Genomic DNA, 57,671 nt, shown 5'->3' with positions numbered 1-57,671 from the left:
TATTTAATCTAATTCTAGTCCTGAAATGGATCTTGAACAAGAATAGTATCGTCGCGTTCGGGAGAAGTGGATAATAAAGCGACAGGAGTCTGGATAAGTTCTTCTATATGTTTAACATATTTTATGGCCTGAGCTGGCAATTCATTCCAAGTTCTAGCGCCGACAGTTGTATCATGCCAGCCCTCCAGTGTTTCATAAATAGGTTCAACACGTGCTTGAGCGCCTTCTGATGCGGGCAGATAGTCGATGATTTTACCATCTAGCTTATAGCCAACACATATTTTTAGTTCATCGAGGCCGTCAAGTACGTCAAGTTTTGTCAGTGCGATACCGGTGATGCCAGAGATTTTCGCTGTTTGGCGTACAAGGACCGCGTCAAACCAGCCGCATCGGCGTTTTCGACCTGTGACAGTTCCAAATTCATGGCCGCGTTCGCCCAAAAATTGACCGACTTCATTATCTAGTTCTGTGGGAAAAGGACCCTCGCCAACGCGGGTTGTATAGGCTTTTGTGATGCCAAGCACATAGTCTATGGCATCAGGCCCAAGGCCTGAGCCACAGGATGCTTGACCTGCAATGGTATTTGATGAAGTGACATAGGGGTATGTGCCATGGTCAATATCAAGAAGCGCGCCTTGTGCCCCTTCAAATAGTAATCGGTCACCTTTTTTGCAGTGTTCATCAAGAAGGCGCCAAACGGCAGCCATGTAGGGAAGAATGATAGGGGCTACTTCTTCCAGCTCTTTATAAATAGCATCTGCAGAAATTTCAGGTTGGCCAAGACCGCGCCTTAATGGGTTGTGATGTCCTAAAAGGCGATCAATCTTGCCGCGTAGGCTGTTCAAATTGGCTAGGTCCATGAGGCGTATAGCGCGACGGCCAATTTTATCCTCATAGGCGGGGCCGATGCCTCGCTTGGTTGTGCCTATTTTTGTGCCCTCGCTTGAGCCTTCGCGTATGCCATCAAGCTCACGGTGGAGGGATAGAATAAGCGTTGCGTTTTCTGCAATTTTCAATGTGTCAGTATTGATGGTGACGTTTTGTTCGCGCAGGCGACCAATTTCGGCAACCAATGCGTGGGGATCAACGACAACACCATTACCAATGACTGAAGTTTTCCCATTGCGAACTATCCCGGAAGGGAGCAAGCTTAATTTATAAGAAACGCCATCAATGACGAGCGTATGCCCCGCATTATGGCCTCCTTGAAAACGCACCACAACGTCAGCGCGCTCTGATAACCAGTCAACAATCTTACCTTTACCCTCATCTCCCCATTGGGAGCCAACTATCACTACATTTGCCAATTTTTCTACTTTTCGTTATTTGATGGCTATAAGCCGCTCTGGTTTCACAAAAAATACCCTGCGATCACTTAACTTTGTAGCAATGTGTAGCTCGGGCGGCTGGACTATAGGCGAGCTTTGACGCTATGGCGATACTATCAACCAAGTTATTTGTCTAATTTATTTTCTTTTTCACTTTTAAATACCTTAATTAAGTTTGGTTGGCTTTTTATGGTTCTGTCATATGGATAAATTTAATTAATGCTCGGCTTAGGTCATACGGTTAAGCGCTTCGTTAACAACGGTGTTGTTGTTTTGTTGATTGCTACTTTTTTTTGGGGCGGGAATGCTGTTGCAGGAAAGTTGGCTCATGGTGAGGTCTCTCCCATGTTATTGACTTTTTTCAGGTGGAGTATTGCCTCATGCATCCTTTTCCCTCTAGCGAAGAAAAAATTGTCGATTGATTGGCCTGTTATACGCAAAAATTTGATCTATTTTGCACTGATGGGGTCGATAGGATTTACGACTTTTAATATTCTGCTTTACACAGCGCTCACTCATACGAGCGCGCTTAATGTGACCATTGAACAGGCTGCAATGCCTATGTTCATTTTCCTTATCAATTTTATTATCTTTCGTTCAAAACCCTTCTTTGTCCAAATTATAGGCTATATTATTACCCTCATAGGTGTTGCTGTTACCGTGACCCATGGTGATATTTCTCGTTTGGTTGCGCTCGATTTTAATATTGGTGATGTTATTATGATGGGGGCAGCTTTTTTGTATGCTGGTTTTACAGTGGCGTTACGTTCAAAGCCTGATGTGCATTGGTTGAGCTTTCTTATTGTTTTGACAATCGCTGCGGCTCTTTCTGCTGTGCCATATGCTTTATATGAAGCAAGCACGCCAAAGTTTATTTTCCCTTCGACAACGCTTGCTTGGGGGATTGTTCTTTTTGCGGCAACGCTGCCATCAATCGCGTCACAAGCTTTTTATATCAAAGGCAATGAACTTCTGGGCGCGAATAGTGCCGCTTTGTTTTTAAATGCAGTGCCTGTCTTTGGGGCTTTGTTGGCTGTGCTGGTCTTAGGCGAAGCGTTTCTTTGGTATCATGCGGTGGGCATGCTGCTCGTGATGGGTGGCATCATGCTTGCGCAACATTTCGCCAATAAGCGAGGCAAGATAGTTTAATTTGACGGCGTTAGCCGTGTTTTTTGAGTGTGTTGGCGAGTTTTTGTAAATCCTTGGGTAAAGGACTTTCAAAACTCAAAGTCTCGCCGGTGCGGGGATGTTCTATTTCCAGTAAAAAGGCGTGCAGCGCTTGTCGCCCAAGTTTTTTGATCTGGTGTGCTACATCTTGCGGCATGCGAGCAGATTTTGTTGCAAAGCCAGTGCCATAGACGGGATCGCCGATTAATGGGCAACCAATGTGTGTCATATGAACGCGGATTTGGTGTGTGCGTCCTGTCTCCAGGTGGCAAGTAACTAAACTTGCCAGTGCCTCGCCTTTGTTGGCATCGCGCCCATAGGTCTCAACCACATCATAATGGGTGATTGCCTCGCGGCCGTCTTTCTCGACTACGGCGATTTTAAGCCGGTTGTTCGGTGCGCGGCCAAGTTGAGTTTGAATGGTGCCTTTGGCACGTGATGGTGTGTTCCATACGATCGCTTTATAGGCGCGACGCAGGGGGCCGGTGCGGCCATGGTCGGCAAATTGGGCGGCTAACCCTTGGTGGGTATGGTCGTTTTTAGCGACAATCAAAAGGCCTGAGGTTTCTTTATCCAGACGATGCACAATGCCAGGGCGCCTCACGCCACCAATGCCCGAAAGACTATCGCCGCAATGATGGATGAGCGCATTGACCAAAGTGCCGGTCCAATTGCCTGCTGCGGGATGGACGACCATATCTGTCGGTTTATTGACGACAATCAAATCATCGTCTTCAAAAACGATATCAAGCGGGATATCTTCACCTTGTGGCGTTGGGTCTTCTGGTAGGGGTATTAAAAGAACAACGCAATCGCCTTGCTTCAGCTTGATTTTAGGGGGTGCTGATTTTGTGTTCACCGTGGCATTGCCGCTCTTGATAATGTCCTGAAGTCGACTCCGTGAAAATCCATCTACGGCCAGTGGTAAAAAAGCATCCAGGCGCATGCCTGCATCGCTTTGCGTGATCTCGAATGTGTAACGTTCACCAGTTTCTAAAATTTCAGTCTTTAGAGGGATGCGTTTTTCTGTAATATCAGATACTAAATCCTCTGATAGTGCTTCATGAGCCTCATTTATTTCTGAATGATCTGGCATGGTGTTGCATTCAAATCCAATTATAGTAGGTCGCAATTGTCTGAACCATTTAACGATGAAAAACAAGAAGAACCGCTGGATCCAGCAATGGAGCGTGTGCGTATCAAGCTGCGCCGGCTATTATTTGGCTCAACCATGATTATGGTTTTAGGTTTAGGATCTGTTTTTGCAGCTATATTTTATAAAATAAATCAAAGCGATGAAAGTGAGACAGCAGCCTACAGTGTGCCGTCGGTTGTCACCGAGGCTGATTTGCGCCGCGCATCTTATCCTTTGCCCGCTGGTACTCGCATTATTGGGGTTGCGCTTGATGGCAATAATTTGGCTGTCACATATGATGGTGAAGGCGGCGAGGGCGGTGTCTTGTTGATTGACGTGCCAAGCTGGCAAGTCTTCTCTGTTATGGCACTACCGCAAAAATAAACTCTGAATTTTTCTGTCAAGCTTTTTCGGTTTGTGTCGGTTTGGCCTTGGTGGTCTTCCTTGCGCGCGTAGATGATGCGCGAGAACTTTTGGGTGCTGCTTTTGTTGTTTTTTTAGCAGCTGTTAGTCCCTTTGCCTTGGGTAGTTTTGGTGTTTCTTTATTTGAGTGATCCATCAGTGCTTGGATTCGGGATGACAATGATCCACTATTGGTTTCATCAGACGTGGTCAAAATTTCAGTAATTTTAGAATTATCCCCTTCGATGGTTGCTGTTATATGCGCCATTTGGGCAGCCATATTTAACAATTCTTCTTGTAGGTCTGCTATAGAATCTGTGTCTGATGTGTTCTGTGAGCGAGCGTTTTCGCCACCCAGCGTGGATGGTAGTTTGGCTTTGGGCAAGCGAATGGCTTTTTTATCTTTTGAGCTGCTGCTTCCTGCGATGCCAGGTGTATTCAAGGCAATAGACAGCTGCTCCTGCAAATCCGAGATTTTTTTGTTCGCTTGTTTGTTTTTATCAATGAGAGCGCTGAGCTTAGCCTCATTTTGGGGCGTTGATTTGTTTTTTGATGATGGCTTTATCTGATTATCGTCATCTGAAGTGGTGCTCTTGTCCTCCGTCTTCAGGCTTTTGTTTTCTTTGCGCAGTGCGAGCTTTAGTTCACGGTTTTCTCGTATCATCCGGCGGGAGCGTTGCTCCAACCCAGCATAGTCAGCATCGCGCTTTCTTAGGCGATCATTGAGATCAATTTCTTTACTACGAATTTCTTCTAAAGCCAGCTTGCCTGCCTTGCTGATTTTATTGGTGGCACTGATTTTTTCGTTGAATTCATTGAGTTCAATGTTTTGGGCAGATATTTTTTCGGCCTGCTTATCGATTTTCATTTCAAGTTTGCGCAATGCAACAGCATGTTCTGCACGCAATTGATCCTTGTCCGCTGACATTTCTGCCGCAGTGAAAGGCATGTTCTCACGCATTTTATGGACAGCAGACCTTGAGGCTTGGCCTGTCAGAAAAGGCAAAGCTAATAAAGCTATTAAGGCCGCGACCAAAAACCCGGCAGTGGAAAAAAGAGCGATTTCAATCAAGCAACAAAAACTCCCCAACTTTGGGTTTAGTTATACATCCAAAATATTATTTTTCGAGACTAGAAGGGGTTAATTGTCGCTTTGGTCGTGAACTTTAGATAACCAACGTTAACGCCCAATCTGGCACCAACGCCACTTCTGATAGGAACAACGATGGTGTTTCCTCGTTTTCTAACAGACATTTCCACGCCACCGATTACGACGGCAGACCCACTTACACCGGGAAACCTCTTATAAAGGGATTCAACATCAGGAAGCTGATAGACGAGCATCATAGTGCGTGTGCCTGCGCCACCAAAATCCCAACCGATCGTGGGCCCTTGCCAGAAGGCTTTATATTGTCCTGAGCTTTTTGTATGCAGAATACCTTCGCCATATTGAAGCCCGCCTATGAATGCGCCAGCAGCTTGCTCACCCAGAACATAACCGTTTGGAAGGCCGAAGCGTGAGAATGCTCTTTCAACCACACTGGCTAATCCACCTGATACATTGCCAAAAAACTTATGGCCGGTGTTTAAAATTTCATCCACTGTGAATGTATCATTGGGATTGATGTTACTTTGCTGTGCCGCCGCACTGTGCGGTGTGGCGAGAACGACTGTGAGAGTAAAGACAAGTGCAATAGATAGCTGCAATAATGAATATTGCGAGACAAACAATGATTTTGCGAATAAATTAAAGCGTCGCATGGTACATCCTTTTTAGATAGTCAATCATAGGGTTAGATAATATTAGGCTTGTAAATTGGTCAGTTTAACGATTTTTCCAAGTTATAGACGCATTACTGGTTTATCTGATTTCGAATCAATGAGGATTCTACATGATTGTGGCCAAATTTCTTATGCCTGTTTTTAGCCTATTCACGGCACTTGCATTTTCATACCCAGTTTATGCCTTCAATCTTTTCGTAACAAGTCCTGCCACAGGGATAGCCATTCATGGTTTTGATCCTGTCGCTTATTTCGATAAGAACGCAGCGATTATGGGTATCGGGGGTTATGAAGCTGAGTGGGGCGGTGCTTATTGGAGATTTCAGAATGCGGCAAATAAAGAACGATTTTTAGAATCGCCAAAAGCCTTTGTTCCTAAGTTTAATGGATATGGGGCTTATTCGGTGGCGCAAGATCGCTTGACTGAGGGGAATCCGAATGTTTGGGCTATTTATGAAAATAAACTATTGTTCTTCTATTCGATAGAAGCGCGGGATAAGTGGATACAAAAACCTGTCCAATATACTGAATTGGGCGAAAGTAATTGGGAACAGCTTCGGATGACATTATCAAAATAATTATGTTTTATGATTACAGCGTTTACCGAAGCCTAGAGCGAATTCCACACTAAATGTAATGCAACCACAAGATAGATCATTGTATCCCTTGGCATCTTTGATTTCTGAAGATACCTCTATGGGGGCGATTTTTTGATTCGTAAATTCACGAGAGGTAAAATTATGGCTGATAAAAGCAAAGAATTAGAAGCAAGCGATCTTGGGGCGCTATTATGCAGCAAAGTTTGCCATGATATTATTTCTCCAGTTGGTGCTATTACAAACGGCCTGGAATTGATGGAGGAAGACATTGACGGCTCCATGCGAGATATGGCTATGGACCTGATTAAACGCAGTGCAACACAAGCTTCCGCCAAGCTAAAGTTTGCTCGCATAGCTTACGGTGCTGCGGGTTCAGCGGGTGCTGAAATTGATACCGGCGATGCTGAAGAAGTGGCACAGGGTTATATGGTGGCAGAAAAGGCCGACCTTGAATGGAAGATAGAGCGGCAGTATTTGCCAAAAAATCAAGTTAAATTAGTACTTAACCTCCTATTGCTGGCGTTAAATTGTGTGCCTCAAGGTGGAAAAATTACCATTTCAATGGAGAAAGAAGATGGGAACCCATCTTTCAAATTACTCTGTTCTGGTCTGAAGGCACGCATTGCTGAGAGTGTTGCGGCAATGGTCAAGAGCCTCCCTGAGGAAGAGCTGGTGGATGCTCATACTGTGCAACCATATTATTGTGGCTTATTAGCACGATTGTCGGGTTTAAATATCACAATGCTAATGGAAGGCGAGGACGCTGTGATCACTGCCAGCGCTTGATTGCTTGGGTAATAATTTAGGTATTTCGAATTATTTTGAACTTTCCGCTCTAAGTTTTAGTCTATATTAACGCTTTAAATGAAAAATGAACGCCATGTAGCCGCGAATTTAATTACCAAATTCGGCATAATAGATATTGGCGTGAAATATGGACGATTTACTTCAAGAATTTTTGACTGAAACAACCGAGAGCCTCGATGTCGTTGATTTGGAGCTTGTTCGTTTTGAACAAGAACCAAATAATGCTGGGATTCTTGATAATATTTTCCGCCTTGTACACACTATTAAAGGTACATGCGGTTTCTTAGGACTACCAAGACTAGAGGGTTTGGCTCATGCGTCTGAAACGCTGATGGGTAAATACCGTGATGGTAAGCCTGTTACTGAGGATGGTGTTTCTTTCATTCTGCAGTCTATTGATCGCCTTAAAGAAATTTTGGTTACGCTTGAAGAAGCTGATGGCGTTGAGCCTGAAGGCAGTGATGCTGATCTGATTGATGCATTGAATGCGATTAGTCTGGGCGAAGAATCCGGTGGTGGTGCTAAATCAGATGAAAGTTCTGATGCACCACAAGAAGCAGCTGCTAGCAGTGAAAACGGTGATGAGCCTATAGTGGTACAAGAGATTGAACGCGATTTGCGTGTTGGTGAAGTGTCGCTTGATGAGCTTGAGCGAGCCTTTAATGAAACAGAAGTCGAACTGGATATTGTAGAAGAAGTTGCTAAGCCTGAAGAGGTAGCAAAACCTGTAAAAGCTGAAGAAGCGAAAAAAGACTCTAAGGCTAAAGGCGCGGTTTCCACACAATCGCTGCGGGTTAACGTCGATACTCTTGAAGATTTGATGACGATGGTGTCTGAGCTTGTTTTGACAAGAAACCAGCTTATGGAAATCGCCCGGCGTAATGAAGAATCTGAATTTAAAGTGCCATTGCAGCGCTTGTCTAATGTGACAGGTGAATTGCAAGAAGGCGTTATGAAAACGCGGATGCAACCAATTGGCAATGCATGGCAAAAGCTACCTCGTATTGTGCGCGATCTGGGCAATGAACTGAAAAAAGAAATTGACCTACAGATGATCGGCGCTGAAACCGAACTTGATCGTCAAGTTCTTGATATGATTAAAGATCCGCTGACTCACATGGTTCGTAACTCAGGTGATCATGGTCTTGAGGGGCCAGATGAAAGACGGCGCGCAGGCAAGCCTGAAAAAGGCGTGATTAAGCTGTCTGCTTATCATGAAGGCGGTCACATTATTATTGAGATTGCTGACGATGGCCGTGGTCTGAATATTACGCGTATTAAAGAGAAGATTGTTGCAAATGGTTTGGCGACCGAAGCTGAACTTGATGCAATGCCTGAATCGCAAATCCAAAAGTATATCTTTAATGCAGGCCTTTCGACTGCTGAAGTTGTCACAAGCGTCTCTGGACGTGGCGTTGGTATGGATGTTGTGCGCAATAATATTGAGGTGATTGGCGGTACGGTTGATGTGAAGTCGATCACGGGTAAAGGGTCAACCTTTACAATCAAAATTCCGCTGACGCTGGCGATTGTGTCAGCGCTTATTGTTGAATCATCTGGTGATCGCTTTGCAATCCCGCAATTATCCGTTGTTGAATTGGTTCAAGCTGAAACGAATTCTGAACATAAAATCGAGCATATTAAAGAGACGCCTGTTCTGCGGTTGCGTAACAAATTGTTGCCACTGGTGAATCTCAGCCGTCTGTTGGGTATTAAACATCTCGATGAAGAGAAAGCTGCGGCGGCAGTATCTGAAGATCAAGGCTTTATTGTCGTGATGCAGGTTGGGTCGCAATCCTTTGGCGTTGTGGTTGATAGTGTTTTCCACACAGAGGAAATTGTCGTCAAACCGATGTCAACGGCGCTGCGCAACGTGAATATGTTTTCAGGCAACACCATTCTTGGCGATGGTAGTGTCATCATGATCGTTGATCCAAATGGTGTCGCTAATGGTGTGAGTGAAGGCGTTAGCGAGGAAATCGCTGCTAAAGATCAAGCACAACAAGACGCGATCTCTAACGACGACCCAACCACTTCAATGCTTCTTTTCCGTGCTGGATCAGATGTACCAAAAGCTGTTCCGTTATCCTTGGTTACGCGTCTTGAAGAAGTGGATGTCAAAGAAATTGAGAGTTCAAATGGACAAGAACTGGTCCAATATCGTGGAACATTGATGCCTCTTGTTCATATCAACGCTGATTACAAGCGCAAAGAAGAGGGTGCACAGCCAATGCTGGTGTTCTCTGATGCTGGTCGCACGATGGGGCTTGTTGTCGATGAAATCGTCGATATCGTTGAAGATAGGCTTGTTATAGAAGTTGAATCAGATGAACTTGGATTACTTGGCTCTGCTGTGATTAAAGGCAAAGCAACCGAGATGATCGATATCGGCCATTATTTGCTGATGGCGTTTGATGATTGGTTCACACGCGACGATACAAGCGATGAGAAAAAAGCTCGCAAGTTATTGTATGTTGATGATTCAGAGTTCTTCCACAACATGCTGAAACCAATTCTGCAGGCTGCTGGTTACCGTGTAACAGGCGCGACAAGTGTTGAAGCAGCGAAAGAGCTTTTGGACCAAAATTATATGTTTGATGTCGTTGTCGCTGATGTTGAAATGAGTGGCCCTAACGGTTTCGACCTAGCGAAAATCATTCATGCCAAACCAACATACGGATGCCCGGCTTTATTGGCTATTTCTTCCGTTTGCACGCCATCACTCATAGAGAAATGTCGTGAAATGCGATTTGATGATTTCGTCGCAAAATTTGACCGGCCTGGACTTATTTCAGCGCTTAAAGAACTTTCTAGTGAGCTGGAGCTGGCAGCATGATCGAAGAAAACCACAATTTAAATACAACGCAATATGTAACGGTTGTCATTGGCGAACAGCTTTTTGGTATACCTATTAATAAGGTGCATGATGTTTTCATGCCAGATAGCATTACTCGTGTGCCTTTGTCTGAAACTGAAATCCAAGGCGTTCTTAATTTGCGGGGACGTATTGTAACGGCAATTGATATGCGCCAACTGCTCGGTATTGATGAGCGGGACAATTCAGATACTAAGATGGCCGTTGGTATTGAATACAAGGGTGAGTCTTACGGCTTTATTATAGATAATGTTGGTGAAGTCTTAAACCTTTCAGATGATAGTCGTGAAACTAATCCTGCTAATTTGAACCGAAATTGGTCGAGTATTGCCGGCGGTGTTCACAGGCTTGATGGCGAACTGATGGTTATCCTTGACGTTGAAAAAGTACTTGGTGCCATGTTGGCAAAAATTGCTGCCTAGAAGGGCATCTTTATATAGGATGTAGGTGAAATATGAAAAACTGTCTGATTGTAGATGACTCAAGTGTGATTAGAAAAGTTGCACGTCGTATCTTGGAAGATTTGAGCTTCGAAATTACAGAAGCTGAAGACGGGCAGGTTGCGCTTAATGAATGCCAACAAAAAATGCCAGATGCTATTTTGTTAGATTGGAATATGCCAGTTATGGACGGGTTGGAGTTTTTATCTGAGCTTCGAAATATGCCAGACGGTGAGAAGCCGCGGGTTGTTTTTTGTACAACTGAAAATGATGTTGGGCACATTGCACGTGCGATCCGTGCGGGCGCAAATGAATACATCATGAAGCCATTTGATCGTGAGATCATGCAAGCCAAATTTCAAGAGGTAGGACTTATCGATTAAGGCATCGGGTTGAGTGTTGCTGCTTCATATCGAAGCGAAGTGTTTTAGTGAGAGTATAATGAGTAATTTAGCCGAAGCCCAAGACGAATCAGGATCTGCTGAGCGTAAAGTGCGCGTCATGCTGGTCGATGATTCTGCTGTTGTCCGGGGGCTTATGAACCGCTGGCTATCGGCAGAAGACAATATTGAAGTCGTTTCGAGATGCCATAATGGCCTTCATGCGGTGCGTGAAATAAAAACAGTTCAACCTGATATTGCAATTCTCGATATCGAAATGCCAGAGATGGACGGACTTGAAGCCTTGCCTTTGCTTCTTCAAGCGTCTCCGAAAACACGTATTTTGATAGCGTCGAGTTTGTCTCAACGCAATGCAGAGATAAGTCTTACAGCCTTGTCTAAAGGGGCGCATGACTATATCCCAAAACCGTCGACGAATAGCGACCTGACAACATCGGCAGAGTTTCGTGTTGACTTGATTACAAAGATCAATGCGTTGTGTGTAGGGTCAGGTGGCAAATCAGCAAGTAGGTTTACACGTGTAGCACCTGATCAAGGTGCGGCAAGCCAGGCAGAAGGCCTTGCTAGCCCTCCAGCTATGCGTAAATCGACATCCGCGACTGATGCGTTGCCAACGGTTTCAATTTCAACGAAATCAATGTCAGATACATCGGTTTCTTCTGAGAACTTACGCAAGTTCAATCATGTGGTTCCAGATATATTATGTATTGGAAGCTCAACCGGTGGCCCACGCGCTGTGCAGGAAGTCTTGGCAACAGTTGTGCCTTATATAGCTAAGGTGCCGGTTGTGCTAACACAGCATATGCCTGGTACATTCACGACAGTTTTTGCCAGTCATCTTGATAAGGCGCTTCCTGTTCCTGTTGCAGAAGCTGTTCATGGTGAGCCTTTATTGCCTGGTCGTGTTTATGTCGCTCCCGGTGAGCGTCATCTTATGTTTAAGCGTGGGGCATCAGGTATTGAAGTTGTTCTTGATGATGGCCCGCAGGTGAATTTTTGTAAGCCGGCCGTCGATAATATGTTTCAGTCAGCTAACGATCTATACGGCAAGAAAATTTTAGGCGTTATTTTAACTGGTATGGGGCAAGATGGCGCAGCCGGTGGTAAGCTTATTGCTGATAGCGGTGGCAATATTCTTGTACAAGATGCTGAATCAAGCATCGTATGGGGTATGCCAGGTGCGGCCTATAAGGCCGGTGTTAGTGCTGGTGTATTCAGCCTAGATGAAATCGGCGGCAAGATAGTGCAAGTATTGCAACGAGGTACAATATGACACCTCAATGTTTTGAATTTTTTTCAGAATTTTTACATAAAAATTCTGGCCTTTCCTTGCAAAAAGAAAAAGAATATTTGCTGGAAAATCGTTTAGATGCTGTTTTGAAAAAGCACAAAATTGGGTCTTTTGAACAGCTCATGAGTGTAGTGAAAAATGAGAGCAATGGTCCTATTGGCTTTGATGTGATCGACTGTATGAGTGTTACGGAAACGTCGTTTTTTCGGGACCGCAAACCTTTCGATCTACTTGTTGATACAATGTTGCCTGAAATTCTTGGCAACAGACTGGCTACACAACCTATTCGAATTTGGAGTGCTGCGGCGTCTTCCGGTCAAGAAGCTTATACCATTGCTATGTTATGCAAGGAAAACCCTGGTCTGTTTGCTGGGCGTCGGGTTGAAATTCATGCAACCGATATTTCAGATACGGTTCTGGCTAAAGCAAAATCAGGGCTCTATAGCCAATTTGAAGTTCAGCGCGGTTTGCCAACTGACATGATGCTTCGTTATTTTGAACAAGTTGGCGAAATGTGGACACTTACACCAGAGATAAAATCAATGGTGAAGTTTAAGCAATTCAACTTGATGCATCCATTCACTTCCATGCCAAAATTTGACATTATATTTTGTCGTAATGTTTTGATTTATTTTGACGCTGCGACAAAGTCTAAAGTATTCGAAAAATTGCATTCTGTGATGGCTGATGATGGCTATTTATTGTTGGGCGGTGCGGAAACGACCATGGGTCTTTCTCAAGATCTGCGAGCTGATGCAGACCACCGTACTCTCTTTAGAAGCAACAAATATAACGCGCCGAAAAAAGCGCTCTCTGCCTGATAAATTTTAAATACAAGACAAATAAAAACCCCGTCTAAAAGACGGGGTTTTTATTTGTTCACTATTTAAAAAGCGTTATGCCGTTTGTCGAAGCTCTTCTTCGCTTGGTTCGCGTAACACATAGCCACGGCCCCAAACTGTTTCGATGTAGTTCGCACCATCTGTAGCTGCGGCAAGTTTCTTGCGCAATTTACAGATAAAGACGTCGATAATTTTCAGTTCTGGCTCGTCCATACCGCCGTAAAGGTGGTTGAGGAACATTTCTTTCGTAAGGGTTGTTCCTTTACGAAGAGAAAGAAGCTCAAGCATTTGATATTCTTTGCCAGTGAGGTGAACACGTTGACCGTTTACTTCGACAGTTTTTGTGTCGAGGTTCACTTTCAAGTCGCCTGTGGTAATCACAGATTGTGCATGACCTTTAGAACGGCGGACAATCGCATGAATGCGAGCTACCAGCTCATCTTTGTGGAATGGCTTGGTCATATAATCATCAGCACCAAAGCCAAGGCCGCGCACTTTATCTTCAATGCCAGCTAGACCAGAGAGGATGAGAATTGGCGTTTGTACTTTAGCAACACGCAAGGTGCGCAAAACTTCATAGCCACTCATATCTGGAAGATTAAGATCAAGTAGAATGATGTCGTAATCATAAAGCTTGCCTAGATCGACACCTTCTTCTCCCAAATCTGTTGTGTAGACATTGAATGCCTCAGATTTGAGCATTAGTTCAATACTTTGCGCTGTAGCGCTATCGTCTTCAATCAGCAGGACTCGCATGCCAATCCCCTTAATTTATCCGTTGCAATGTATAAGCCCATACATTCACAAACAGAGGCCAAAACCTTCGACTCAGGACGCTACTCAGAAATGGTTAACAAATTCTGATTCGTGTCCGCAAGCGTTTACGTTTATTTTTATGCTTTTCCCACGGATGCCACAGAAAACGAAATATTTGGTCTCTTATGTAGGGGTGCTACACTATGACCGAATCTTTGTGTTTGCTAAGGTTGTGGTCCTGCAAAATCATTCTACGCAAACTAAATCTTGAACACATTGTTAACGGAAAGAATGAATGAAAGGTTACTAAGGCGGTTTTATATGTCAAAAAACTTAACTTTCTCCAGACTTGATGGGCTTGTGAGTGATGTGAGCCCGGTTGAGATATTTGGTCGCGTTTGCGGTGTGCGTGGTTTGCTGGTGGAAGTAGCCGGTCCGCTTCATGAAATGAATGTCGGTACAAGGTTGAGTATTGAGAGTGCTCAGTCACATGGCGATCAAGACAATATTTTATGTGAGGTTGTTGGTTTTGAAGGCGAACATGCCATCTGCTTGCCATTTTCCTCTCTTGAAGGAGTCCGACTTGGCTGTCCTGCGCGCATATTAGACCGTCAGGCTTCAATTAAACCGGATATAAGTTGGCTTGGACGGGTGATTAATGCTCTGGGTGAGCCGATTGATGGCAAAGCAGATTTGCTCAAAGGGGATGTTGCTTATCCACTTCGCCAAAATCCACCGCCAGCTCATAAGCGCAACCGTGTTGGGGCGCGACTTGATATGGGTGTGCGCTCGTTGAATACATTTGTGACCTGCTGCCTTGGCCAAAGAATGGGTATTTTTGCGGGATCGGGTGTTGGTAAATCAGTGCTTTTATCCATGCTTACCCGCAACTCTGAAGCTGATATTATTATTGTTGGTCTGGTTGGTGAGCGGGGGCGTGAGGTTAAAGAGTTTATTGAAGATGATTTGGGAGAAGAAGGACTTGCCCGCGCAATTGTGGTGGTCGCTACATCAGATGAATCAGCGCTTATGCGTCGTCAGGCCGCCTTTATAACCTTAACGTTGGCCGAATATTTTCGCGATCAGGGGAAAAATGTTCTCTGCTTGATGGATAGTGTGACACGCTTTGCGCAAGCCCAACGCGAAATTGGTCTTTCAGCCGGAGAGCCGCCAACCTCGCGCGGTTATACTCCAACTGTTTTTACCGAACTACCCAGATTACTAGAGAGGGCCGGGCCGGGCGTTGATGGAACCGGCAGTGTTACTGGACTTTTCACGGTGCTTGTTGAAGGGGATAATCACAATGAGCCGATAGCCGATTCGGTGCGCGGTATATTGGATGGCCATATTGTCATGGAACGAGCCATTGCAGAACGGGGCCGTTATCCGGCGGTTAACATCTTAAAATCGGTATCACGAACCATGCCGGATTGTGTTCCAGAAGAACATCGCGCCTTTTTAATTGAAGCAAAAAAACATATGGCGACCTATGCGGACATGGAAGAGTTAATAAGATTGGGTGCTTACCGAACAGGCTCAACCCCTGATGTTGACAGGGCTATTGGGCTAAATCCGGCTCTTGAAAGCTTTCTAAATCAGGCAAAAGGTGAAAAAACATCCTTTACAGAAGGTTTCCACGCTCTTGAGGCAATATTAAACAATTAGATGTAAATTGTAATTTGTATCACGGGGAGTACTGAGTAATGAAATCGCGTGACAGTCTTATACGCTTGAAAAAATTTCAGGTGGATGAAAAACGTCGACAGTTGATGGCAATCGAAATGATGGTTGCTGATTTTAATCGTATGGCTAATGAGCTGGATTTACAGATCAAGTCAGAACAAGAGCGTAGTGGCATCACTGATGTGGGTCACTTTGCTTATCCGACATTTGCGAAAGCGGCGATAACACGTCGTGATAATCTTTTGCAGTCAGCGGACGACCTTTCTGGTCAGTTTGAAGACGCGCAAAATGCATTAAGCGAAGCGGTTGAAGAATTGAAGAAAGTTGAACTTCTCGAGGAGCGCGATCAGTCGCGTGTTCGCGCAGAAGCAGAAGCAGCAGAACAAGAAGAGCTCGATGAAATGGCTCTTCGCGTTGTAAGCCGCTAAGAACGACGACCTTCAGCTGATAACGATGACCGGCTTGTTTAGGCAAAGCCGGCTTCATCGTGTCTTGTCTATAGATTTGACGACAGCAGAGACTTGACGAACAGCTATGCAACCCGCACATGAGCGTTTATATTTAAACCTCAGTTGACGGAGAGGCATGATGCCCGTTTTGCTTTTCACGCTTGTTGTTTCGGCTGGTGTTGCGTTTTATTTAGGCATCACCGAGCCATTGATGGTATTCGAGCGGTTTTTCTTCTTTGAAAAACGGGCGTCGCTTATCGATATCGTGCGACAGCTCTGGATTGACCAATCTTGGCCGCTTGCGATCATTGTTGGTTTTTTTTCCATCATCTTTCCTGCACTAAAGCTTACCTATCTTTTGGTCGCCAGTTTAAGGCCGCAGATGTTTGTCAATGTATGGGGGCTGTCGGCTCTTAGCACATTATCAAAATGGTCGATGATGGATGTGCTTGTGGTGGCGCTTGTGATCGTTGCTACAAAAACTTCGGGTTTGGCCAAGGCAACAGCACAGCCGGGCCTATGGTATTTCACTGCCTGCGTCGTACTAATGGCAATCGCAACCCTATGGGTTCAGCGGCGGGCACGGTGAGACTTTCGGGCACGCTGTTTTGGTTGAGAAGAGGCAGATTTAAATACAGGCATAACCCTTTTAGCTGGGGTTATGACCCCTATAGACCAATTGCTTGTCGACCCTGTCACTCAATAATCGGATGATGCTTGGCTTTATCGCGACCTATATACAGCGCCAAACGCGGGTCGTCGGCTATTTCGACGGCGCGTTTATAGGGAGTGAATCCGCTTTTTTGATAGAAGGGGAGCGCCTGAGGGCTGTCCATGGTGCAGGTGTGTACAAACATGCGTTTTGTTTTGTGGTGATCAAAAGCGCGGGTAATGGCTGCATTCATCAACCAGCGTCCGGCGCCAGTTCCAATGGCGTCGCTCGTCAGGCCAAAATAGGCTAGCTCGATATTTTTTTTGTTGCGCACATCAAGCTCTAAAAGGCCAATGTCACCGGACTCTTTTTGTAGAATGAAAATTTCAAAACCCGGTGTGTTGATCGCTTTAATCAAAGCTTCTCGCTCCAAAGCAAGGCGTGAAAACCACAGCCAATCTTCGCCGACAGCTTTGAGAATTTTGTAATATCGGGCAACGTCTGGTTTAACCATATGGTCAAGGGCAAGGTTCTTTATATTATCAGTTTTTGAAGGAGGACGCTCGGTCATTTCAAGATAGGTTGCGATATTGGCAACCTTGCCACTTGGGATATCTGTATAGCCGTTGAGGTTAAGCTCAATCATTTATGTGGCCTCTTTCTTCTCATCATTGTGCATATTATGCCTCTGATGATATTTCATCTAGTCGCGGCCTCGACAAAAATTTTAAAATACCCATATGTTGAACAATGATTTTTCAACCTTGTGAGGTTTTATGACTGCGACCAATCCGCTTCTTTCAATTTGGGATACACCTTTTGAACTCCCGCCGTTCAATGATATTGAGACGGCTCATTTTAGCGAGGCGTTTGAGGCGGCTTTGTTGGATAATGTTGCTGAGGTCTCCAAGGTCGCTAATAATAAAGAAGCGCCGACATTTAAAAACACGATTGAAGCATTGGAGCTTTCAGGCAATAGCTTGTCGAATGTTGCGGGTGTTTTTTATAATTTGTCAGGGGCGCATACCAATCCTGATTTGCAGGAAATTGAGCGCGATATGGCGCCAAAGCTTGCTGCGCATTCAACCAAAATCACAATGAATGCCGCTTTGTTTGCCCGCATTGATGCGCTTTTTGAAGCGCGTGAGAGCTTGGGTTTAAATGATGAAGAAAACCGTGTTTTAGAGCGCTATCATTCTCAATTTGTGCGCGCTGGAGCAAAGCTAGAGGGTGCCGATCGCACACGCATGGCTGAGGTCTCAAAGCGCCTTGCGACCCTTGGCACCACGTTTTCGCAAAATGTTTTGGCCGACGAGGGGGCTTATGAGCTTGTGCTTGAAAGTGAAGATGATCTTGCGGGCTTACCTGATTTTCTCATCTCGGCGGCTGCCTCTGCTGCAACCGAGCGGGGCCATGATGGAAAGCATGTCATCACCTTGTCACGCTCGCTGATTGAGCCTTTCTTGCAGTTTTCATCGCGCCGCGATTTACGCGAAGTTGCTTTTAAGGCATGGACTGCGCGGGGCGAAAAGGGGGGCGAGAGTGATAACCGTGCTCTGATTGCCGAGACATTATCGCTACGTGAAGAACGCGCCAATTTATTGGGATTTGACACTTTTGCTGATTTCAAACTCGACGATCAAATGGCTAAGACACCAGAGGCGGTGCGTGATCTGCTTATCAAAGTATGGGAGCCTGCCAAGACGCGAGCGGCTGAAGAGGCTATGAAGCTTCAGGCTTTGGCTAATCAAGAAGGGGCCAATTTTGACATTGCCCCTTGGGATTGGCGCTATTATTCGGAGAAGGTGCGCCATGCCGAGCACGATCTCAATGAGGCGGAAATCAAACCTTATCTGCAGCTTGATAAAATGATCGATGCCGCCTTTGACACGGCTGGGCGGTTGTTCGGTTTAAAATTTGAAGAATTATCTAACATGCCGACCTATCATGATGATGTGCGTGTGTTTGAGGTCAAAGATGCAAGCGATAATCATGTGGCGCTTTTCATTGGCGATTATTTTGCCCGTGCTTCAAAACGCTCTGGCGCTTGGATGAGCGCCTTTCGCTCACAAGAAAAGCTGAAAGGTAACATTCGCCCTATCATCGTCAACGTGATGAATTTTGCTAAGGCACCAGCTGGCGAGAAGACGCTGCTGACCTTTGATGATGCGCGCACGCTGTTTCATGAGTTCGGTCATGCGCTGCATGGCATGTTGTCTGATGTGACCTATTCTATAGTCTCGGGCACCAGTGTGGCACGCGATTTTGTGGAGTTGCCAAGCCAGCTTTATGAGCATTGGCTGGGCGAACAGGAGATCATTTCAAAATATGCCATCCACTATCAAACTGGTGAGCCGATGCCGCAGGACTTGATTGATCGTGTGAAAGCAGCTGAGACATTCAATCAGGGATTTGCAACGGTGGAATATGTATCCTCCGCGCTTGTCGATCTTGAATTGCACACAATGCCCGCCAGTGCCGCGCAGGATGTAACCCAGATTGAAAAAGACATTTTGGCGAAAATTGATATGCCGAATGAAATTGTCATGCGTCACCGCACGCCGCATTTTTCTCATGTGTTTTCCGGTGATGGATATTCGGCGGGTTATTATTCCTATATGTGGTCAGAAGTGATGGATGCCGATGCGTTTCAGGCCTTCAAAGAGACTGGCGATGTTTTTGATGGTGACATGGCGAATAAGCTTCTTGCGAATATTTATTCAGCAGGTGGCAGCCGCGACCCAGCAGAGCTTTATGTCGCGTTCCGCGGTCAAATGCCACAGATTGATGCTTTGCTTGAAGGGCGGGGCTTGAAGGGCGCTGCTTAAAGGGCACCGCTTAAAGGCCGTGGCTTGAAAGGTGCTAAGCTGCTTATTTAAACAAGTTTGATAGCCAGCTGATAAAACCTTTTTTAGCGGTTTCAATGTCTTCGCCTGCGTCATCTATCATGGTGTCAATGTCTTCAATCACCGGGTCAATGGCACGGCGTTTGAACGCGCGGATTTTGATGAAGATGTAAATCGCGAGCACAGCTAAGAGAATAAAAAAGATGATATTGAACCAGGGAATCAGTTTGGTCTCTGGCCCATCGACAATTTTTATTTTGACGGCATTTGGAAAGATGCTGAGAAATTCAATGCGCCAGCCATAATGGGTGACCGCAACCCATAAATTATCATCGATCGCATAGGCCTGTGCTTGTGCTGTGATGTTGCCGGTATCAAATTTAAAATATGGAGGCCACGCCCAACCTGTATCTTCATTTCGATAAACACGAGGCTCTCCATTCGGCCATACAGCGTTTACGAAACGGACGTCTTTTGTTGTTGGTGTAGCACCAGTTTGTTTTGAGCTTTTAGTATCTTGTCGGGTGACATCTGTTCCTACAATGCGAACAATATCACGGCCTGGAAGACTGTAGTGAGCAAAGAGACTAAGCCCAAGAATGAGCACGACCCCGAAAATCCATTTGAGATTATTCATGCGGTACCTTTTATGGGCCGACGAGCTTGAACACTATATGACAGGCTTAAGCGACTTCGCGCGCGAGGGCGCATTGCGACCAAAGGTCACTCAAAGAATTCACCAAATGCTCAATCTCTTCATTGCTATGCAAAGGCGATGGTGTAAAGCGCAGCCGCTCGGTGCCTTTAGGGACTGTTGGATAATTGATCGGTTGTACATAAATGCCGTAAGTATCTAAGAGCAAATCGCTGATCCATTTACATTTTACTGGATCATTGACCATCACGGGAACAATATGCCCCGGGTTCCACATATGAGGAATGCCTTTGGCATCTAAGGAGGCGCGAAGGTGGGCGACGCGTTCGCGATGCATTGTGCGCTCGATTTCGCTCTCTTTTAAATGTTTGATGCTGGCGGTTGCGCCTGCGGCAATGCTTGGCGGAATGGCGGTTGTAAAAATAAAGCCTGATGCAAAGCTGCGCACAAAATCGCAAAGGGCATGAGAGCCTGTGATATAACCACCCATGACGCCGTAAGCTTTGCCAAGTGTGCCTTCAATTACGGTGAGGCGGTCCATCAAGCCTTCGCGCTCGGCAATGCCGCCACCGCGCGGACCATAAAGACCAACCGCGTGAACCTCATCAAGATAGGTCATGGCGGAGTGTTTGTCTGCCACGTCACAGATTTCTTTGATGGGCGCAATGTCGCCATCCATGGAATAGACGGATTCAAAAGCAATCAGTTTTGTGGTGTCTGGATCAGCCTCGCTCAACAGGCGGTCGAGATCTTCTGGATCGTTATGTTTCCAGATTTTCCGGTCGGCCATGGAATGGCGCATGCCCTCAATCATTGAGGCGTGGTTTAGGGCGTCGGAATAAATCGTGCAATTGGGCAGTTTTGCGCCAAGGGTGGAAAGCGCTGCCCAGTTTGACACATAACCTGATGTAAAAAGCAGTGCGCTTTCTTTGTTGTGTAGATCAGCAAGCTCTTGTTCGAGCAAAACATGGCTATGATTGGTGCCAGAAATATTACGTGTGCCACCCGCACCTGCACCACACTCATCAATGGCTGAATGCATGGCCTCGATCACTTTTGGATGTTGCCCCATGCCGAGATAATCATTGGAGCACCAAACAGTGACTTCTTGCTCGCCTTTGTCCGTGTAACGGGTCGCACGAGGAAATCCACCTTTGTGGCGGGAAAGATCTGCAAATACGCGATAATTACCTTCATCGCGCAGATCGTTTAGTGCGCTTTGGAAAAAATTCTCAAAGTCCATTACTTAGCCTCATATAATTTCTAATCATTATAATATACTGCTTGGTAAAATAACAATACTGAATCCTATTTTGATTAAAATGTCATTGAAATATAATGATATGTGCTGTGTTCCCATCACGTGAATGTATCGTCAAATTTTGCCAGTCGGTGCAGCAAATGGATTGAATATTAAATTCTGCTAAGAATTCCATTATTTACTCAACCATTCAGCAAGTAATACTCATCATATTATTGGTAGCGATAAGACCAACAATCTGCATAAAAAAGATAGCTCGTTCATCTAACCGCTTGCACCGCCGGGGCCGCCGCGTCGTGCAATCAAACCTTTTGAGGGATTATAGGCCAAGACCGCTAATGAAACAAAGACGATGGTGCAGCTAGTTAATATCAAAAAGGCTTCTCCATTAAATTGTCCGTATAGTCCAAATCGTATGAAATCGACGGCATGGGTGAAGGGGTTGAAGAGACACAGTTGATAAAGAAGCGGGCTTGTTTCTTCCATTCGCCAAAGCGGGTAGAGGGCTGATGACATGAAGAACATCGGGAAGATGATGAAATTCATCACGCCTGCAAAATTCTCAAGCTGTTTGATGAGAGAAGAGAGAAGAAGTCCAAGCGAACCTAACATTAAGCCGGACAAAATGAGTGCCGGTATCACGGTCAAATAACCATAAAGGGGTGGTTCGATTTTCCACGCATAGGCAATAGCAAGAAAAATAAACACCTGAATGATGGAAATAAACACGCCCGCAAATAGTTTTGACAACAATAAAAACCAGCGGGGAAATGGACTAATTAGCAGCGATCGCATTGACCCCATCTCGCGGTCATAGACCATGGAGAGTGAGGATTGCATGCCGTTGAAAAGCTGTATCATGGCTAACAGGCCGGGGGTGATATACACTTCATAAAGCACATAGGTTTCATAGGGCTCGATGATCGATACGCCGAGAACTGACCGGAATCCTGCTGCAAAAATAAACAACCAAACAAGCGGACGGACAAGCGCTGCAATGAATCGTCCGCGCTGTTGCACAAAGCGCAATCCTTCGCGCCAGACGATGCCGTAAAAACAACGGAAGTATTCGGAAAACCCCAATGGCGTCATGTGACAACCTCGGCCTTCGTCAGATTTGTGAATGCTTCAACTAAATTGTTGCCCTTGTTGTCGGCGATAAGATTGTTCACCTTGCCGCGTGCCAGAACATCACCATGATGAAGAATAACAGCGTGATCGTCATTCATGACTTCATCGAATAAATGTGTTGCCCATAAAATGGCAAGGTTTTCGCTGTCGCTCAATTCATGGGCGTAAGCGACGATATCAAGACGCGAGCCTACATCAAGGCCAGTTGTTGGCTCATCGAGAAGAAGAAGCTTTGGGCGATGAAGCAGTGCGCGTGCAATTTCAACACGGCGCAACTGTCCGCCGGAAAGGGTTCGCGCTTTATCTTTAACACGAGAGGCCAGATCAATGCGTTCCAATTCTTTCATCATACGCTCTCGAGCAAGCGCTTTAGGCATGCCATGAAGGGCTGTATGATAAAGCATGTTTTGCTCAATTGTGAGGTCGAGATCCAAGGTGCGGCTTTGAAACACCACTCCAAGCTGGCGCAGTGCCTCGGTCGGTTTGCGCCGTACATCATGGCCGATCACTTTCACCGTGCCGCTCGTATTACTATAAAGGCGGGTGATCAGTGAAAACAGTGTTGTTTTGCCAGCCCCATTGAGGCCTAAGAGTGCGCAAAATTCACCGGAGGCCACATTAAGGCTGACGTTATTCAGCGCTTTTCGCACACCAAAAGAGTGGCTGACATTTTGAATTTCAAGTGCCAAATCAAGCATTGACGTCCTGACTTATTTAACGTTGAAAACAGCGCGCTGGCTGTCAGAGTTGGTGCCAGGAATGTACAATTCAAAGGTGCCAGGCCTGATTGTTACGAAAGAAATAGTGGCCGATCCTTCATCATCAAATTCAAGGCTGTCAATACCAAGTGGTCTGATTTCAATATCAGAGATAACGATTTCATTGATCCAGACGTTTCGAAAAAAACTAGGTCCCTCCAATGCAATTTCAGCGGAGCCATCTGCAATGATCTCAAGACTATAATATTTACCAGACTCCAACTCATAAGATGCCTTGGTCAAAGGTTCACCTGAAGAAAGAGTGATCGGGTCAAGGCGTTGTTTGCCTTTGAGCAGACCAGCAAAACCTTGTGCTGCACTCAGATTTGGCAACCCAGTGGCTAGGAGAAACGCGATAAGGGTGAGGGATTTCAAGAAAGGGCTGATCATAATGTGTCTTGTCCATTCTGGTTTTAGATATCTGTGATGCAATTTCATTTTTCGGCTGAATGTATAACCTAACATGTAATATTGCCACACCCAACGTGAAGCGTCCTTTGGGGGAGGAATGTAAGGTGCTGTCATCCCAAACTTGGGAGTTTAATGAAAATGTCCCGCGAGTAACGGCTTATCTACAAGCGACCTCGTACTGTGACAGGAGTGTGCCACAGCTGAAAATGGTCCAATGTTTAGGAAATGGTAAAACACATTAAGATACTGATATCACAATGGTTTTAATGGTGCTGCCGGGGAGAATTGAACTCCCGGCCTCTCCCTTACCAAGGGAGTGCTCTACCCCTGAGCTACGGCAGCATATCTTTGGTTTGTTACCTAAGTGAGCTTCGTTTGCCATAGGGTTCAAGAATGCGCAAGCTTGAAAGCGGTTGATCCTTATAATTTTCCAAACTTGACAAGCAAGCCGCATCTGGTGATACCAAAAACATGGCTGAGACTAAGGAAGAACGTGAAAAAAGACTAGCGGAGGCGCTTCGAGAGAATTTGAAGCGGCGAAAATCGCAACGACAGGAAGTTAAAAGCGATGTCAGCGACCCGGATCAGCGCCTTTTTCGCGAAAAGCCGATCAAACCTGATAAGAAATAGCTGAAAACAGGCGTGGGTATTAACAACAATCCACGGCTTGCCTTGATTTACACCCTTTGGTGCGTTAGTCGCAGTTCAGCATATTTTCAATGAGGCAATAAGATTGTTCATCCGGGCTCTTTTTGTGCTTTTGACCAACATTTCTGTGAGATTTTAATGGATAGTATTCGTATAATTGGCGGCGGTGAATTGAATGGATCGATTCCAATATCTGGAGCAAAAAATGCGGCACTGCCGTTAATGATTGCAAGTTTATTGACGGACGGCACTTTGACCCTCGATAATTTGCCGCGGTTGCGCGATGTTGAGCAGCTCACACGCATTTTGGTTAATCAGGGGGTGAATTACTCTGTTGATGGCAAACGCCCTGGTGCTGACATGATGAAAGGGCAGCGGGTTCATTTCACGGCGAAAGATATCGTTGATACGACAGCACCTTATAATCTTGTGTCAAAGATGCGGGCGAGCTTCTGGGTGATCGGGCCTATTTTGGCACGGATGCATGAGGCTAAAATTTCTCTGCCGGGCGGCTGCGCCATTGGCACGCGGCCTGTTGACTTCTTTATTGATGGTTTGAGAGCGCTTGGCGCTGATATCGAGATCGAACAGGGCTATGTGCTTGCTAAAGCAAAAGGCGGTCTTGTCGGTAATCGTATTGTTATGCCTGCGGTTTCTGTTGGCGCGACCCATACATTGATGATGGCGGCGACGCTTGCTAAAGGCGAGACTGTGATTGAAAATGCAGCGCGTGAACCAGAGGTACTTGATCTTGCTACCTGTCTTAGCAAAATGGGCGCAAAAATTTCAGGTGCTGGTACATCGACCATTACCATTGAAGGCGTTGATGAGCTTTATGGGGCACACCATATGGTTTTGCCTGATCGCATTGAAACGGGCACTTATGCGATGGCTGTCGCAATGACTGGTGGTGATGTGATGCTAGAGGGCGCACGCGGTAATTTGTTGCGCGCAGCGCTTGATACATTGATTGAAACCGGCGCAGAAATTACCGAGACGAATGAGGGCATTCGTGTGCGTAGAAATGGTAACGGCATCGAAGCTGTTGATGTGCGTACTGATCCGTTCCCTGGCTTCCCGACTGATTTGCAGGCGCAGTTCATGGCCTTGATGACGAAAGCAAAAGGCACCTCGCGGATCACGGAAACTATTTTTGAAAATCGATTTATGCATGTTCAAGAGCTTGCGCGATTGGGTGCGAAAATTTCGCTTGATGGGCAAGTTGCCACTGTTGAAGGTGTGGAACAACTGACCGGTGCTGAAGTTATGGCGACGGATTTGAGAGCTTCCGTTTCACTGGTTATTGGCGGTTTGGTGGCTGAGGGTGAGACAACTGTGAACCGCGTTTATCATTTAGATCGTGGATTTGAACAACTTGAAGATAAACTTACAGCCTGTGGCGCACAAGTGATGCGGATTTCTGAGTAAGCGTTTTAAAAGTTGTTTGTCATATAAAAGGTTTGTTGGTTTTTGGATGTTAGCGTGTTGAGATGGCAGGCACCTAATGTTTCTGTTATTGGCATTTGACATTCAAAAGCGCTCAAGCTTGGATTATAATGATGACTATTCATGTAGAAGAACGGCTTGATATACCGCTTTGTGTAGATTTAGACGGCACACTGGTTCACTCAGACACTTTGTGGGAATCTTTGCTGATTTTAATCAAAGATAAGCCGTTGATGATTTTTGCCATAATGCTTTGGATCATCAAGGGGCGGGCGTATTTTAAGGCGGAAGTCGCCAAACGGGTTACCCTCAACCCGAATGATCTCGCTTACAATGACACTGTTGTGGCCTTTGTGCGGGATGCTTATGACAAGGGACGCAATACGGTTCTTGTCACGGGGGCGCATCGTGACGTTGCCAATGCTGTTGCTAGCCATCTTGGTATTTTTAAAAATATTATGGCAAGCAATCAGACGGTGAACAATACCGGCACGGCCAAGCGTGATGCCTTGCTGGCGGCCTATGGCGAAAATAATTTTGATTATATGGGCAACAGCCGCGCTGATATTCCATCCTTTGATGTGTCTTCAAAAGTGACCGTGGTTAGTCCGGATCGTGCGGCGGCGCGCTGGCATAAAAATAATACATCAGATTTAATGGAAGGCCCCAGTGAAAACCTTAAGGTCATGATAAAGGCTATTCGGCCTCATCAGTGGTTGAAAAATGTGCTTGTCGCTGTCCCTCTTATCTTGACGCATGAAATTAGCAATTTGGCGTTATGGCTTGCTGTGGTTATCGCGTTTTATTCTTTCAGCTTTATGGCAGGCGCGGTTTATCTGCTGAATGATATGCTTGATCTTGCTTCGGACAGAGCACATCCGCGCAAGTGCAAAAGACCCTTGGCGAGCGGTCAATTATCGATTCCACATGCCTTGGTTATGATTGCTGTGCTTTCAGCGACAGCCATTGCTTTAGCCCTGTTTGTATCCGTTGATTTCTTTGTCATCCTGCTTGGCTATGCCGTGATGACAACCCTTTATTCGTTTTGGCTCAAGAAAAAACTCTTGATTGATGTTTTTACATTAGCAGGACTTTTTACCACGCGGATCATCGCCGGGACGATCGCCGTTGGCACTACCCATTCTTATTGGTTGCTTGCTTTTTCTCTCTTTTTCTTCCTGAGCTTAGCCATGGTGAAACGCTATTCTGAATTGTTGAAAGAGCAGGTTGAAAATGTCAGCACGACCGCTGGTCGCGGTTACATGCAAATCGATTTTGAGATGATTGGGCAAGCAGGGATTTCATCTTCATTTTCTGCTTCATTGGTGCTGGCGCTTTATATCGATTATCAATCCTCACTAGGCAATTACGCATCGCCCTATCTATTATGGCCACTTTGTCCGATTATTTTGTTTTTGCTTCTGCGGATTTGGATACTGGCGCGGCGTGGCTTCATGGAAGATGACCCGCTTGTCTTCCTGTTGCAAGATTGGCGTAGTCAGTGCATTTGCGTCATCGGTGGCCTCTTCGTCCTACTTGCCGCAATGGGTATTTAATTGACATGACGGCTGGGGATTTTCCAAGCTGGGGTCGTTTGAAGTCTCACGCACGCCGTGCTCGCACGATTGAGTCTATGAGACAAGGCGATCAACAAGCTGAACCAGAAACATTATTGCCCTATGGTAATGGTCGCTCCTATGGCGATAGTTGTCATAATGATGCGGGTGTTCTCATCCACCAAGGCGCAAATACTTCGATACTAAATTTCGATACTGAAACAGGGTTGATGCAGGTTCAAGCGGGTGTGCTACTTGTCGATGTGTTGGAGATGGCGATACCGTATGGATTTTTTCTAGCGGTCTCTCCCGGTACTCGGTTCGTGAGTATTGCTGGCGCGATTGCAAATGATGTTCATGGTAAAAACCACCATGTGCGCGGAACCTTTGGGTGCCATGTGGAGCGGTTTAGTTTGTGGCGTTCTGACGGTGTGATCCATGAATGTTCTGCGAGTGAGAACAGCGATCTGTTTGCTACGACCATTGGCGGCATGGGACTGACGGGCATCATATTAGATGCGACCATACGGCTGATGAAAGTACCGTCAGCTGATGTGCGCCAAACCACAATTAAGTTTCAAAACCTGAGTGAATATTTTTCGGTGATTGATGACGTCGACAATAACCATGAGTATTCCGTTGCTTGGATTGACCAGTTAGCAAAAGGCGCGAAACTGGGACGAGGGGCCATGATGGCGGGCGATCATGTGGCTGGTGATGGCACCGTTCAAAAAGTTGTATCACCACGTCTTTCTGTGCCGTTTCAGCCGCCCGTCAATCTCTTGAATCGTTTTACTTTGTCGGCTTTTAATACGGCCTATTATGCAAAAGCACGCGCGGGCGAAACAGTGGTTCGATGGCCATCTTATTTTTATCCTCTCGATGGCATCAAACATTGGAATCGACTTTATGGCCCCAAAGGGCTTTTTCAGCATCAAAGTGTTTATCCAAGTGATGCGGGAGAAGAGACGACAGCACATCTGATTGAATGCGCCCAAGCCCATGGTCATGCTTCTTTTTTGACCGTCTTAAAGCGCTTTGGTGATGTTGCCTCACCAGGCCTTTTCTCTTTTCCTAAACCTGGTTTTACCCTGACTTTGGATTTTGCCAATCAAGGGCCGCCTACGTTAAAAATGCTCGATGCTCTTGATGAAATCACGCTAAAAGCGGGCGGGCGGATTAATCCTTATAAGGATGCGCGGATGAGTGCGAGAGCCTTTGCGGCGTCTTTTCCTGAGTGGCCTTTACTGGAAGAGGCAAGGGATTCAGCGCTTATGTCAGATTTTTGGCGACGTACTGCAAAATCTTTACGATTTTCTGCCATGGTGCCACCCACAGATTAGATCGAAAAACTTATAGCGGGCGCGAGAATTTAAGACATGAATTATCTTGGCTTTATACTCTTCACGGTTTTCACCAATGCAGCAGCCCAACTTTTGTTGAAGCAAGGTATGTTGTCTATGGGCAGTGGTGCTTTTGCTACTGAGAATATTATACTGCGGGTGCTGCAGGTGGTGTTCAATCCATGGGTTTTTGCTGGACTTGTGACGTTCGTCATTTCTATGGCATCGCATCTTTATGTGCTGTCCAAGGTTGAGCTTTCGTTCGCCTATCCATTTTTAAGTCTTGCCTATGTGGCTGTGGCTGTTTTTGCTTATTTTCTGTTCCGTGAAGATCTGAATATGTGGCGTATCGTAGGCATAGGGTTCATTTGCGTTGGAACTGTTTTGATCGCCCAAGGCGGTTCAAGTGCTGGTGATGGCAGCACACCATCAGCAAAAATCAACAACGTTAGCGAGTAAGTATTCAATGAAACATATAATTTTTGGTGGTGATGGTTTTGTCGGTCGTCACTTGGCAGAAAAGCTTTTAGCAGACGGCGAAGAGGTCGTTGTCGCCGATGTCGTAAAAAGTGACATTGCCAATTATGCGCAGTGTGAATTTGTTCATCTTGATGTCAGCCGTGATGAGGACTTTGATAAGATCACTATTGGGGCCGATGACATGGTCTACAATATGTCGGCAAAAATGCTTTCGCCGATTGTTGCTAAATCTCTGCGCTATGATTTTTTCTGGCCGGTGAATTACTTTGGGGCCAAACGCATTGTTGAAAAAGCAGCAAACAGTGGTGCGAGCAAAGTGGTGCAATATACCACAGACATGATTTACGGACACACGATCCAAGACCCACAGGATGAAGATCATCCCTGCGCGCCGATTGGTGAATATGGTGCGTCGAAATATAAAACCGAGCAAATGTGTGAAGAATGGCGCGCAAAGGGTATGGACATATCGATCTTCCGTCCTCGGCTTATCATTGGTCCAGGACGTTTGGGTATTTTAGAAAAGCTATTCAAGTTGATTGATTATAATTTGCCTGTGCCAATGATTGGTTCTGGCAAAGTGCCTTATCAATTTATCTCGGTGTTTGATTGTGCTGATGCGGCTTATCTCGCTTGGAAAAATAATGTGCCGAATGATGCTTATAATTTGGGGTCTGATAATCCGCCATCTGTGCGCAAATTACTTGGTGACCTGATTAAACATGCAGGTTCACGTTCGTTTCTTTTGCCAACCCCAGGATTTGCCGTTAAAGCGACACTGGATGCGCTTGACTTCATCAACAAGCCTTTGATGGACCCTGAACAATATATGATTGCAGACGAGATGTGTGTGCGTGATTGCACCAAGGCTAAAGAGCAGCTGGGCTGGGCGCCGAAATATCGCGATGAAGATATGCTGAATGCGGCCTATTCAGAATATCGCGAAATGCGTGCGGCTACTTCTTAATCAAAGCATCCATACATGCCGTTAGCTCTATGCGCCTGTGATTTGTAAAAGCGGGAACATAATGTTTTTCTGTAAGCGTCCTGTTCTTGGTTGCTGGACATGTTGGAATGAGAGCAAGATCAACATCGGCCAGCGCCTTTCGCCTTTTATTATCAAGCGGGACTATCGTGCGCGTTGGATCCATGCCAATGGGGACATATTTGGGCCCGTGACGTTGCATCAACCATCCTATGGGATTGGCAAAATCGACGTTCCATACTGTCTCAAAAATTTTCCCGTTCTTGCGCTCTAGTTCATGGATGGCCGTTATGGCTTTATCTATTTCTTTCAGGTTGAACATTTGAAAATCAGGCTGAGCATGAATCAGAAAAACAGCTTCTGTTCCAGCCTTTATGCTTGCTTCATAGGTTTTCTCATTGTCGATATAAATTTGCCGCAATGCATCGGTGCGATCATAAAATTTCTTGCTTGTTGAGACCAAGCCCAATGTGTTTAAATTTTTGTTTTTTAATGGCTCATAAAGCGCCATAGCGCCAACCGCGCGCGCTGATTTGTGCAAAGTGATTGAGGCGGCTGGTATCATAACAAAGGCGATGGCAATGATGATCGCGTTTTTGATGAAGGGAGTGTGATAATCATCACGCCATAAAACCTTCATTAAAAATGGCCACATAAAGACAAAAGGCTGCCCCCCAGAGTTTTGTGTTTCAAAGGCCAGGCCGGCAAAGATAAGTGTGCCGCATATGAACCAATCTGTGTTGCAAAACCGTATGACGGTTTGTCGCACCCCCAAGAGATAGGCAGGGGGGCGATGGGGACTTTTTAAATGATCGATCAACAAAATGAAACTCAACGCAGTGCCAGCAAAGATGATATCGAACTGGGTCACGCCGACAGAAAAGAACCGATAAATGATGTTGCTCTGGTTTCGTGAGATCAGGGCTAATACATCGGTCAGATAACCAGATACGATGCCAAGCGAAATTTCTGCGATAGCCAGTGACACCCAAAATATAATATTGGCGCCTACAAAGAGGGAGCGACTAATTTGGCCGGCGAGGAAAAAACCAAACAGGATGAGGCCGCCTGCGAGAAAGCCTGTAATTTTTGTCGCAAAAAGGGCAATGACCAAATAACCTATAATGGCAATGCGCCATCGAGGTGAAGGCAAGAAAAGGAGCGCTGCTAACAAAACGTATAGCAGCTGAATAGAATGGCGGTTGTAGATGCCCCATGCTTCAATCCCTGTATGAGGGATCAAATTGATAACGTTGAAGGGGGCAATGCTGTAGAAAAGAAAAGGTAACAACAGGGCCCATGCTTTGGGCCATGAAGTGCGCGCGACCTGATTTATGATAATAGCCATAGCGGGGCTGGTAATGATAAGAAATGACCATTCAACCAATAGAAATGGATTGGTGTTGGGAAACGCACGCATGGCAAGAAAAGTTAAATAATAAGACAGCGGTCCAACCGGTGTGGAAAAATCAACGGAGGGGATCTGGCCGTTGAGAATGCGTTGGGCACCATCAAAGTATAAAAATAGATCCCAATACATAGGGCCGATCGGAAGACTGATTGGTAGGGTGAGCAAGCCGCAGGCCAATATGACTGTTAAGGCAAAGAACCAAAGTGGGTTTTTCAAAGTAGCCATGAAGTTTCCGGTTAATGAGCGTTGGTGCGTAAAATTGAATTCCAATCTGATATCACATTAAAGATATAGTCTTCATTCTGAATAACAGTTTTTGCATCTTGAGTGATTTATCCCTATATTAAGGATGCTGCTTGCAGCTATGGCAATAAATGGTCTGCGTAATAAACCTATCGGACCCGGGGGCGGTACCCGGCGCCTCCACCAAAACCCAGAAATTCAAAAGCTGGGCTTTGGCGGGGGCGAAATAGGATCGACGAGGGCGTAAAGGTTGTTCTTTTGCTCGGCATGATACCGCCGTTATCGGGTCAATACAGTAGTTGCAAATGACAACAATGCTGAAGGTTTTGCAGTAGCTGCGTAATGCGGTTCCTACTTAACCAAACTTAAACTCCCTCTGGTTTGCACCTTTGGGCGGGGTCCGGCAGCACCTGGCAACAGAAGCTGCCACTTTACCAACATTGTTTATGCCTAAGTTTTCCCATGGATGATGGGCTGGTTCATTTAATTTGTTTGTTTGTCGCACATAGCTTGAAATTGTGAACAAGGTGGTGAACAGTGTGATTCATTCATTTGAGTAGAAGAGATATGGCAGAAGATATTATAAGATATGATGTGTTGGCTCAGGAGGCCATGCGAGGGGTTGTCAAGAAAGTGCTGACTGAAGTCTTGCGATCAGGACTTCCTGGTGAGCATCATTTCTACATTACTTTTAATACCCAAGCTCCCGGCGTCCGCATCTCATCTCGGTTGCATGAGCGCTACCCTGAAGAAATGACAATTGTTGTGCAGCATCAATTTTGGGATCTTGAGGTCAGCAGCCAATCCTTTGAAATTGGTTTGGCATTTGCCGGCGTGCCTGAAAAACTTCTCGTTCCCTTTAATGCAATAAAAAGTTTTGTTGACCCTTCAGTTCAATTTGGTTTGCAATTTGATTTGGTCGATGATGAGATGGGCGAAGATAATTCATCATCTGATGATAAGAGCGCGACGGCTCTTGGTTCTGTGGCACCTAGTGCTATTGCTGTTGTTGCTAAAGATGTTGCTGAATCTGCGGAAGCTGAAAAAGTGGCCGAAACCATTTTGAGTAAAACCGACGCGGCAGGCGACAATTCGTTAGAAACGGACACCGAACAAAGTGATGATGATAAGAATGCTTCTGCGGATGTGGTTTCGCTTGATGCATTTCGTAAAAAAGCAGACTAACACCGTGGTGAGAGGGTTCTTATGTGCGATATTATCAACTTAAAGCAAGCACGTAAGCAGCGTGATCGCGATGCTAAACACAAAGTTAGTGCGGTAAAACGCGTTCGATTTGGTCAAAGTAAAAATGACAAAAACGTTGTCGAAATTTTGAGAAAAAAGTTTGTGAAGAAGCTAGATGATCACAAACTTGACCCATCAAAACCGACAGATGACTAATCAATTTTTGTAAATGAAACGCTCAATAACACTCAGTGGTCACCGTACCAGTGTTTCGCTTGAAGCGCCATTTTGGGATGCGTTACGTGACATTGCCACTCATGAAAAAACCAGTCCAACAGAGATAATAATGCGTATTGATGAAAAGCGCCTGCCTGAGGACAATTTATCCTCGGCCATCAGAATTTATATTTTGCAATATTATCAAAAGTACTAATGCACGGTTGCTACCGAATGAGAATAGGCGTTGTGTTTGTGCTCACTATTCCTGTTGGAGTGTTCGATGTCGCAGGTTCTAGCATCCAGTTGGTATTATTAAAAATAATTTTGTCTGCAACAAGTGTTAAAACGACTGCTTTTACCTGTGATCCTGAATTAAAAATTAGTTCTTTGCTTGGTAAATGAATGATGCCTTCTATGTCGAAGTTTTGAGAGTCATTTATCGGCATATTGCGTTTTCCTAAGCCGCTGCGTTCAGCAAAGAGAAAACCTTCATAAATACCGCTCGTTGGCGGGGTGAGAGCGACGCTCACACCACTATTAAACTGAATAGCAGAATCCGTATCATTGAAATAAAATGTCACCCCGTCGCCATTAAAGACGTTACCATTCACATTCCAGCGGGCATTATTGGTGAAGACGTAAATATCATCGACAGCATCACCACTGTTGGCTGCTAGATTAATTTGTTGGACACTGGAGTTAAAATTATGACTACCGCAATAGACGCCAGGCTGAAGGTTGACGACAGAATTATCATAGGAGCGTCCATTATAATCGCAGGACAAAGTTGTAGGTTCTGGTAGAACGCCAGCAAATGGGTCTGGATCTGGCGTGCATTGGTATTCAACATTACCACTTTGTCCCTGAGAGTTATCGGTTGCATTGAACCCAGCAATGCAAATACGTGCTAAATCGAGATTGATACCACTATTGAAGCTGGCGGTTTGCGCGCCTAGCGAATGCGTATGAATTTCGCATTTAGGCGCGATTATATTAGCGCCAGAGTTTACGATAAGGCCACGGTCACCTTGTGTAAGGGTATAGATGCAAGGACCGTTAGCAGCCACTGTTGGGATTACTACAGAGGATTGTGCGGTTACTGAGAGGGTTTTAAACCCTGCAATGGCTATTAAAGTGGTGGGTATACTGACTGTTGCTGAAGCTGACAGGGCGTTGGGATCAGAGAAATCAAAAACTGCTGATGTTGATGCCATATTAATTTTTGTAAGATTTAGATTGTATATATTTTGCGCAGTGGCCTGCCTATTTGCGCTGGGTTGAGTGGCTGCGGCCAGCAGGGCGCTGTCCAATGCGTTTTGAATATCCAGCCTTGTTGCTATCTGACGACTATAGTCAATTCCTACACCTGCGGCTAAGACGAGTGGCAGGCTGGCTATGCTGAGAACAATAGCCATGCTCCCTTGGATGTTATTTTTGAAATCGGATAGTTTGTTGAAGGCCGTATTCTTAAATTCTGTAAAGAAATAGGACATTTTATTTACACCTTACTGAAAATTGAAGCGTTACACTTTGCATAAAAATATGCTGATCGCGGAATGATTTACGGGAGTATCTCAGTGAGGCCTTAAAACCGTAATAAGACACTTAGTAGATAAATGGTTAATTGCATCAGAAATATTGGTGCAATTTTCATTGAAAACTTCATATGGATTGGCTTGCTTGAGGTCATCGTCTTCATCATCAAAATGAGTTTGAGGTCCTATTCTCAGAAGCATGAATGTTACTGTGCACTTTGTGGCCTTAGTTCCAGCGGTGCGTTAGCGCCGGGAGAAGGGATCGGCAAGGGAGCAGGAGGAATATTATTAATTACCTCTTGCTCAAGCTTACGCAGTTCCTCTTCGATATTGATCGGTGACAAGTCTTGTCTTGTTATGGATTCGGGGTTTTGTGTTCTTGGCGCGTTTCTTTGTTCGGCTAATGCCGCGGCTTTTTCTTTTTCGGCCCTAAGGCGTTCTGCCTCTTTTTTTGCCTTGAGGCTTTCCGCCTCTTTGCGTTCTATTTCTATTTGACGATTACGCTCAACTGCTTCGATTGCGGCTTGCTTCTCGCGTTCTATGGCTTCGATTTCTGCTTTGCGTTTGCGTTCTGCCGCTTCTAATGCTTCTTGGCGTTCGCGCTCTGCTTCAGCTGAAATCCAGCGGGCATAACGCGAGAGGCGTTGTTTTTCCAAAATGTCTGCTTGAAGTACTTCAACGCGCTGGACCTCCTGTTCAAATCGGCGCACGGTGAGATACCCAAGCAGCGGCTGAACATCGAGTGTGCGGGATGGTTTATCGATGGGCCCATCAAATAAAATCGCAATTTCCGGTGTGGACCCTGCAACGGGTGTTTTGTCAATAAGTGCAGCCTTCACATTCAAGGCCATAGAGCCCTTTAGTGTCATTTGCGGCAAATCGAATGTTGCGCCTGCAAGGGCGTTCACCGCTTTTGCTGTCAGTGATGCATTAGCAATACGCCCGACGCCAGATGTGATTGTGAATGTGCTTTCAGCTTTATCGATGGTGAGGTGACCAGAATCCAAATGGCTTTGCGTTAAAGGGAGCAACACTTCATTATTAAGTAGGATGTCATCGTCAGCGGCGCTTACAAGCTGCTGAAAGGCTGCTGGGTTAAGGCGTCTGATACGGCCGTCTGTCAGGCTAATCGAGCCACCACCGCCTAAGGTGCTGATGATTGCATCAAGACTGCGGCCGGTGCCGGAAAATTGACTTGAAAGGGATAGCTTTCCTTCCACGAGTGGACGGGTTTCATCGCTCCACAAAAGATCAGAGGCATCAGCTTCTTTGAGATCAATAATACCAGACAGCGTGACGGCGCCCTCATTGTTTTCGAATAGTAATGAGCCGTTGAGGTCTCCATTTGAAAACTTTCCTGATATCTTATTCAAAGCAATGCTTTGTGGTCGTAATCTTATATTGAATTGCGTGGTTTCCAGTTCTCTGAGGTTTGTTAAATCCATGGCATCGGCGCTCATGGAGATGTCGGCATGAAGTTTGGCGAGATAGGGAGCGCCATATTGGGCGCTGGACCAGAAGGATGCATTGAGCGGGGCGTCTTCTGCTTCATCTTCACCAATATATTTGTCGGCCTCTCCAACGCCTTCAGGGGAGATGTCGAGATCGATTGGCGCGATAATCTCGCCAGTGCCAAGGGCAATGAGCCATGGTAACGAAATGTGTTCAGTCTTTACTTCTCCTTGCCATTTCCAAGACAAGTCCTTTTGTGGTGATGCGCCTTTATAGGCAAGCTGCGCATTCACAGTGCTGCCGCCCAATGTTCCATTGAGGTTCTTCAGTTCACCTTCCCAGCCTTCGCCTTGTATCTCTGTTTTTAAGTCAACGTCTGTGCCAATGCCGCTTGCGGGCAATGAGAACCCGAGCAAACGCATGAGTGGTTCGCTGTCGTCTCCGATGAGCTGTAAATCACCCTTGTATTTTGGTTTGTTGCCCTCTTTTATTGTTACGGTAGTCATACCGTTTAGTTTGACACCGTTCATAAGTGTGTCGGTGGATACAGCTATCCCGCTTTGCGGTTTGCCTTTCGCGCGAATATCAATCTCGGCGATATCCGCATTATCAAGATTAAAGGCGTTCCATCCAGCTTGATTTAAAAAGTCGACGCTATTGGCATAAGTGGCGTTAAATGATGCTTCAACATCGCCGGCGAATGGTTCTTGCCAATTGCCTTGAAAGCGAATGCCGGTGCTGACATCACCGCCCCCAACTTTGCCAGCTATGGTCGCAGCGAAATCACTCGGTTTAGTATTGTCATTTTCTGATTTATAGTCGCCGGAAAAATTAACGGTGACATCAAGTGGCATTAAAGCGTCGCCGTGACGGTGCAGGTAATTCATCACAGGATGGGTTGGGATAAGCGTGTCGCCAATTTTGATTAGCCCGTCCTTCGTTTGTGCCTTAATCTTACCGTTGAAGCGTCCCGCAGGTGTTGTCAGGACATTGCTCATCGTGCCTGCGACATCGATGTTGAGACCGGCGAAGTCCTCAATTTTCATTGTAGTAATATCAATCTCTCCATTTGAGACGCGCATATTCACGTTGGCACTTCGACCTTCAAGGGCTTGGGAGATTAGTTTGTCTGCTTCTAATTTTAGGGAAATGGTATCGTTAGAATTGAAGCCCGAAATATTCTTCTCGCCTAGAAATAATGCGCTGAGTGCTTGAATGGCATCAACATCGAGGGTTTTGGATCTGAGGTTTGCTTCAAATTGTTTTTGGCGTTTGTTTAATTGATTGTATGTAAGACGCCCAGCAGCATCAGATGTGCCGAGACGGGCATTCATCTTTGTGAGGCTAATTGCGGTGGATTCAGCTATCAGTTTGCCGCTAATCTCTAACGTGTTGGTGCTGATGCGGCGGGCATCTTTGCCGCTTTCTGGTTGCAACCACCGAGCAAGGGCAACGGGCTGAGTCGACCGTAAATTGATGTCACCTTCAATGAATATGTCGTCGCCGGTTGTGATGTCACCTGTAAAGCCCATGCGTGTTGAGCCGGGGAAAAGGGCGCTAAAGTCATCAATATGCCAACCGCTATTCGTCGCGGTTGTTTTGAAATGGAGCGAGCGTACAATATCACCCGCAACAATGATGCCAGGGACATTAACATCAATCGTTCCCGGAATGGGTGGCTTGGGTAATGTATCAATTAATGTGGCGATGATGCTTTGTGCCTCGCTCATGGCAATGGGGCTGTTTTGTCCTTCGCCATAAGAGCGATCTAAATCAATCTGCCGCGATGAAACCTTAGCCTCAAAGCGAACTTCTGGGCTAAATGGAATAAGAATATTGCCATTAAGATTGACAGGAGCTTCCTGTGCACCGTCTTCAAAGGTGGCTTTATTGAGAGAAAATTTCTCCCGATTGAGATCGAATGCGCCGGTCAATTCCCATTTTTGTTGATCTGCTTTGATAGGTGTGCCGGTTTCGCCGTCTTTTTTTATTCGTCTTGGGGCTGCCGTTAATATGCCCTTATAAGAGATGCCACCTTGTGCGGCATTAGAGCTGGCAGTGATAAATTCACCATCGAGTATAGTATCGAAATCAAGCGTCTGCGGCTCGATTTTTGTCTTCACGCGCATTTTCCCTGCCGCAAATTTTCCTGTGCTGACTTTGAATTGAAACGGTTGATTTTCATGGTCTGCAGCCCCATTGAGTTTCCAAGGTCCCAGCAAAGACTGAGCAGAGATTATGGCGTTGATATTTTTGAGCTGGAGTGATTTTTCGGTTAGTTCATCAACAGCATAAATTGCGCCATCTTTAATCGAGATAGGGCCTAGTTTGATGGCAAAATCCTCGCTGAGTTTAGGGCTAAAACCATTCAGCTTCCAATTTGTTTTGCCTTGTTCGTTGAAGCGTGCGCTGATTTGAGGTTCATCTAATTCCATGTCGATGACGTGGAATTGACGTTGGACCAAGGGGATAAGTTCAAGACGCATTTTAATCCGCGCCGCACTCATAATCGGTTTGCCGTTTGTCTCTCCGACTTCGACATTTGTGAAGGTGAAGGTGGGAATCGGCAGGATTTTCGCCTCAGCATCGCCTTTAACACGCACGGGATGGCCAATCAGCGCACTTGCTTCACGTTCAAAGGTTTGTTTGTGGTCAGACCAGTCAATAAAAAAAGGAGCGACCAGCACAGCGACTAGCGCTGTGACGATTATACTTCCAATGATGATAAATAGCTGATTCAGCTTTTATTCCTCCACCCTTAGACCCTGACCCTCGATATTGTCGATAGCATAAAAATTAGCTCATGGCCTAGTATGAAAACTAGCAAATGGTTGTGACCTTAATATGGAGAGCATTGGATAATTAACAATAACGTTCCGCGCCCGCTTGTTGGGCCTGTGAATAGCGGTCACCATGAGCAAAGCCAGGGGGTAGAATCTGATCAATTTCTTCCATATCTGCGGTGGTCATCTTTAGGCTCGCGGCCAATGCGTTTTCTTCCAAATGTCCGGCTGAGCGAGTGCCTGGAATGGGGATGTGATGGTTCCCTTTTGCCAAGGTCCATGCGATGGCTAGTGTTGCTGGCGTTGTGCCGCGTTCACGGGCAAAAATTTTGAATTTTTCGATTGCTCGCACATTATAGCCAAAGTTTGGTTCGCTAAAACGTGGTGTGCCTTTTCTGAAATCACTCTCAGCGAACATTGAGGGGTCTGGCATTACATCGCTCAACATACCGCGCCCTAGTGGTGAAAACGGTACGAAGGCAACGCCTAGCTCCTTGCACGCTTGAATAACCCCAAGTTCTGGCATGCGGGTCCATAAGGAATATTCACTTTGTACGGCGGAAACTGGATGGACCGCATTGGCACGGTGCAGGGAGGCTGGGGAGATTTCTGAAAAGCCTATCCCGCCTATTTTCCCTTCTTCTTTAAAGCTGACAAGTGTTTCCATCACTTCCTCGATAGGGCGTTCGGCTTCGCGTCTGTGGATGTAATAAAGGTCCACATGCTCAAGTCCTAAATGGGTGAGTGATTTTTCCAGTGCCTCACGCAAATGTTCAGGCGAATTGTTGAAACTGCGAATATTGGTTTTTGGGTCGCGGTAAATGCCTGCTTTTGTTGCGATGGTGAATTTACCCGGATTATCCTTGATAAAAGAGCCGATAGTTTTCTCGGAAACACCCGCGCCATAGACATTCGCGGTATCAAGAAATGTGATTCCCAGATCGAGTGCTTTTGTCAGTGTGTCGTGGCTTTCCTTCTCATCGGTCGCGCCATAAGCTCCGGCAAAACTCCAACAGCCAAGGCCAATTGCCGATACATGGGGGCCATTTTTGCCGAGTTTTCGCATTTGCATATTATTTTTCCTTATTTTCCTGTGTTTCTTTCATTGCGTAGTCAGTTGATTTTGGGCTGGTTATCTCAGTTTTTCCAATAGCGCCTGATTGGCTTCCATGATTTGAGTAAAGACGCGCTCAAAACCATCACTGCCGCCATAATAGGGGTCCGGCACAGCCGTATTGGTGCCGTGGGCGTGGTTTAAAAATAAATCAATGGTGGCTGTGTTATTGGCTGGGCAAATTTGGTTCACATTGATTATGTTGTCATAGTCCATACATAAGATCAGATCGAAATTAGTGAAGTCTGATAGGTGCATCGGGCGGGATTTTTGATTTGAGATGTCGATGTTGTTTTTTGCCGCAATGCGCACGGCGCGCGGATCTGGCGGATCGCCCTCGTGCCATGCGCCATTGCCCGCACTATCATAAGTAATTTGTCCTTGAAGTCCTGCCGTCGCAACGAGATGGGCGAATGTACCCTCAGCAAGAGGCGAGCGACAGATATTGCCCAAACAAACAAAAAGAACGGATGTCATCGACTGGCCTACTTTGGTGGTCTATATTTAAGTACAGTAAATCTGTTGCAGCAAACCATGAAGCATAACTCAATGGCAACACGATTGAGCGATGTAGAGCGCGAAAACGCTTTAGCATCATTGTTTGAATGGATATGCTTGCGGGTAAGGATTGAGTTGTAAAGTCGCAAATAAACACCCACTTTAGTGGTGTATTTTCTGATTGAGGAGCAAAGCTATGGCCAAGTCGATGAATGAGCCTCTAGAGGGTGAAGTGATCGCACCGGGTGTTAAAACGCCCGTTGATGAAGCCCGTGCTGCCAATGATGAAGAAAATGTGCGGCGCGATTTTTGGAAAACCTTTCGCAAGGCTTTGCGTTATATTCCCTTTTCCAGTGAGCTTGTCGCTGCTTATTATTGTGCGCTAGACAGCAAAACACCGTTTCATGTACGTGCAACGTTGCTTGCGGCCTTAGCCTATTTCGTCATGCCACTTGATGTGGTGCCCGATTTTATTTTCGGTCTCGGTTTTTCAGATGACATCACTGTTCTTGCCGCAACCTTGATGCGGTTGCGCAGTTATATAACCGACGAGCATCGCGATGAGGCTAAAAAAGCTCTCGATGATATTTAAGTGGCTTTTATTCGTAGCCGGAACATTCGGTCTCATCTCTTGTGCACAAGATAATGGCGTTAAGTTGGAACAAGACCAACTATCCCGGATGGTTGTGCGTGAGAAATCATTTGAGTGGATTGGGTATGGTTTTTCCGGTGATCTGACCTTGTCAAAAGATGGCTCTGCTATTCTTATCGTTCATGGAGTGGGTGAGGATGTGGGGCGCTGGGAACAAAATGGTTCTGCGCTTTGTGTCCAATTTAAACGTGCAATCCAAGGTGCAAAAAGATGCGCTGATATAGCGCGTTTGCCAGATGGCACTTATGAAGCACGCAAGCAAGACAGTACTGTGCGACTTGGTATTTTTTCAGGTAAGAGTGATGAATGAATTTTGTTGTGACCACATGCGTTTGGCTCTAGCCAAACGTCACCGCACATTCGTATAACTCTAGCGGCTTTCATAGATCAAACTGGCGCTTGATAAGCCCGTGATTGATAAGGATGAAGACACATGCGTGGATATTTTGCTGTTGGTGTAGAAGGGCTTTCTAAAACCGGTAATTTTGGCAATTTATTGCGAACCGCTCATGCTTTTGGTGCGAGCTTTTTCTTCACGGTGAATGCAGATACACGGGTGACACGATTTGGCGCAGATACATCGCGCACCAGCGAGAGTATTCCTCACTACCCTTGGGAGAGTTGTGATGACATGCAGCTACCCAAAGATTGCAAATTGGTGGGCATTGAACTGACCGATGACGCTATTCAATTACCAAGCTTTCGCCATCCCTCTCGCGCTGCTTATGTTTTAGGGCCAGAACGCGCTTCGCTTTCGCGGGCAATGACACAAAAATGCGACTATGTGATCAAAATTCCTACAAGCTTTTGCATCAATGTAGCGACGGCGGGCGCTATAGTTATGTATGACCGCATTGCAACCTATGGCAAATTTGCCGAGCGCCCCGTTAAAGCAGGAGGGCCGACGGAGGAAGTGCCAGAACATATCCATGGATTGCCACGTTTTAGATCAGGTAAAATGATTCATTCTGATGAAGTGTAATTGGCTGGCGAAGTGATTAGTCAATATCAACTTTGCAGTCTTCAGATAGTTGTTTGCGTAACCGAGTGAAGGCTAGGCGAATGCGTGATTTTACGGTGCCAAGCGGCACGTCTAGCTCTTTTGCAATCCGGCTGTGCGGCTGACCTTCAAAAAAAGAAAGGCGTATCAATTGCATTTGTTCTTTTGGTAGCGTTGAGATAGCCGTGCGTATGCGCTGATCGCGTTCTCTCGCATCAATGCCATCAGTATCTATTTCTTCAATCGTCGGAAACATGGTTGGATCTTGTGCATCCAACTTGTTCGACTTATCGCGTCTGATGAGGTCAATGCGCCTGTTTCGGGCAATTCGGAAAAGCCAAGTGCCGAGCGATGATTTTTCCGGGTCATACGTATGTGCTTTTTGCCACAAAGTGACCATCACGTCTTGAGTCACTTCCTCTGCCGATGCAGGAGAGCAATTGCCACGCATGAGAAATGCCTTGATACGTGGTGCATAAAAAGAGAACACGCTAGTGAAAGCTGCGCGGTCACGCTTTTTCGCAATAAGATTCATTCGCCTAGCCATTTGGCTAGCGAGCTCATCTGATTTTTGCTTTGCTGTGTATGTCATTTGACAGACGCCTATTACACTTTATCTTGCAACATAATACACTTTTAAGTTGTTATATTCAATTAAGGGTTGTGCTTCTTTTGTCAATTTATGGCAATTTTTGTTTAGTTTCTCATCAAGCTTTGTTGTTTCATCCCAATGATGCCTTATTTCTGTTGCATCGTGATAATATCAGATACGAAAATGTTTTTCGTCTAATCCAAGAATGATATAGTGCTTAACGTTTGTAGTGACTGGTTTATTCATATTTTAGTAATGACGATAAGCTATTGTTAAACGTAAGTTCCATTAGCAGTGTGTCATGGAAAATTAGATATTCGATATTCACGTATTTGAGTGGTTTGCATTAACTGCTTGAACTTATAATGAAATTCAGATCAAAGATGAGGAATAAAATGCGGTTTTTAGTTGTTTCGGTTTCTGCAGCTCTACTGGCTCTAACAACATTTGGTACAGCCAATGCGCAAACGCCAAAGCTTGTTGAGGCATTTAAGGATTGGGCTGCTTATTCAGTTGATGGAGCGAACGGCAAGGTATGTTATGTGGCGTCTCAGCCCAAAGACCAACAGCCTACAGGTGTTAATCGCGATCCAGTGTTCTTTATGGTTTCCCATTGGAAAAATCGTAATGTAAAAAATGAAGCGAGCGTTATTATCGGTTATCCTTTTGCTTTAGACTCTAAAGTATCAACGCAAATTGATGGTAATTCATTTTCGATGTTTACAAAAGGCGATGGCGCTTGGATGGAAAACACCAATCAGGAAGCAGAGCTTGTTGCAGCAATGAAAGCTGGCAGCAAGATGGTTGTGAAAGGTACATCGCGTCGTGGAACAAACACAACAGACACCTATTCACTTAGCGGTATTTCAGCTGCATTGAATAAGATTGCATCTGTTTGCGGTTAAAACTAGAAATGTCAGAATGATTTTTAAAAGGCCGTGCTTTGAGTGCGGCCTTTTTCTTTGCGTGAGAGACGGAGCGCTGATATAACGCTTTTTTCTAGCCACGCGAGAACCGCCATGTCTGCGACACTTAATCTTGTCGATATGCCATCCAATGCACGTCCTAAAGCATCGGATCATTCAAAAATAGCCGTTATTGGTATGACGCGCGATGCTTTGAAACAGGCTTTTGGCGGCATTGGGGTTTCTGAAAAACAACAAAAGATGCGGGCAAGTCAGCTTTGGCATTGGCTTTATATTCGCGGTGCTAAAACTTTTGACGAGATGACAAATATCTCCAAAGATTTGCGCCTTCAAATGGCGGATGCTTTTACTATTGATCGACCTGAAATTATCTCTGAACAGATATCTACAGATGGAACACGAAAGTGGCTGCTGCGCTTTCCGTCTCTTGGCGCTGGTGCGCCGGTAGAGATTGAAACCGTCTATATTCCTGAGGAAGGGCGCGGGACTTTATGTGTTTCCTCTCAGGTTGGTTGCACATTGGCCTGTACGTTTTGTCATACAGGCACACAAAAGATGGTGCGCAATTTAACGGCTGGCGAGATCATTGCGCAGGTCTTGGTTGCGCGTGAGAGCTTGGGTGATTTTCCTGAGATGAATACGCCACAAGGCGCGATTGTGCCGGGTGAGGGGCGCTCGGTCAGCAATGTCGTGATGATGGGCATGGGCGAGCCGCTTTATAATTATGACAATGTGCGCGATGCGATGTTGATTATGGCTGATGGCGATGGTCTCAGCCTTTCCAAACGGCGGATCACGCTTTCTACCTCTGGTGTCGTACCTGAGATTGTGCGCATTGGCGAAGAGACCGGTGTGGCGCTCGCAATCTCGCTTCATGCGGTGCGCGATGAATTGCGCGATGTCTTGGTGCCGATTAATAAAAAATATCCTATCGCTGAATTGCTTGAGGCTTGTCGCAATTATCCCGGCCTTAATAATGCACGTCGTATTACCTTTGAATATGTGATGTTAAAGGGTGTGAATGATAGCTTGGAAGATGCCAAAGCCTTGGTGAAAATGCTCAAAGGCATTCCGGCAAAAATCAATCTTATTCCATTTAATCCTTGGCCGGGGTCTGACTATGAATGTTCTGATTGGGAGCAGATTGAAACTTTTGCCGATGTTGTCAATCATGGCGGCTATGCCTCGCCCATTCGCACACCGCGCGGCAGTGATATTCTGGCGGCCTGTGGCCAGTTGAAAAGCGAGAGCGAACGCATGGCGATCCGCGAGCGGCTGGCGCTTGAGGCGATGGTTGGTACTGAAGATTAAGCGTTTTGCCTGATGAAATCAAAATGGGACTGCACCAATGACAAATCTTGCAAAACCTGATTGGACGACCATTGCACCGCCTGTTGATGACGGTGCAGCTGACCATCTGGTTGGCATGCCATTGCCAAATGTTAAACTCGCTACAACAGATGATACATATGTTTCATTGGCTAGCTTGCGTGGCATTTTGGTTCTTTATATTTATCCCATGACGGGTAGTCCTGATAAGGCGTTGCCTGATAACTGGGATGCAATTCCCGGTGCGCGCGGTTGTACACCGCAGTCTTGTTCCTTTAGAGATCACTTTGAGGAATTGAAGACTCATGGTGTTGCGCATTTATTTGGGCTTTCAACACAGGATACAAAATATCAAAAAGAGGCGGCAGCGCGGCTGCATCTTCCTTTTGCGCTTTTGTCTGATGAAGCTTTGACTTTTGCAAAGGCGCTCAAGCTGCCAACTTTTGAAGTAGATGATATGACACTTCTTAAACGTATGAGCATGATTGTGCGCGATGGTGTGATTGTAAAAACATTCTATCCGATTTTCCCGCCTGATCAGGATGCGGAGCAGATCATTCAACATTTGTTAGACGCTTAAAAATGGTTTTATTTTTCCGAGTTTTGACCCGACTTTTTATTTTAGCCTTTGCCTATTGTTTTGCGACTATGGCTGCGATGGCAGCTCTTGTCGTGAGCATAATTGGGTGGCGGGCTAATTTTGGGGGGCTTGACGGTGGCTCGCCAGAAGAAGAAGTGATTACGCTTTTATTCTCAGGTGCTTTTGGCCTTATCGCTTTTTTCCACATTGGATGGACCGCCTTCACCCCTGCTGTCGTTGCGGGTCTGATTACAGAGGCTTTTTCTTGGCGCTCTATCTTTGTGCATGTGGCAGCTGGTGGCGTGATAGGGCTTTTTCTCTTAAATGAGAGTGGTGTTTATGTCGATGAAACCCCGCCACAGCAAGATCTTGTAATTACTCTCGCTGCTGGGTTTGTTGCTGGTCTTGTTTACTGGTTGATTGCTGGTCGTAATGCTGGTGGTTGGCGTACGCAAACCAAGGCATCAATTTAGGGAATCTTGGAGAGAGTAAATTTATCGCTTTTGAAGCGACTTATCTTCACTTTATACCAGTGTTTAGCTTGCCTATTCATCCATGATGGATAAAGTGCGCGAAAATCATCAAGCCCCTTTTTAGGAATTTTAAAAATGGCCACGTTCAAAAAATCCGATATCAATAAAGTTGTTCTTGCTTATTCAGGTGGGTTGGATACCTCGATCATTTTGAAATGGTTGCAGCAGGAATATGAATGCGAAGTGGTGACCTTCACGGCGGACCTTGGCCAAGGTGAAGAGCTGGAGCCAGCACGCAAAAAAGCTGAGATGCTGGGGATCAAAGAAATCTATGTCGAAGATTTGCGCGAAGAGTTTGTGCGCGATTATGTTTTTCCAATGTTTCGTGCCAATGCGCTTTATGAAGGTGTCTACCTCTTGGGTACATCTATTGCGCGCCCGCTGATATCAAAACGTCAAATCGAGATTGCAGCTGAAACAGGGGGCGATGCTGTGTGTCATGGTGCAACCGGCAAAGGCAATGATCAGGTGCGCTTTGAGCTTGGTTATTATGCGCTCAATCCTGATATCAAGGTGATTGCTCCATGGCGCGAATGGGATTTGTTGAGCCGTACCAAACTGATAGATTTTGCGGAAAAAAATCAAATTCCAATTGCTAAAGACAAACGCGGCGAAGCGCCGTTTTCTGTTGATGCTAATCTATTACATACCTCATCAGAAGGTAAGGTTCTGGAAGATCCATCTGTTGAAGCGCCTGAATTTGTTTATTCGCGCACAATTGCGCCGGAAGATGCTCCCGATAAAGCGACCATCATTGAGGTTGGTTTTGAAAAGGGTGATGCCGTTTCAATCAATGGTGAGGCGATGAGCCCTGCAACAATTCTGACCGCGCTCAATAAATATGGCCATGACAATGGTATCGGGCGGCTTGATCTGGTTGAAAACCGTTATGTGGGAATGAAATCGCGCGGTGTTTACGAGACGCCGGGCGGTACAATTTTGCTGACAGCGCACAGAGGCATTGAATCACTGACGCTTGATAGTGGTGCAGCCCACCTTAAAGATGAAATCATGCCGCGTTATGCTGAGCTTCTTTATAATGGCTTCTGGTTCTCGCCAGAGCGTGAAATGCTGCAAGCCTTGATCGACAAAAGTCAGGAGATGGTGACCGGCACGGTGACATTGAAGCTTTATAAGGGCAATGTGACGCTTGTTGCTCGTTCATCACCTTATTCTCTCTACAGCGAAGAGCTTGTGACCTTTGAAGAAGGTGCGGTTGATTATGATCACAATGATGCGGCTGGCTTCATCAAACTCAATGCGCTTCGCCTTCGCACCTTGCGCCAGCGCTTAAAACAAAACGCAGGTTGAATAAAGTTCCCTAGCTACAATCTTTTACATCGAATTGGCATTGTGAACGATTGTTTAGCCCTTATGGGACTTGAGCTGCAGGCATGGATGAAGCGCGTTTAGCCTGAGTAAAGCTCACTCTTCACGCCGAGATAACTATCCCATGCAAACCAATAGGCAACGTGCCCAGAGACGCGGGCGAACTTTTTACCATTAGGGCCAATTAGAAAATCTTCGGTGACTTTCCAATCACCATCATTGCTTTTTAAATCGCTGCTTGATGCGCCATTTTCAAACGACACATCCCCTCGCTCATAAGCGCGGACAGTGCGCGTGTCGGCATTGCCGATGAGTACAACATTGGTTGCGCCGATTGTATCGTTGATGACTTTTCTTTTACGGAAAGCCTCCACTGGCCACGCTTTGGCCGCACCAAATTCGCGGATGCCAAAGATAAAATCCTTGCGTTGTAACTGGCTTTCATCGCGCACAATGGTGGGGAACATCAAATCAGGACTTGAAAAATACTCATTATAAACAACGCCTGATCCATAATTCCGCTTGTGGCCGGTTTTTAAAGACAGCACTTTTGTGTCGGGATGTTCTTTGTTCCATTCTTCCCATGATGTGATTGTGACGGGCCGGATTTTTAGCTTGACGTTCTTGTCAACAAGTTTGCCAGCGACAGGTTCGCCAGTGAATTGGTTCCATAAGGTTTTGGTTGTTCGGTCAAACATGAGTTTGTTAGAGCGATATAAAAAACCAGATGAGCCAAAGACGAGCGGCTTTTTGAATTGATCTGTTTGTGTCTCAAATAAAATGCCAGCGCCGCATAGGGTGCAATAAGCAAGCGCTACGGGTACACCGCCGATGACGTCGTTGAACATTTCATGCCAACCCATAATGCGTAACGGATAGGCGCGCGCATCGCCGTTGATCTCAACACCGAAGACAAGGTCGCTTGGAATAAGATATTTGGCCTTTGACGCTTTGATCAGCTTTGGATTGTCTAATGAGGGAATGCCGTCCACTTTAACGCCGCCCCATGTGATTTCTTCAAGCCGTATTTTCATTTGATCGCGCGATGTATATTTGAGGTCAAAGAACTGCTCAAAATTTTCATCGATCGCATTGAGGAAGCGTAATTTTAATTTGCGGTAGGTCGCATGAGGGACAACTTCGGGATGAGCCTCCTGCCACAGCATGGCATCACGCCATGTATCAATCTTTGTGCCCGTTAATTTTTGCAAAGCTTCAGCCATTGGTCTGAACTCACCACCAAGCCGCATGAACATCACAAGGGTTGGCGCAATATCGAGATTTCCGCGCGCTACGAGTTTGTCGAGGGCATCTTGTCGTTCGTCGCCACCACCCAAAAGAGTGAGCATTGAAAGATCTTCAATGCTTATGCCATCAATCGCATCTGAGGCTGTGCTTTCGTTCGCTTGGAGCGTTTGAGCAAGGGATGGGGATGAAACGCCTGTCAGTGCTGTTGTAAAAAATGCAGCTGTCGTGATGGTCCAGGCCAGTTTTTTAAGCCCCATTCTTCTAAGCATGGCGTTCATTGATACCTCCAAAATATTTTGCGCAGTTTATTGCATATGCGCAGGGAATAAAGAGGCTTCACGGCCATTTGTTCTAAGTTGAAGTGGGCAGAAATGAAAAAGAGCCCGTCACCGGGCTCAATTAAATATTATATTTAGATATGTTTTATGCAGCAGCTTCAGCAAGCTTACGTTCAAGCTGACGCTTGATGAGCTTTGCACGATCTGAAAGTTCTGCTTCTTTGGCTTTCAGCAAGAAGGCATCAAGACCGCCACGGTGCTCAACTGTGCGAAGAGCGCTCGCGCTTATTTTCAAAAATACTTTTTGTTCCAGCGCTTCGCTCATCAATGTTACATTGTTGAGGTTTGGCAGAAAACGGCGACGCGTTCTATTTTTAGCGTGGCTTACGTTATTGCCTGACATAACGGCTTTTCCAGTGAGTTCGCAACGGCGAGCCATGAGGGTAATCCTTTTTTACAAGGCCGAAGCCTTAAACTGTTTTGTATTCGTGCATTAAACCAAGAGGTTTCGCCCACTTGAGCGTTGTCTCACGACGACAATGTCGGAAAATTTGCCCGTTTCTACGGATATTAGTTCATTTCGTCAAGTCACGAGGGGCATAATAACACGATCAACATGCAAAATTTTACTACCTAAATGTTTGTTGCCATTATATAGTGCAACTGATTTGTCGAAGCGCCGCGTTTTAGGTGTTAATGTATGTAACATCATCATTGTATTTTGTCTGATGAAATGACTCTTTAACTGTATATTAGATACCGGAGGGATGAGTTCCTTGTTATCAGTAAAAATCAAGCCAAGGCAAAGTTTGAAGGCGGCTTTGATTGCGGCCTGCAGTCTGTGCTTTGTATCGACTACTGATTTGGCTGCTGCAGAAAAGGCCAACGTATATATCAAATACACCATGGCAATTGCGGCTGTCCCCATCGGCGTTCTAAAATTGAGATCACAATTCGATGGGAATCGTTTTAATATTGATGCCAGTGGTCGTACTGCTGGGGTAAGCCGTCTTGTGTCAGATGGTAAAGGATCCTTTTCAACATCTGGGCATTTGCGTCGCGGTAAAGTTATCCCGTCCAATTTCAATATGGACACCATTGAAGAAAACCTGATTACCAAGGTACGCATGAAGATGGCGTCAGGTTCCATTAAAAAGCTGTTTGCCGCGCCGCCTTTATCTAAGAAGCCGGACCGCATTCCAGTAAAAAGCCAACATTGGCGTAATATTCTTGATCCTTTGTCTGCTTTCATGGTGCCGCTTGGTCAAGATGGCCGAATTGAGCCGAAAGCTGCCTGTAATCGTACTATACCGGTTTTTGATGGTTGGCAGCGTTTTGATGTTAAGCTTAGATATAAAGAAATGCGACAAGTGAGCCTTGGCGGAGGTAATGGTTACAAAGGGCCTGTGGTTATCTGCAAAGCATTCTACCTCCCAATAGCGGGGCATAGGCCAAACCGATCGACCACAGTTTATCTAAAAAACAAATCGAAGATGGAGCTTTGGCTTGCGCCAATCTCAGGTCTACCGGTTCTTGTTCCTGTTAATATCAAGGTTGGAACCAAATTTGGTACGCTGACGCTTGGTGTCAGTGAATTTGATTTAACGCTTGGCGGTAAGGTTGCCTCGAAATCAAATTAAATATCGATTATTCTTTGTATTTCTTGATCTTATGCTTTGGCGCCTGTGAGTGTTGATGTCTGTTCCACAACGTGTTTCAATGTGAGCCAGATATTTGACATCATGTTAATACTTGCAGCATTAACACTATGAATTGCCTACAAAAATTAGTGCTGAACTCAGTATTTAATACACGATCTTGTGGGAACAAATGCTGAATACTCCCAGTTCTCCTGATTCGGACAGCCTTTGTTCTCTTTCTCTCTCTATTCGTTAAGAAACAGCCTTGCTTGGTTCAAGCCACGCTCATAATTTGTTTATACTTTTAAGTCTGGCTGTTGATGCGTGCGTGGGTTGAGAGTTACAGGATAAAATAAGGCCGAGTTAACCTTTTCGTTCGCCATGCAAGCTGTGTAGGACATCGCAATAGTTATTGTTCTTTTGTCAGGTACTATATGTGCTCAATTCCTAAATGAACAAAACGAATACATCGTTTATTCTCCTGATTCGAACAGGCTTTGTTCCCCTCTCGATCCAATTCTTAACAAGAGAGTCAGGTGTGGCAGCCATGTTGTAATGTTTCATTAAGCGCTTTGACTCTTTGTGAAACACCGAGGTCACAGGCTGTTAACCAATGGTTCCAAAAAAGCCTTATATTTGAATCGGTTAGATTCAATATGTGGTTGGATAATGGCGTTGATTTTCCATATTTAGCGTAGAACAAAGAGAAAACATTTTTGAATCACTGATTCGGACGCCCTTTGTTCCTGCCATGTTCCTAAGATTAATAAATAACCTTTTGACCAAGACAAAAAGATCAGGTGCGCTATAGGTTAAGCTGGGTTATGACGGTATGTGACTTATTATGAGACACGGGGTCGTATTAGAACCTCATTGAACCTTAATCCCCATCGAACTGTGAACCATGACGATCAATGTAGTGACAGGTGCTTTTGAAGCTGTGAAGGTTGCATCCACGCGCGGTGTGACAGCTGTATTGGGACCAACCAATACAGGAAAGACCCATCTGGCGATTGAGCGGATGGTCAAGCACCCAACCGGTATGATGGGTCTACCGCTACGGCTTTTGGCGCGTGAGGTCTATTCTAAGGTTGTTGCTAAGGTGGGCGAACATAATGTCGCACTGATTACCGGCGAAGAGAAAATAACACCAGCCAAGCCGCGCTTTTGGATTTGTACTGTTGAGGCGATGCCGCTTGATATTGCGGTTAATTTTGTCGCTATTGATGAGGTTCAACTCGCCCATTCTTTTGAGCGGGGACATATTTTCACTGACCGCATTTTAAACATGCGTGGCACCCATGAAACCCTACTGCTTGGCGCAGCCACGGCTAGGCCTATTTTAGAAGATTTGATGCCAGGGCTGAATGTGAGTGTGCGTCCGCGCCTCTCTGATCTCATCTATGCTGGGCCAAAGAAAATCTCCCGTTTGCCGCGCCGTTCTGCGGTTGTCGCCTTTTCTTCTCAAGATGTTTATGGGATCGCGGAGCTTATTCGACGCCAAAGTGGTGGGGCGGCTGTGGTGCTTGGGTCTCTTAGCCCACGTACACGCAATGCGCAGGTCGAGCTTTTCCAAAATGGTGATGTAGATTATCTGGTGGCAACGGATGCGATTGGCATGGGGTTGAATCTTGATGTGGATCATGTGGCGCTTTCAGCGATACGCAAATTTGATGGTTTTCAGTTTCGTGACCTAACGCCAGCAGAGCTTGGTCAGATTGTCGGGCGGGCAGGGCGCTATACTCGCGATGGAACCTTTGGTGTGACCTCGCGGGTTGAAGGTTTTGATGTTGGCCTTGTGGAACAATTGGAATCCCATGTATTTGAGCCGCTGAAAGTATTTCAGTGGCGCACGGGCAAGCTTGATTTTTCTTCCCTCAAGGATTTACGCGACAGTCTGGACGCTGCCCCAAAATCAGCGATGCTCGTCAAAAGCCCAGTTGGTGATGATATAGTCACGCTTGAAGCAGCTATGCGTGATGCTGATGTGCGGGATATGACAACCACAAGCGAGGATGTGGCCAAGCTTTGGGATGTTTGCTCGATGCCCGATTATCGCAAAATATCACCAGCAGAACATGCTGATCTGGTATTAACCGTTTATGGGCACTTGCAAAAAGAGGGTTGGGTGCGCGAAGAATGGTTGGCGAGCCAAATTGCACGTGCAGATAGGGTAGATGGCGATATAGATACATTGTCGAATCGGATAGCGCATATCCGTACATGGACATATATTGCTAACAGAAGTGATTGGTTGGAGAATGCTATTGCTTGGCGAGAAGAGGCGCGTGATGTAGAAGATCGGTTATCAGATGCTTTACATGAGTGTTTGACTAAGCGGTTTGTTGATAGACGTACGAGCGTTTTAATGAAGAAATTGAAAGAAAGCACTATGCTTGAGGCGGAAGTTACCCATGATGGCGATGTTATCGTTGAAGGGGAAAATATTGGAACGTTGGAAGGACTGCGGTTTTCAGCTGACACGAATGGTACATCTGGGAGCGAGGCAAAAACGGTTCGTGCTGCGGCTCAAAAAGCTTTGGCGAGTGAAATTGAAAAACGCTCACAGCGCATAGACAAAGCCCCAAATGAAGCCTTTTTAATTTCATCAGATGGGTCTATTCGCTGGCTTGGTGCGGTTATTGCCCGCATCACTGCGAGTGATGATATTTTAGCGCCTAACTTTATCGTGCTTGCCGATGAGCAATTAACGGGGCCTGCGGCAGAGCGGGTCGATACCAGATTGCGCTTGTGGCTTGATGCCCATATCGCCACTGTGTTGCAGCCGCTTGTTGATCTTCGAAAATCGGAAGATTTTGAAGGCTTGGCGCGTGGTATCGCGTTTCAGCTTGTTGAGGCTTTTGGGGTGCTGGATCGTCGTGATGTTGCTGAGGATATTAAAAACCTTGATCAAGCCGCACGTGGTTCGCTCAGACAATTCGGAGTCCGTTTTGGGGCTTATCACATTTTTATTCCGCTTCTTTTGAAGCCTGCGCCCGCTACTCTTGTCGCTCTTTTATGGGGGCTGAAGGAAGATAAGCTAGATAATAAAGGTATTAGCGAGGTGCCCGCACTTTCGGCTGCAGGGCGCACCTCATTTGCCATTGATCCTGAAGTGCCAGAGGCTCTCTATCGTGTGGCAGGGTTTAAAGTGGCTGGTAACCGTGCGGTTAGAGTGGATATTTTAGAACGCCTTGCGGACATCATTCGCCCACTTCTTAACTGGAAACCGAGTACAAATGAAACAGAGCCGCCAGAGGGCGCCTTGCGTGAGTTTGGATTTACAGTGACGGTGGATATGACATCATTGCTTGGATGCGCAGGTGAGGATTTTACTTCAGTTCTTAAATCGCTCGGTTATCGTTTTGAAAAACGCAAAGTGGTTGAGAAGAAAAAAGAAACAGCAAGTGAAAGCGGTGATGCGCCAATAGACAATGGTGTGTTGGCAGCTGACATTGCATCGCCCTCAGAAAAAGACGCGACCACAGAAAAAACTGCCCCAGAAACAGAACAATCGAGTGATGCATCCACTGAAGCAGCAACTACTGCTGAAGAGCCAGCCGCCACTGAAGTGGCCTCTGTGGCTGAATCTGAGAGTGAGGCTGAGGAAGCGCCTACCGAGGCAAATGAGCCAGTGTTTATTGAAATCTGGCGTCCGGCACCGGCAAATCGTGACACTAATAAGCGCACACACAAGGCGCATAATAAGGACGCACAAGGTCATAAAGGTCAGCGTGGTAAAAATGCTAAGCCATCGCGTAAGGGTGGCGATAAACATTCGCAAAAAAATAATAAGAGTGAAAACAAGCCACGCAAAGAAAAGCCGATGGATCCAGATTCACCCTTTGCAAAACTAGCGGCCTTGAAGGCGGGGTTAGCCAAGAAATAATTGGTGTCATGGATCATCACGCAACACCAAAGCTGAGAATAGATAAATGGCTTTGGTATGCGCGTGTCTTAAAATCGCGCTCACTGGCCTCAAAAGTTGTTCAAGCAGGCCATATACGGGTGAATAGCGACAAAGTATCTTCTGCTAGCTATGGTCTTAAAGTGGATGATGTTTTGACGATTGCTATCCACGAACGCATTCGCATCTTGAAAGTTGCAGCACTTGGCACGCGACGTGGTCCAGCACCCGAGGCGGCGCTTTTATATGAAGATTTGACACCACCAGAAGATCAGGAGAGCGCAGAAGCGCGTATGCAGCGCACACCATCACCAGAGCGTCGTCCGGACAAGCGAGAAAGACGAAAGATTGACGAATTCAAAGATGGGTTCCGTTGAAGGGTCTGTTTTCTGGCATTTTAGAAAGAAATACTCTTTTAAATCCATCGTGCGCAGTACACTTGCCTTGAGTTTTTTTCAAAAAAGCGATAGATGCGCGGTGACGATTATATGTTTCATCAAATTTGATGGGTGTCAGGCTTGTTTTGGTTTCAAGCAGGGCCAGAATTCAGGAGAATACCTTGACCTATATTGTGACGGACAATTGTATCAAATGTAAATATACCGATTGCGTTGAGGTGTGCCCGGTTGATTGTTTTTACGAAGGTGAAAACATGTTGGTTATTCATCCAGATGAATGCATTGATTGCGGCGTATGTGAACCTGAATGTCCGGCAGAAGCAATTAAGCCCGATACTGAACCGGGTCTTGAAAATTGGCTGAAAATTAATACCGACTATGCTGAAAAATGGCCGAATATTGCTGAGAAAAAAGATCCTTTGCCTGAAGCAGAAGAGTTTGATGGCAAGACCGGTAAGCTGGAAGCGTATTTCTCAGCAAAGCCCGGTGAAGGTGATTAAGTTTAACCTTAGTTAATGCTTCATGAATTAATTAGGGTGCTTTAACCCTATCTACACAACCTTAGGCTGCAAGGCAATCAAGCGTTGTTTTTTAAGCGTTTTTGTGTTATAAGTAATTTCTAATGCAGTCTAATCGTCCTATTTATTCCTCATTTAAGGAAAACAAAATCTCTTAATTTGTTAAGATTTTGAATAGCTCCAACTTCAATGAAGATGGGGCTAATTGGGTGCCTATACTGTGGCGGAGTTGTAATTGAGTAAGGCGTCTTTGGGCGTTATTAGCGGGATTTAATTGAAGCCCGTTAAGAGCAAGCCGAAAAGTGTCGCTTCAGTTCAAATATCATACCCTTAGGGGTGTGTAGGGTATGAGAAAAGGGAACTCCTTGATCTTGTGCTTTTTATTTGAAACGCTGATAAACAAATTAGGAGTAAGATACCGAATGACCACGACTAAAAAAATAACACAGCGTCAAGGTTTTAAAACAGGTGAGTTTATTGTTTATCCCTCACATGGAGTAGGTAAAGTTATTGATATCGAGGAACAAGAGGTGGCGGGACTTACGCTAGAGCTTTTTGTTATCGAATTTGAACAAGATAAAATGCTATTACGGGTTCCAACGGCTAAAGTTGAATCAGTGGGCATGCGTAAAATTTCTGAAGACGCAGTTATGGCGAAAGCAATGAAGACGCTTCAAGGCCGTGCGCGGGTTAAGCGTACGATGTGGAGCCGCCGTGCGCAGGAATATGAAGCGAAAATCAATTCCGGCAACATTGGTTCTGTTGCTGAGGTTGTGCGTGATCTTTTCCGCGCTGAAGATCAGCCAGAACAATCATATTCCGAACGCCAACTTTATGAGCAAGCGCTTGATCGTTTGGCTCGTGAAATTTCAGCCGTTGAAAAGCTTTCATTGACTGAAAGTATTCAAAAAATAAAAGAAAACCTTGATAAAGGTCCACGGCGTGGTGCTAAAGCTGCTGAGGAAGCAGCTACAGAGGCCGCCTCGAGCACGGATGCAGACGGCAAACAGGAAGCTGCTGCATAATTTCTGTGATTTTGAATGTATTTATAACCGGTCTGGGTAACCCAGATCGGTTTTTTGTTGCTCGTTTTCTACGGATTGATCCGTTTGAGAGTTGGTTATGATCTAACACTGCTTGGTTTGCGTAATTATATAAACCCAGTAAGTAGGAGATCGAGATGAGCGCGTTTGGTGAACCTCCCGTGAAATTTATGAAGGCTGTTAAGCAAGCCCGTTATCTTTCTCGTGAAGAAGAACAAGATCTTGCTATTCGTTGGAAAGAGCACAACGATCAAGAGGCTATGCACCAAATAGCCCAAGCCCATATGCGGCTGGTTGTTTCCATGGCTGCCAAAATGCGCAACTACGGACTTCCTATGAACGATCTTGTTCAAGAGGGGCATGTTGGACTTTTGGAAGCGGCGTCCCGTTTCGAACCTGCTCGTGAGATTAGGTTTTCAACCTATGCCACATGGTGGATTAGGGCATCTATGCAGGACTATGTCTTGCGCAATTGGTCGATTGTCCGCGGTGGAACAAGCTCAGCTCAAAAAGCATTATTCTTTAACTTACGTCGTTTGCGTGCCCGCCTTGGGCAAGGAGAAAACGGCTTGTCCGGTTATTGTCTGCATCAAGAGATTGCAACTGCGATTGGTGTTTCCACCAAAGATGTGGCTGCGATGGACTCACGCCTTTCAGGGACGGACCAGTCGTTGAATGTGCCGGTGAGCGACGATGAGGGATCGGATACGCAAAGGCAGGATTTATTAGCCTCAGATTTGCCACTTCCTGATGAGATTGCCCGCAATCACATAGACGGTCAACGCCGTACTGATTGGTTGAAATGCGCTCTTTCAGTCCTGTCTGAGCGTGAACTAGGCATTATTCAAAATAGACGTTTGAGTGAAGATGGTGAAACTCTGGAATCGCTTGGCAATGCTCTGGGAATTTCAAAAGAACGCGTTAGGCAGATTGAAAACCGCGCGATGAAAAAAATGAAAGAGGCTTTGTTGAATGAAAACGCGGATGTTTCTTTCTTTGTGAACTAGTGGCTAGTCGCCCTTAAACAGTCCGCCATCTCAATTCATCACCCTTAATTATCCTGAAATATCATCGGTTATTGTTTTCACAAGAGTGCCAGGTGGAATAGCCTGACCCGGCTTTAATCCAT

At 45.7% G+C, this 57,671-nt stretch carries 56 protein-coding genes, 1 tRNA gene and 1 other RNA gene (1 of these 58 only partly in view); 37 read left to right on the top strand and 21 right to left on the bottom strand.

Features of this window, described 5'->3' with window-relative positions; genetic code table 11:
- Positions 1-14: 14 nt before the first annotated feature.
- Complete coding sequence (locus ABJ081_00530; GenBank protein MEP6355151.1) at positions 15-1,307, bottom strand: adenylosuccinate synthase; 1,293 nt, start codon at positions 1,305-1,307, stop codon at positions 15-17.
- 240 nt (positions 1,308-1,547) lie between these two features.
- Here ABJ081_00530 and ABJ081_00525 point away from each other — a divergent pair, with 240 nt between their 5' ends.
- Positions 1,548-2,477, top strand: a complete 930-nt coding sequence (locus tag ABJ081_00525; protein MEP6355150.1) for a DMT family transporter — start codon at positions 1,548-1,550, stop codon at positions 2,475-2,477.
- Between the two features lie 10 nt (positions 2,478-2,487).
- On the opposite strand, the gene ABJ081_00520 is transcribed toward ABJ081_00525, so the two are convergent.
- A complete protein-coding gene (locus ABJ081_00520) occupies positions 2,488-3,591 on the bottom strand; it encodes an RluA family pseudouridine synthase (GenBank protein MEP6355149.1) in 1,104 nt (367 codons plus the stop codon).
- Between the two features lie 36 nt (positions 3,592-3,627).
- Here ABJ081_00520 and ABJ081_00515 point away from each other — a divergent pair, with 36 nt between their 5' ends.
- Positions 3,628-4,014 (top strand): fimbrial protein, encoded by a 387-nt coding sequence (locus ABJ081_00515; GenBank protein MEP6355148.1) that lies wholly within the window; start codon positions 3,628-3,630, stop codon positions 4,012-4,014.
- Between the two features lie 16 nt (positions 4,015-4,030).
- On the opposite strand, the gene ABJ081_00510 is transcribed toward ABJ081_00515, so the two are convergent.
- On the bottom strand, positions 4,031-5,104 hold the full coding sequence (locus tag ABJ081_00510) for a hypothetical protein (protein ID MEP6355147.1): 1,074 nt from the start codon (positions 5,102-5,104) through the stop codon (positions 4,031-4,033).
- Positions 5,105-5,163: 59 nt separating this feature from the next.
- Complete coding sequence (locus tag ABJ081_00505; protein MEP6355146.1) at positions 5,164-5,793, bottom strand: DUF1134 domain-containing protein; 630 nt, start codon at positions 5,791-5,793, stop codon at positions 5,164-5,166.
- Positions 5,794-5,930: 137 nt separating this feature from the next.
- On the opposite strand from ABJ081_00505, the gene ABJ081_00500 reads away from it, so the two are divergent.
- The 7 genes from ABJ081_00500 (at position 5,931) to ABJ081_00470 (ending at position 13,048) form a co-directional block, all read left to right on the top strand.
- On the top strand, positions 5,931-6,392 hold the full coding sequence (locus tag ABJ081_00500; protein ID MEP6355145.1) for a YHS domain-containing (seleno)protein: 462 nt from the start codon (positions 5,931-5,933) through the stop codon (positions 6,390-6,392).
- Between the two features lie 162 nt (positions 6,393-6,554).
- Positions 6,555-7,199, top strand: coding sequence for a histidine phosphotransferase family protein (locus tag ABJ081_00495; protein ID MEP6355144.1), 645 nt, complete (start codon positions 6,555-6,557; stop codon positions 7,197-7,199).
- Between the two features lie 148 nt (positions 7,200-7,347).
- A complete protein-coding gene (locus tag ABJ081_00490; protein ID MEP6355143.1) occupies positions 7,348-10,056 on the top strand; it encodes a hybrid sensor histidine kinase/response regulator in 2,709 nt (902 codons plus the stop codon).
- Entirely contained in the window at positions 10,053-10,517 is a 465-nt protein-coding gene (locus tag ABJ081_00485) for a chemotaxis protein CheW (GenBank protein ID MEP6355142.1), read from the top strand. Before ABJ081_00490 ends, ABJ081_00485 begins: the two co-directional genes overlap by 4 nt.
- A gap of 32 nt (positions 10,518-10,549) precedes the next feature.
- The gene (locus ABJ081_00480) at positions 10,550-10,918 is read left to right on the top strand and encodes a response regulator (GenBank protein MEP6355141.1); all 369 of its coding nucleotides are present in this window, start codon (positions 10,550-10,552) and stop codon (positions 10,916-10,918) included.
- A gap of 58 nt (positions 10,919-10,976) precedes the next feature.
- Positions 10,977-12,209 (top strand): chemotaxis response regulator protein-glutamate methylesterase, encoded by a 1,233-nt coding sequence (locus ABJ081_00475; GenBank protein MEP6355140.1) that lies wholly within the window; start codon positions 10,977-10,979, stop codon positions 12,207-12,209.
- A complete protein-coding gene (locus tag ABJ081_00470) occupies positions 12,206-13,048 on the top strand; it encodes a protein-glutamate O-methyltransferase CheR (GenBank protein ID MEP6355139.1) in 843 nt (280 codons plus the stop codon). Before ABJ081_00475 ends, ABJ081_00470 begins: the two co-directional genes overlap by 4 nt.
- A gap of 75 nt (positions 13,049-13,123) precedes the next feature.
- On the opposite strand, the gene ABJ081_00465 is transcribed toward ABJ081_00470, so the two are convergent.
- Positions 13,124-13,825: a response regulator transcription factor gene (locus ABJ081_00465; GenBank protein ID MEP6355138.1), complete on the bottom strand. Its 702-nt coding sequence runs from the start codon at positions 13,823-13,825 to the stop codon at positions 13,124-13,126.
- 321 nt (positions 13,826-14,146) lie between these two features.
- On the opposite strand from ABJ081_00465, the gene fliI reads away from it, so the two are divergent.
- The 3 genes from fliI to ABJ081_00450 all read left to right on the top strand — a co-directional run bounded on the left by fliI (position 14,147) and on the right by ABJ081_00450 (position 16,546).
- Complete coding sequence (fliI, locus tag ABJ081_00460; GenBank protein MEP6355137.1) at positions 14,147-15,490, top strand: flagellar protein export ATPase FliI; 1,344 nt, start codon at positions 14,147-14,149, stop codon at positions 15,488-15,490.
- Between the two features lie 38 nt (positions 15,491-15,528).
- Positions 15,529-15,936 carry a flagellar export protein FliJ gene (gene fliJ / locus ABJ081_00455; protein ID MEP6355136.1) on the top strand — a complete coding sequence of 136 codons (408 nt, stop codon included), beginning with the start codon at positions 15,529-15,531 and terminating at the stop codon, positions 15,934-15,936.
- A 157-nt stretch (positions 15,937-16,093) separates the two neighbouring features.
- Positions 16,094-16,546 (top strand): paraquat-inducible protein A, encoded by a 453-nt coding sequence (locus ABJ081_00450; GenBank protein ID MEP6355135.1) that lies wholly within the window; start codon positions 16,094-16,096, stop codon positions 16,544-16,546.
- 106 nt (positions 16,547-16,652) lie between these two features.
- On the opposite strand, the gene ABJ081_00445 is transcribed toward ABJ081_00450, so the two are convergent.
- A complete protein-coding gene (locus tag ABJ081_00445; GenBank protein MEP6355134.1) occupies positions 16,653-17,255 on the bottom strand; it encodes a GNAT family N-acetyltransferase in 603 nt (200 codons plus the stop codon).
- Between the two features lie 130 nt (positions 17,256-17,385).
- On the opposite strand from ABJ081_00445, the gene ABJ081_00440 reads away from it, so the two are divergent.
- The gene (locus ABJ081_00440) at positions 17,386-19,437 is read left to right on the top strand and encodes a M3 family metallopeptidase (protein ID MEP6355133.1); all 2,052 of its coding nucleotides are present in this window, start codon (positions 17,386-17,388) and stop codon (positions 19,435-19,437) included.
- Positions 19,438-19,480: 43 nt separating this feature from the next.
- Here the strand turns inward: ABJ081_00440 and ABJ081_00435 are convergent, their stop codons facing one another.
- The 6 genes from ABJ081_00435 to ABJ081_00410 form a co-directional block, all read right to left on the bottom strand.
- Positions 19,481-20,092 carry a DUF1523 family protein gene (locus tag ABJ081_00435; protein ID MEP6355132.1) on the bottom strand — a complete coding sequence of 204 codons (612 nt, stop codon included), beginning with the start codon at positions 20,090-20,092 and terminating at the stop codon, positions 19,481-19,483.
- A gap of 46 nt (positions 20,093-20,138) precedes the next feature.
- A complete protein-coding gene (gene hemA / locus ABJ081_00430) occupies positions 20,139-21,353 on the bottom strand; it encodes a 5-aminolevulinate synthase (GenBank protein MEP6355131.1) in 1,215 nt (404 codons plus the stop codon).
- Positions 21,354-21,635: 282 nt separating this feature from the next.
- Positions 21,636-22,463, bottom strand: coding sequence for an ABC transporter permease (locus tag ABJ081_00425; GenBank protein ID MEP6355130.1), 828 nt, complete (start codon positions 22,461-22,463; stop codon positions 21,636-21,638).
- Positions 22,460-23,200, bottom strand: coding sequence for an ABC transporter ATP-binding protein (locus tag ABJ081_00420; protein MEP6355129.1), 741 nt, complete (start codon positions 23,198-23,200; stop codon positions 22,460-22,462). Before ABJ081_00420 ends, ABJ081_00425 begins: the two co-directional genes overlap by 4 nt.
- Positions 23,201-23,212: 12 nt before the next feature.
- On the bottom strand, positions 23,213-23,650 hold the full coding sequence (locus ABJ081_00415; protein MEP6355128.1) for a hypothetical protein: 438 nt from the start codon (positions 23,648-23,650) through the stop codon (positions 23,213-23,215).
- Between the two features lie 288 nt (positions 23,651-23,938).
- Positions 23,939-24,013, bottom strand: a tRNA-Thr gene (locus ABJ081_00410).
- Positions 24,014-24,142: 129 nt separating this feature from the next.
- On the opposite strand from ABJ081_00410, the gene ABJ081_00405 reads away from it, so the two are divergent.
- The 6 genes from ABJ081_00405 (at position 24,143) to ABJ081_00380 (ending at position 30,111) form a co-directional block, all read left to right on the top strand.
- Entirely contained in the window at positions 24,143-24,301 is a 159-nt protein-coding gene (locus tag ABJ081_00405) for a hypothetical protein (GenBank protein MEP6355127.1), read from the top strand.
- A gap of 156 nt (positions 24,302-24,457) precedes the next feature.
- Positions 24,458-25,747 carry a UDP-N-acetylglucosamine 1-carboxyvinyltransferase gene (murA, locus tag ABJ081_00400; GenBank protein MEP6355126.1) on the top strand — a complete coding sequence of 430 codons (1,290 nt, stop codon included), beginning with the start codon at positions 24,458-24,460 and terminating at the stop codon, positions 25,745-25,747.
- Positions 25,748-25,875: 128 nt separating this feature from the next.
- Positions 25,876-27,321, top strand: coding sequence for a UbiA family prenyltransferase (locus tag ABJ081_00395; protein MEP6355125.1), 1,446 nt, complete (start codon positions 25,876-25,878; stop codon positions 27,319-27,321).
- Between the two features lie 5 nt (positions 27,322-27,326).
- The gene (locus ABJ081_00390; protein ID MEP6355124.1) at positions 27,327-28,664 is read left to right on the top strand and encodes an FAD-binding oxidoreductase; all 1,338 of its coding nucleotides are present in this window, start codon (positions 27,327-27,329) and stop codon (positions 28,662-28,664) included.
- A 36-nt stretch (positions 28,665-28,700) separates the two neighbouring features.
- Positions 28,701-29,123 carry a transporter gene (locus ABJ081_00385; GenBank protein ID MEP6355123.1) on the top strand — a complete coding sequence of 141 codons (423 nt, stop codon included), beginning with the start codon at positions 28,701-28,703 and terminating at the stop codon, positions 29,121-29,123.
- A gap of 7 nt (positions 29,124-29,130) precedes the next feature.
- Entirely contained in the window at positions 29,131-30,111 is a 981-nt protein-coding gene (locus ABJ081_00380; protein MEP6355122.1) for an NAD(P)-dependent oxidoreductase, read from the top strand.
- On the opposite strand, the gene ABJ081_00375 is transcribed toward ABJ081_00380, so the two are convergent.
- Positions 30,101-31,765 carry a hypothetical protein gene (locus ABJ081_00375; protein ID MEP6355121.1) on the bottom strand — a complete coding sequence of 555 codons (1,665 nt, stop codon included), beginning with the start codon at positions 31,763-31,765 and terminating at the stop codon, positions 30,101-30,103. The genes ABJ081_00380 and ABJ081_00375 overlap by 11 nt on opposite strands.
- Before the next feature lie 87 nt (positions 31,766-31,852).
- Between ABJ081_00375 and ssrA the strand changes: the two genes are divergently transcribed.
- From ssrA to ABJ081_00355, 4 genes are all read left to right on the top strand, one after another.
- Positions 31,853-32,214: a transfer-messenger RNA gene (ssrA, locus tag ABJ081_00370) on the top strand.
- A 136-nt stretch (positions 32,215-32,350) separates the two neighbouring features.
- A complete protein-coding gene (locus ABJ081_00365; protein MEP6355120.1) occupies positions 32,351-32,968 on the top strand; it encodes a ClpXP protease specificity-enhancing factor SspB in 618 nt (205 codons plus the stop codon).
- Positions 32,969-32,989: 21 nt separating this feature from the next.
- Positions 32,990-33,184, top strand: coding sequence for a DUF4169 family protein (locus ABJ081_00360; GenBank protein MEP6355119.1), 195 nt, complete (start codon positions 32,990-32,992; stop codon positions 33,182-33,184).
- A gap of 13 nt (positions 33,185-33,197) precedes the next feature.
- Positions 33,198-33,401, top strand: a complete 204-nt coding sequence (locus ABJ081_00355; GenBank protein ID MEP6355118.1) for a ribbon-helix-helix domain-containing protein — start codon at positions 33,198-33,200, stop codon at positions 33,399-33,401.
- Positions 33,402-33,411: 10 nt separating this feature from the next.
- On the opposite strand, the gene ABJ081_00350 is transcribed toward ABJ081_00355, so the two are convergent.
- The 4 genes from ABJ081_00350 to ABJ081_00335 form a co-directional block, all read right to left on the bottom strand.
- Positions 33,412-34,680, bottom strand: a complete 1,269-nt coding sequence (locus tag ABJ081_00350) for a pilus assembly protein TadG-related protein (GenBank protein MEP6355117.1) — start codon at positions 34,678-34,680, stop codon at positions 33,412-33,414.
- A gap of 248 nt (positions 34,681-34,928) precedes the next feature.
- Complete coding sequence (locus ABJ081_00345) at positions 34,929-38,894, bottom strand: AsmA-like C-terminal region-containing protein (GenBank protein ID MEP6355116.1); 3,966 nt, start codon at positions 38,892-38,894, stop codon at positions 34,929-34,931.
- Between the two features lie 142 nt (positions 38,895-39,036).
- The gene (locus ABJ081_00340) at positions 39,037-40,029 is read right to left on the bottom strand and encodes an aldo/keto reductase (protein MEP6355115.1); all 993 of its coding nucleotides are present in this window, start codon (positions 40,027-40,029) and stop codon (positions 39,037-39,039) included.
- A 60-nt stretch (positions 40,030-40,089) separates the two neighbouring features.
- Positions 40,090-40,548 carry a low molecular weight protein-tyrosine-phosphatase gene (locus tag ABJ081_00335; protein MEP6355114.1) on the bottom strand — a complete coding sequence of 153 codons (459 nt, stop codon included), beginning with the start codon at positions 40,546-40,548 and terminating at the stop codon, positions 40,090-40,092.
- A gap of 229 nt (positions 40,549-40,777) precedes the next feature.
- Between ABJ081_00335 and ABJ081_00330 the strand changes: the two genes are divergently transcribed.
- The 3 genes from ABJ081_00330 (at position 40,778) to ABJ081_00320 (ending at position 42,203) form a co-directional block, all read left to right on the top strand.
- The gene (locus ABJ081_00330) at positions 40,778-41,161 is read left to right on the top strand and encodes a YkvA family protein (protein ID MEP6355113.1); all 384 of its coding nucleotides are present in this window, start codon (positions 40,778-40,780) and stop codon (positions 41,159-41,161) included.
- Positions 41,151-41,531: a hypothetical protein gene (locus ABJ081_00325; protein ID MEP6355112.1), complete on the top strand. Its 381-nt coding sequence runs from the start codon at positions 41,151-41,153 to the stop codon at positions 41,529-41,531. Before ABJ081_00330 ends, ABJ081_00325 begins: the two co-directional genes overlap by 11 nt.
- 123 nt (positions 41,532-41,654) lie before the next feature.
- On the top strand, positions 41,655-42,203 hold the full coding sequence (locus ABJ081_00320; protein MEP6355111.1) for an RNA methyltransferase: 549 nt from the start codon (positions 41,655-41,657) through the stop codon (positions 42,201-42,203).
- Between the two features lie 16 nt (positions 42,204-42,219).
- Here the strand turns inward: ABJ081_00320 and ABJ081_00315 are convergent, their stop codons facing one another.
- Positions 42,220-42,756, bottom strand: coding sequence for a sigma-70 family RNA polymerase sigma factor (locus tag ABJ081_00315; GenBank protein MEP6355110.1), 537 nt, complete (start codon positions 42,754-42,756; stop codon positions 42,220-42,222).
- Between the two features lie 452 nt (positions 42,757-43,208).
- Here ABJ081_00315 and ABJ081_00310 point away from each other — a divergent pair, with 452 nt between their 5' ends.
- The 5 genes from ABJ081_00310 (at position 43,209) to ABJ081_00290 (ending at position 47,492) form a co-directional block, all read left to right on the top strand.
- Complete coding sequence (locus ABJ081_00310) at positions 43,209-43,718, top strand: invasion associated locus B family protein (GenBank protein MEP6355109.1); 510 nt, start codon at positions 43,209-43,211, stop codon at positions 43,716-43,718.
- 114 nt (positions 43,719-43,832) lie between these two features.
- Positions 43,833-45,050, top strand: a complete 1,218-nt coding sequence (gene rlmN, locus ABJ081_00305; protein MEP6355108.1) for a 23S rRNA (adenine(2503)-C(2))-methyltransferase RlmN — start codon at positions 43,833-43,835, stop codon at positions 45,048-45,050.
- Positions 45,051-45,087: 37 nt separating this feature from the next.
- A complete protein-coding gene (locus ABJ081_00300) occupies positions 45,088-45,648 on the top strand; it encodes a peroxiredoxin (protein MEP6355107.1) in 561 nt (186 codons plus the stop codon).
- Between the two features lie 2 nt (positions 45,649-45,650).
- The gene (locus tag ABJ081_00295) at positions 45,651-46,121 is read left to right on the top strand and encodes a hypothetical protein (GenBank protein ID MEP6355106.1); all 471 of its coding nucleotides are present in this window, start codon (positions 45,651-45,653) and stop codon (positions 46,119-46,121) included.
- Between the two features lie 135 nt (positions 46,122-46,256).
- Positions 46,257-47,492 (top strand): argininosuccinate synthase, encoded by a 1,236-nt coding sequence (locus ABJ081_00290; GenBank protein MEP6355105.1) that lies wholly within the window; start codon positions 46,257-46,259, stop codon positions 47,490-47,492.
- A gap of 98 nt (positions 47,493-47,590) precedes the next feature.
- Here ABJ081_00290 and ABJ081_00285 read toward each other — a convergent pair whose 3' ends face one another.
- Together ABJ081_00285 and rpmB are read right to left on the bottom strand one after the other, a co-directional pair.
- Positions 47,591-49,036, bottom strand: a complete 1,446-nt coding sequence (locus tag ABJ081_00285) for a DUF3179 domain-containing protein (GenBank protein MEP6355104.1) — start codon at positions 49,034-49,036, stop codon at positions 47,591-47,593.
- Positions 49,037-49,181: 145 nt separating this feature from the next.
- Positions 49,182-49,475 carry a 50S ribosomal protein L28 gene (gene rpmB / locus ABJ081_00280; protein MEP6355103.1) on the bottom strand — a complete coding sequence of 98 codons (294 nt, stop codon included), beginning with the start codon at positions 49,473-49,475 and terminating at the stop codon, positions 49,182-49,184.
- A 337-nt stretch (positions 49,476-49,812) separates the two neighbouring features.
- On the opposite strand from rpmB, the gene ABJ081_00275 reads away from it, so the two are divergent.
- The 6 genes from ABJ081_00275 to ABJ081_00250 all read left to right on the top strand — a co-directional run bounded on the left by ABJ081_00275 (position 49,813) and on the right by ABJ081_00250 (position 57,549).
- Positions 49,813-50,676 carry a DUF3108 domain-containing protein gene (locus ABJ081_00275; protein ID MEP6355102.1) on the top strand — a complete coding sequence of 288 codons (864 nt, stop codon included), beginning with the start codon at positions 49,813-49,815 and terminating at the stop codon, positions 50,674-50,676.
- A 904-nt stretch (positions 50,677-51,580) separates the two neighbouring features.
- Positions 51,581-54,565: a helicase-related protein gene (locus tag ABJ081_00270; GenBank protein ID MEP6355101.1), complete on the top strand. Its 2,985-nt coding sequence runs from the start codon at positions 51,581-51,583 to the stop codon at positions 54,563-54,565.
- Between the two features lie 8 nt (positions 54,566-54,573).
- A complete protein-coding gene (locus ABJ081_00265; protein ID MEP6355100.1) occupies positions 54,574-54,960 on the top strand; it encodes an RNA-binding S4 domain-containing protein in 387 nt (128 codons plus the stop codon).
- Positions 54,961-55,142: 182 nt separating this feature from the next.
- Positions 55,143-55,481 carry a ferredoxin FdxA gene (gene fdxA / locus ABJ081_00260; GenBank protein MEP6355099.1) on the top strand — a complete coding sequence of 113 codons (339 nt, stop codon included), beginning with the start codon at positions 55,143-55,145 and terminating at the stop codon, positions 55,479-55,481.
- A gap of 440 nt (positions 55,482-55,921) precedes the next feature.
- Complete coding sequence (locus ABJ081_00255) at positions 55,922-56,524, top strand: CarD family transcriptional regulator (protein MEP6355098.1); 603 nt, start codon at positions 55,922-55,924, stop codon at positions 56,522-56,524.
- A 155-nt stretch (positions 56,525-56,679) separates the two neighbouring features.
- Entirely contained in the window at positions 56,680-57,549 is an 870-nt protein-coding gene (locus tag ABJ081_00250; protein MEP6355097.1) for an RNA polymerase factor sigma-32, read from the top strand.
- 48 nt (positions 57,550-57,597) lie between these two features.
- On the opposite strand, the gene ABJ081_00245 is transcribed toward ABJ081_00250, so the two are convergent.
- On the bottom strand, positions 57,598-57,671 hold the 3' end of the coding sequence (locus tag ABJ081_00245) for a M48 family metalloprotease (GenBank protein MEP6355096.1). 1,489 nt of this gene lie beyond the right edge of the window; 74 of the gene's 1,563 nt are visible here — the last part of the coding sequence; its start codon lies off the right edge, out of view; its stop codon occupies positions 57,598-57,600.

The organism is Hyphomicrobiales bacterium (genome assembly GCA_039989895.1).
GTDB lineage: Bacteria > Pseudomonadota > Alphaproteobacteria > Rhizobiales > JACESI01 > JACESI01.
Note: the sequence above shows the minus strand (reverse complement) of the source record. Positions and strands in the feature narration are given on the sequence as shown.

Bases quoted from the DNA above. Each gene is read 5' to 3' on its own strand.
- ABJ081_00525 (MEP6355150.1), top strand. From the start codon at position 1,548: ATGCTCGGCTTAGGTCATACGGTTAAGCGCTTCGTTAACAACGGTGTT.
- ABJ081_00520 (MEP6355149.1), bottom strand. From the start codon at position 3,591: ATGCCAGATCATTCAGAAATAAATGAGGCTCATGAAGCACTATCAGAG.
- ABJ081_00505 (MEP6355146.1), bottom strand. From the start codon at position 5,793: ATGCGACGCTTTAATTTATTCGCAAAATCATTGTTTGTCTCGCAATAT.
- ABJ081_00495 (MEP6355144.1), top strand. From the start codon at position 6,555: ATGGCTGATAAAAGCAAAGAATTAGAAGCAAGCGATCTTGGGGCGCTA.
- ABJ081_00490 (MEP6355143.1), top strand. From the start codon at position 7,348: ATGGACGATTTACTTCAAGAATTTTTGACTGAAACAACCGAGAGCCTC.
- ABJ081_00485 (MEP6355142.1), top strand. From the start codon at position 10,053: ATGATCGAAGAAAACCACAATTTAAATACAACGCAATATGTAACGGTT.
- ABJ081_00480 (MEP6355141.1), top strand. From the start codon at position 10,550: ATGAAAAACTGTCTGATTGTAGATGACTCAAGTGTGATTAGAAAAGTT.
- ABJ081_00475 (MEP6355140.1), top strand. From the start codon at position 10,977: ATGAGTAATTTAGCCGAAGCCCAAGACGAATCAGGATCTGCTGAGCGT.
- ABJ081_00470 (MEP6355139.1), top strand. From the start codon at position 12,206: ATGACACCTCAATGTTTTGAATTTTTTTCAGAATTTTTACATAAAAAT.
- ABJ081_00465 (MEP6355138.1), bottom strand. From the start codon at position 13,825: ATGCGAGTCCTGCTGATTGAAGACGATAGCGCTACAGCGCAAAGTATT.
- fliI (MEP6355137.1), top strand. From the start codon at position 14,147: ATGTCAAAAAACTTAACTTTCTCCAGACTTGATGGGCTTGTGAGTGAT.
- fliJ (MEP6355136.1), top strand. From the start codon at position 15,529: ATGAAATCGCGTGACAGTCTTATACGCTTGAAAAAATTTCAGGTGGAT.
- ABJ081_00450 (MEP6355135.1), top strand. From the start codon at position 16,094: ATGATGCCCGTTTTGCTTTTCACGCTTGTTGTTTCGGCTGGTGTTGCG.
- ABJ081_00445 (MEP6355134.1), bottom strand. From the start codon at position 17,255: ATGATTGAGCTTAACCTCAACGGCTATACAGATATCCCAAGTGGCAAG.
- ABJ081_00440 (MEP6355133.1), top strand. From the start codon at position 17,386: ATGACTGCGACCAATCCGCTTCTTTCAATTTGGGATACACCTTTTGAA.
- ABJ081_00435 (MEP6355132.1), bottom strand. From the start codon at position 20,092: ATGAATAATCTCAAATGGATTTTCGGGGTCGTGCTCATTCTTGGGCTT.
- hemA (MEP6355131.1), bottom strand. From the start codon at position 21,353: ATGGACTTTGAGAATTTTTTCCAAAGCGCACTAAACGATCTGCGCGAT.
- ABJ081_00425 (MEP6355130.1), bottom strand. From the start codon at position 22,463: ATGACGCCATTGGGGTTTTCCGAATACTTCCGTTGTTTTTACGGCATC.
- ABJ081_00420 (MEP6355129.1), bottom strand. From the start codon at position 23,200: ATGCTTGATTTGGCACTTGAAATTCAAAATGTCAGCCACTCTTTTGGT.
- ABJ081_00415 (MEP6355128.1), bottom strand. From the start codon at position 23,650: ATGATCAGCCCTTTCTTGAAATCCCTCACCCTTATCGCGTTTCTCCTA.
- ABJ081_00405 (MEP6355127.1), top strand. From the start codon at position 24,143: ATGGCTGAGACTAAGGAAGAACGTGAAAAAAGACTAGCGGAGGCGCTT.
- murA (MEP6355126.1), top strand. From the start codon at position 24,458: ATGGATAGTATTCGTATAATTGGCGGCGGTGAATTGAATGGATCGATT.
- ABJ081_00395 (MEP6355125.1), top strand. From the start codon at position 25,876: ATGATGACTATTCATGTAGAAGAACGGCTTGATATACCGCTTTGTGTA.
- ABJ081_00390 (MEP6355124.1), top strand. From the start codon at position 27,327: ATGACGGCTGGGGATTTTCCAAGCTGGGGTCGTTTGAAGTCTCACGCA.
- ABJ081_00385 (MEP6355123.1), top strand. From the start codon at position 28,701: ATGAATTATCTTGGCTTTATACTCTTCACGGTTTTCACCAATGCAGCA.
- ABJ081_00380 (MEP6355122.1), top strand. From the start codon at position 29,131: ATGAAACATATAATTTTTGGTGGTGATGGTTTTGTCGGTCGTCACTTG.
- ABJ081_00375 (MEP6355121.1), bottom strand. From the start codon at position 31,765: ATGGCTACTTTGAAAAACCCACTTTGGTTCTTTGCCTTAACAGTCATA.
- ABJ081_00365 (MEP6355120.1), top strand. From the start codon at position 32,351: ATGGCAGAAGATATTATAAGATATGATGTGTTGGCTCAGGAGGCCATG.
- ABJ081_00360 (MEP6355119.1), top strand. From the start codon at position 32,990: ATGTGCGATATTATCAACTTAAAGCAAGCACGTAAGCAGCGTGATCGC.
- ABJ081_00355 (MEP6355118.1), top strand. From the start codon at position 33,198: ATGAAACGCTCAATAACACTCAGTGGTCACCGTACCAGTGTTTCGCTT.
- ABJ081_00350 (MEP6355117.1), bottom strand. From the start codon at position 34,680: ATGTCCTATTTCTTTACAGAATTTAAGAATACGGCCTTCAACAAACTA.
- ABJ081_00340 (MEP6355115.1), bottom strand. From the start codon at position 40,029: ATGCAAATGCGAAAACTCGGCAAAAATGGCCCCCATGTATCGGCAATT.
- ABJ081_00335 (MEP6355114.1), bottom strand. From the start codon at position 40,548: ATGACATCCGTTCTTTTTGTTTGTTTGGGCAATATCTGTCGCTCGCCT.
- ABJ081_00330 (MEP6355113.1), top strand. From the start codon at position 40,778: ATGAATGAGCCTCTAGAGGGTGAAGTGATCGCACCGGGTGTTAAAACG.
- ABJ081_00325 (MEP6355112.1), top strand. From the start codon at position 41,151: ATGATATTTAAGTGGCTTTTATTCGTAGCCGGAACATTCGGTCTCATC.
- ABJ081_00320 (MEP6355111.1), top strand. From the start codon at position 41,655: ATGCGTGGATATTTTGCTGTTGGTGTAGAAGGGCTTTCTAAAACCGGT.
- ABJ081_00315 (MEP6355110.1), bottom strand. From the start codon at position 42,756: ATGAATCTTATTGCGAAAAAGCGTGACCGCGCAGCTTTCACTAGCGTG.
- ABJ081_00310 (MEP6355109.1), top strand. From the start codon at position 43,209: ATGCGGTTTTTAGTTGTTTCGGTTTCTGCAGCTCTACTGGCTCTAACA.
- rlmN (MEP6355108.1), top strand. From the start codon at position 43,833: ATGTCTGCGACACTTAATCTTGTCGATATGCCATCCAATGCACGTCCT.
- ABJ081_00300 (MEP6355107.1), top strand. From the start codon at position 45,088: ATGACAAATCTTGCAAAACCTGATTGGACGACCATTGCACCGCCTGTT.
- ABJ081_00295 (MEP6355106.1), top strand. From the start codon at position 45,651: ATGGTTTTATTTTTCCGAGTTTTGACCCGACTTTTTATTTTAGCCTTT.
- ABJ081_00290 (MEP6355105.1), top strand. From the start codon at position 46,257: ATGGCCACGTTCAAAAAATCCGATATCAATAAAGTTGTTCTTGCTTAT.
- ABJ081_00285 (MEP6355104.1), bottom strand. From the start codon at position 49,036: ATGAACGCCATGCTTAGAAGAATGGGGCTTAAAAAACTGGCCTGGACC.
- rpmB (MEP6355103.1), bottom strand. From the start codon at position 49,475: ATGGCTCGCCGTTGCGAACTCACTGGAAAAGCCGTTATGTCAGGCAAT.
- ABJ081_00270 (MEP6355101.1), top strand. From the start codon at position 51,581: ATGACGATCAATGTAGTGACAGGTGCTTTTGAAGCTGTGAAGGTTGCA.
- ABJ081_00265 (MEP6355100.1), top strand. From the start codon at position 54,574: ATGGATCATCACGCAACACCAAAGCTGAGAATAGATAAATGGCTTTGG.
- ABJ081_00255 (MEP6355098.1), top strand. From the start codon at position 55,922: ATGACCACGACTAAAAAAATAACACAGCGTCAAGGTTTTAAAACAGGT.
- ABJ081_00250 (MEP6355097.1), top strand. From the start codon at position 56,680: ATGAGCGCGTTTGGTGAACCTCCCGTGAAATTTATGAAGGCTGTTAAG.